Origin of the sequence: Porphyrobacter sp. AAP60 (genome assembly GCF_001296025.1) — a bacterium.
Lineage (GTDB): Bacteria > Pseudomonadota > Alphaproteobacteria > Sphingomonadales > Sphingomonadaceae > Erythrobacter.
Genome location: NZ_LJHV01000002.1, coordinates 731373 through 772287, shown reverse-complemented (window position 1 = coordinate 772287; position 40915 = coordinate 731373). Strand labels below are relative to the sequence as shown.

Sequence of the window (40915 nt, the reverse complement as noted above, 5' to 3'; positions counted from 1 at the left end):
ATCCAGCGGGTGACGCGTTGTGCAGCAGGCCATGTCGGCGAGCGGATTTTGTGACCGGAATGGGGTCGTTTGCTGATTGGCATCTTTTATCTTCAATCGCCCCGAAACAGACATCGCCCAATGTTGCGGATCACGCCGTCTGATCGGGTGTGACCGGCCGTTCCGACAATTCCCGCCGCAGCAGCTTCCCGATCGGGTCGCGGGGGAGCTGGTCGACGAACTCGATATAGCGCGGGCGTTTGTATCCGGCGATCTGGCCTTTGAACCGCGCCGTGATTTGCTCGCGGGTCAATTCCATTCCGGGTTTCAGCACCACAAACGCTTTCACTGCCTCGCCCCATTGCCTGTCGGGCACGCCGCAACAGCCTGCGTCGGCGACTTCGGGCATGGCAGCGAAGACCGCGTCAACCTCGGCCGGATAGACATTCTCGCCGCCGGTTTTGATCAGTTCCTTGGCGCGCCCTAACAGGTAGCCGAGCCCGCGCTCGTCCATCGTGCCCAGGTCGCCGGTGCGCAGCCATCCGTGGCCCAGTGCCGCTTCGCTCGCTTCGGGATTGCGCCAATAGCCGAGCATGACCGATGGTCCGCGCAAGGCGAGCTCGCCTTCCTCGCCGGGCGGGAGCCGGTTGCCCTCCGGGTCGAGCACGGTCATCTGCACATGCGGCAGCGTCCACCCGATCGAGCGGGGGTGCTCCAGCATGTCGGCATAGTCGATGAAGGTGGCAAAGCCGCAGATCTCGGTCTGGCCATAGCCGCCGACCACGCGGGCGTCCCAATCGCGCTCGATGAATTCATACATTTGCGGGCGGCCCATGCCTGCACCGCCGGTGTAATTGGTGAGCGGCATCACGCCATTGCGGACCGGTTCCATCGTCTGCCACGGAAAGCAGATCGTCGGGAAGGCGCTGGTGGTGGTGCAGCCTTCGCGGTGAAGCAGATCGAGGATCGCCGCATTATCATCATCGCGCCCCGCAAAGACGCTGGTGCCCCCGCAAGCAAGCATCGCCGCGACCTGCTGCATGCCGACGACGTGAAACATCGGGTTGACCGAAAGCAGGCGCTCGTTGTGCGTAAAGCCGCGATGCTGTGCAAAGCTGATCGCCGAGGTCGCGACCGCGCTGCCCGCTTGCAGGCACCCCTTGGGCTTCCCGGTCGTGCCGCTGGTGTACATCATGTAGAGCGGGCGGTCGGAGGCGAGAGTCGGCTGGGCAAGGGCGGGGCGTCCCGTGTTCGCCCAAGTCTCGAATGCGCCGTGCGGATCGTGGTGTTCGTCCACCTCAACGATTTCGCCCGCCGCCGCCTCTGCCAGCAGGTGGACGAAGCGCGGGTTGGCAAAGGTCATTGCCGGTTCGGCATCGGCGACAATCCACGCGATTTCAGCCGGGGCGAGCCGCCAGTTGAGCAGTACGGCGATGGCTCCGATCCGTGCCGACGCGAGAAGTGTGGTGAGAAACGGTGCGCCATCGGTCAGCAACAAGGCAATACGGTCGCCCGGCGCGATGCCCTTTGCCAGCAGCCAGCGTGACAGGCTGGTAACCCGCGCGTCCAGTTCAGCCCAGCTCAGCCGCTGATCACCGTCAACCGTTGCCAGTCGGTTGGAATAGCGCGCGGCGCAATTGGCCAGCAGCGTATCGAGCGAGAAATCGCGAGGGTGCATGGGGTAGCGCTAGCGCTCCTTATGCTACTCATCCATCCGCGTTTTTGGGAAGCACGCGGCCAAGATCCTCCCCGCAGCGAGTGCAGATGCGGTTGGGCCAGGGGATCACGAAGATGCCGCGGAAAAAGGCGTTCTTGCCGCAGCTTGGACAATTGAAACGTAGCATCGGCACATTGGCGATCAGAAGCAGCAGGATGGCCGCGGCAAAGGCAATGGTAGAATGGCCAACCATGCGGTCTACCGTGACAACAATCAGCACGCCGAGAGCAACGACTCCCAACATCCGCCATGCATGGCGCGCCGCGCGGGCGTATAGGCTCAAGGCAGGCGGGCGAGGATCGATCGGGCGAACTCCGTCAGAGTATCGTCACGTGCGCCCATCACCACGATCCGGTCTCCGGCGCGCGCGATGGCAGTGATCCGCCCTCCGCAATCATCGCGGGCCGGAATATGTTCGGCCTGGCCGCCCGCTTCGGTAATGAGGCGCACGATGCGATCACTCCCCTCGCTGCGGTCAACGGTGCCGCCGTAGTAGACGGGGTCGCTGAAGATCGTGACGTCGTCCGGCCCCAATTCGCGCGCGAATGTTGTGGCCAGTTCAGCGCCCATCTGGCGCAGCGGGCCATACCCGTGGGGCTGGAAGAAAGCGATCACCCGTCCCGGTGTGGCCTTGAGCGTCCGCAATGTTGCGGCGCATTTCTCGGGGTTATGGCCGAAGTCGTCGATCACCGTGATGCCTGCAGGGGATGTGCCGATCACATCGAACCGGCGGGCCAGCCCTTCGAAACTGCGCAGCGCGAAGGCAGCGTGGCCGATTGCGATGCCGCAAGCATTCGCCGCAGCGATCGCCGCGAGCGCATTGGAGAGGTTATGCAGTCCCGGCATCGGCAGGATCAACGGGAAGACCTCTCGTTTGCGATTATCGACCACAGCCGCCCGAATACCGAGCTCGCTTTGGTCGATCGAATCCGGATCAACCGTCAGATCGGCTTTGTCGGACTCGATTGCGAAGGTTACCGGCTTGGCGGCGCGGGCGGCAAGGTAACCAGCTTCCGGGCTATCCAAGTTTATCACCGCGGTGACGGATGCGGCCACATAGTTGCCGAATAAGACACGCAGCTCTTCGATGCTCTTGTGGTCGAGGCTGACATTGAGCAATACGCCGACCGTAGGGCGGTACAGCGAGATCGAGCCGTCGCTTTCGTCCACCTCGCTTACAAACAGGTCGGGCTCGCCGATCCGTGCACTGGCAAAAGGGTTGTCGTGCGAGACGAAGTTCTTCATCACGGCGCCGTTCATCACGGTCGGATCGTGGCCAGCCTCTTTCAATATCCACGCGATCATACCGGTAACGGTGGACTTGCCCGATGTGCCGCCCACCGCGACCGAAAAATCGGCAGCATTGAACAGGGTGGAGAGCAGTTCTGCTCTGCTGAGCCGGGGGCAACCAAGATCGCGGGCGCGGACGACTTCGGGAACGGTATCCTCGATTGCTGCCGAGGCGATCAGCACCTGATCGGGCGAGGTGATGCCGCTGCCGTCCTGAGGGAAAAGTGCAAAGCCGTTGGATTCAAGCCAAGCGAATTTTTCAGGCGTCCTGCCAGCATCGCGGCTGCGATCCGATCCGGCAACGGCATGGCCGGCGCGGTGCGCAATCTGGGCAAGCGGTAACATGCCCGACCCGCCAATGCCGCAAAAGAACAGCGGTCGCCCTTTGAGCGTTCCGACTTTGACCCCGTGATCCATGTCTCCACGGTTATTGACTTGCGCCAAGACTGACAAGCGCCATAGGCTGGATCGTATGACGAATATCGCGATCTGTGCACCGGCCACACCGATTACCCGCGAACAGCAGTCTGCGCTCGCAGCTCTGGTGGCGGAAGAATATCCAACGCACCGTGTGACCTTCCACGATCAGTGCTTCGAAAGGCAGGGCCATTTTGCAGGAGATGATCTGCGCCGGCTGACCGCGCTGCTCGAATGCGCGAACGACCCGGCTTTCGATGTCGTGTGGTTTGCCAAGGGCGGATACGGCTCGAACCGCATTGCCGAGGCGGCGGTGGCGCAGATGAACGCGGCGGCGCGCACGAAGACCTATGTCGGCTTTTCCGATTGCGGCTATCTGCTGGCTGCCCTTTACCGTGCAAGCATCGGGCAGAGCGTTCATGGTTCGATGCCGGTCAGCGCCCGTTCCGAGGGCGGACGCGAGGCGATCAGGCGCGTTCTGAACTGGCTTGGCGGGGACACAAGCGGGGTCGAGCCCAGCCTTGATGGCAGTACACCTGCGGCGGCTTTCAATCTCATTACATTGGCGATGCTGGCAGGCACTCCGCTGATGCCCGATCTGACCGGACATGTCGTGATGGTCGAAGAAGTTTCCGAACATCTTTATGCGATCGACCGGATGTTCTTTCACCTCGCCGGAACATTGCCGCGCCTTGCCGGACTGAGGCTGGGCGCGATCACCGATGTGCCGGAAAACTACGTCGAATTCGGCCAGAGCGAGGAAGAAATCGCCCGTTACTGGTGCGACCGCGCCGGCATTCCCTATCTGGGCCGTGCGCTGATCGGGCATAATTCTGCCAACAGGGTTGTGCCCTTCGGCCTTGCCAGCCCGCCCGCGCAGACGTAACGGCGCGCCCCAAAAAGCCATAAAGAGGTCGGATCATGCGCGCATTTCTTTTCCCGGGGCAGGGCAGCCAGAAGATCGGTATGGGAGCGGAACTGGCAGCCGCCAGCGCGGCGGCGCGCGAGGTCTTCGGCGAGGTTGATGAAGCCTTGAGGCAAAACCTTACAGCGCTGATGCGCGAAGGGCCGGATGACCGGTTGACGCTCACCGAAAACGCGCAGCCGGCGATTATGGCCAATGCCATCGCCACATTGCGCGTGCTGGAGCAGGATTTCGGTGTCAAGATCTCCGAGAAGGCTGACTGCGTGGCGGGCCATTCGCTTGGCGAATATACGGCGCTGGCGGCAATCGGCGCCTTCGGGCTTGCTGATACTGCACGCTTGTTGAAGTTGCGCGGTTGGTCGATGCAGGCCGCCGTGCCGGTGGGCGAGGGGACGATGGCGGTGCTGTTGGGGGCGGACATTTCTCAGGCTACCGCGCTGGCCGAAGCAGCTGCGCAGGGAGAGGTTTGCGAAGTCGCCAATGACAACGACCCCTCGCAGGTCGTCATTTCCGGTCACACCGCTGCGATCGAGCGCGCCGTGGCTCTGGTCAAGGAACACGGGATCAAGCGCGGCATGATCCTCAATGTCTCGGCCCCGTTCCACTCCTCGCTGATGGCCCCCGCAGCCGAGCGCATGGCCCACGCCCTTGCTGCAACACCGCCGAAGGCCTTCACCTTGCCGCTTTACGCTAATGTCACCGCTGCCGCCGTAACCGATCCCGACGAGGAACGTGCTTTGCTGGTCGAACAGGTGACAGGCCGGGTACGCTGGCGCGAAACCATCCTTGCCATGCGCAGCCATGGGGTCGAAAGCTTCGTCGAACTGGGCGGCAAGGTGCTCGGCCCGATGGTTGGCCGGATCGACAAGGATGCGCAGGTCAGAAGCCTGATCACAATGGCTGACCTTGAAGCTTTTGCGAAGGAGATCGCGTGATGTTTTCACTCAAGGGCATGAACGCGCTGGTAACCGGCGCATCGGGCGGCATAGGGTCGAGTATCGCACATGCGCTCGCTAGTCAGGGTGCGCGGTTGGCCTTGTCAGGCTCGAATGCAGCAAAGCTGCGCGCTTTTCGCGACGAGCTGAACGAAGCCTATCCCCATCACGACCATGATGGCCATGTCGAGATTACCTGCGATCTGGGCAATACCACGCAAGTCGAGGAACTGATCCCGGCGATGCTCGACACGCTCGGTACGATGGATATCCTCGTCAACAACGCCGGCATTACCCGCGATAATCTGGGTATGCGGATGAAAGACGATGAATGGGATCAGGTGATCCGCATCAACCTTGAAGCATCGTTCCGCCTGATGCGGGCTGCTGCCAAGCCGATGATGAAAGCGCGGTTCGGGCGGATCATCAACATTACCAGCGTGGTTGGGGCCACCGGCAATCCCGGCCAGATGAACTACTGCGCCGCCAAAGCGGGCCTTACCGGCATGACAAAGGCTTTCGCGCAGGAAGTCGCCAGCCGCGGGATCACCGCAAATTGCGTTGCCCCGGGTTTCATCCGCACCGCGATGACTTCCGCGCTCGATGAAAAGCAGCAGGCCGCCATCAACGGGCGTATCCCGCTGGGCAGAATGGGCGAGGGCGCGGAAATCGGAGCTGCGGTTGCCTTTCTCGCCAGTCGGGAGGCGGCCTATGTCACAGGCGAAACGCTGCACGTAAACGGCGGAATGGCGATGCTGGGCTAACCGACGGAGGCTTTTTGCGACCCCTTATCCCCAGCGCAGTCGCGCCTCGCAAAGCCGCCCGCTTGCCCGTATTGACAGCCACGCTAAGGTTTCGGCGACTTTCCGGTATTTGAGGGCGATTCCATTGCCCCGATGCCACACAATGGAACGATAGGGACACGCCATGAAGGCCATGATCGAACGCGCTACGCTGCTGCGGTGCCTCTCCCACGTGCAATCGGTTGTCGAGCGCCGCAACACTATCCCTATCCTGTCAAATGTCCTGATCGATGCGAGCGATGGCGGCAGTGTGCGGGTCATGGCGACCGATCTCGATCTGCAAGTCATTGAAACCATGTCTGCGGCCTCGGTTGATCAGCCCGGCGCGATTACCGTATCGGCGCATTTGCTGTTCGATATTGCGCGCAAACTGCCGGAAGGCAGCCAAGTCAGCCTGACCACGAACGATAATCGCCTGGAAGTGAAGGCGGGGCGTTCGAACTTCAAACTGCCGACTTTGCCGCGGGACGATTTCCCCGTGATCGTGGAAGGCGATTTGCCGACCAGTTTCGAATTGCCTGCACGGCTCCTCGCCGAACTTATCGACCGCACCCGCTTCGCGATTTCGACCGAGGAAACGCGTTACTATCTCAACGGGATTTTCCTGCACGTCACCGATGAGGACGAGCCGCTGCTGAAGGCCGCAGCCACTGATGGCCACCGCCTCGCCCGCTTCACCTTGGCGCGTCCCGAAGGTGCAGCCGGGATGCCCGATGTCATCGTTCCGCGCAAAGCCGTGGGCGAACTGCGCAAGCTGCTTGATGAGGCGCTCGACAGCAATGTTCTGATCGATCTGTCGGCCAGCAAGATCCGCTTCACGATGGGCGGCGAAGGCGGTGTGGTGCTGACCAGCAAGCTGATCGACGGCACATTCCCGGATTATAGCCGCGTGATCCCTACCGCCAATGACAAGCTGCTGAAGGTCGATCCCAAGCTGTTCTATTCCGGCGTTGACCGCGTGGCGACCATCGCCACCGAAAAGACCCGTGCGGTGAAGATCGGGCTTGATCATGACCGCGTGACACTTTCAGTCACATCGCCCGATAACGGTACTGCGGCCGAAGAGCTGGCCGCCGAATACCGGGCCGAGGGGCTGGAGATCGGCTTCAACGCCAACTATCTCAAGGACATACTCGGCCAGATCGATTCCGATACGGTTGAACTGCATCTGGCAGACGCCGGTGCACCGACTTTGATCCGGCAAAGCGAAGACAGCCCGGCACTGTATGTGCTGATGCCGATGCGGGTGTAATCTCCGCTTTCCACATAAGGAACCGGCCATGAATGCTACGCAGGTCCATGTCCGCAAGGGCACACTCACCGATGCGACGGTCGCACAAGTTCCGCTTGGCAACTTGGCTGATGGCTCGGCGCGGCTTGCGGTCGAGAGCTTTTCGGTGACTGCCAACAACATCACCTACGCCGTGGTGGGTGACGGGTTCAAATATTGGGATTTCTTTCCCGCACCAGAAGGCTTCGGCATTGTGCCGATGTGGGGCCACGCCCGTGTGATCGAGAGTCGCCACACCGATTTTGCCATGGGCGAGCGGGTTTACGGCTATCTGCCGATGGCGAGCCATCTCGATGTGCGACCCGGTAAGGTCAGCCCCGGTGGGTTCATCGACACCACCGATTATCGCCAGCCGATGAGCCCGGTCTATAACAGTTACACGCGCCTCGCGGCCGACCCTGAGCATGATGCCGGACACGAAGCCGAGCGCATGATCTTCGGCCCGCTATTCCGCACCGGGTTTCTGATCGAATACTTCCTGCGCGAGCAGGACTGGTTCGGCGCGGAGCAATTGGTCGTGACCAGCGCTTCATCCAAGACCGCGATGGGCCTTGCCAGCGTCGCGCGGCAGCATTCTCCGGGCATCCGGCGGATTGGCCTGACGTCGAGGGGCAATGTCGCCTTTGTCACAGCGAGCGGGCTGTATGACGATGTCATGGCCTATGATGATCTGGGGCGCTTGCCCGTCGTGCGCAGTGTCAGCGTTGACTTCGCCGGCAATGCCGATCTGCTGGGGCAGGTGCACCGCCATTTCGACGCCGCTCTGGCGCACTCGGCGCTGGTGGGCGTGACCCATATCGAAGCCCGTTCGACCTTTGGCGGTGGCGATGCCATGCCGGGGCCAAAGCCTGCCTTGTTCTTCGCGCCCGATCACGCCGTCGCCTTCTTCAAGGCGCACGGGGCGGAGGAGGGCGGCAAGCTGGCCGCCGAAGCGTGGCGCGAATTTCTCGCGGCTGCTGATGGCACGATCGCAATCGAACGCCACTCAGGCCTTGATGCCGCGCGCGCTGTTTTCCTCGAAATGCTTTCCGGCAAGGTCGACCCGGCCAAAGGGATCGTGATCGAACCTTAGGCCGGATCGCCGCAGCGGATCATTCCGCCGCTTCGGCCAACTCGGCGCGCTGCGGGCCGCGGATCAACCCGCCGGGGGCCTCTCCTGTCCACACTCCATCGCGAAAGGTCACCGCGCCGCTCTTGATGGTGCAGACATAACCATCTGCCTTTTGCAGCAGCCGCTTGCCGCCAGCAGGCAGATCAAACGCCAGCCACGGCTTGCCGAGCTTCAACCGGTCCATGTCGATCACATTCAGATCCGCGAGATAGCCCGGGGCGATCACCCCGCGATCCTCCAGCCCGTAAAGCATCGCCGTGTCGCGGCACTGACGTTTGATTGCCTGCTCCAGCGTGATCCTTGCCCCGCGTTTGCGGCTCTTCACCCAGTGTTCGAGCATGAAGGTGGGCGAGGCTGCATCGCAGATCGTCCCGCAATGCGCGCCGCCATCCGACAGCGAGTTCACGGTGTCATCGGCATGCTGGAGCGGGTGGAGGAAATCGAGATTGCCATCTGCATAGTTCAGAATCGGGAGATAAATGAAACCCTTGCCATCATCACGGCAAAGCAGGTCATAGGCATATTCCTGCGGATCAACCCCGGCGGTGCGGGCGCGGGCGTTGACGCTGGCATCCTGCCCGGGCTCGTAATCGAAATCCGGGTCCATTTCGAACTGCAGTGCCCAGCCTTGCGAGATGACCATTACCACGCCGAGGATATCCTGCGGGGCGGCGCTGTAATCATTGGGTTCGGCGAGCAGTTTCGCCTTGAAGCCCGCATCAAGCAACTTGGCCCGCTGCTGCTCCCACGGCAAATCCTTGATGGCTTGCCAGCTGGGGCGGAAGGCAAATGGGTTCACCGTGCCCTGCCACGCCATGATGATGCCGTTGCCGCGCAACGCGATCTGGGCGACAATGTTGGCGCCATTATCGTTTTCGGCCCGCATGAGAGCGATCTGTTCGTCGAGCGGGGTTTCCTTGGCGATTGATTGCAGCGCCGCAAAGGTAACGGGGATTTTGGCCTCGCGGCTCAGTTTCCCCATCCATTCAAACTCGTTCCAGTCGCGCTTGAGGTCGCTCGCCATTTCGAACACGGCATGGCCGCCTGCCGCCGTGGCGCGGCCCATGGCTTTGCCGATGGCGATCAGTTCTTCTGCCGTAGCCGTGGTGCCAGGGACGAGCTCTCCATCCACGGATTTGTGCAGCACCGTGCGCGATGTCGAAAAGCCCAGAGCGCCAGCGCGCACGCCTTCCTCGACGATGGCGGACATGGCGGCGATATCTTCATCGGTTGGCACCGCACCGGGCTGTTCACGATCACCCAAAACATAGGCGCGCACGGCGCCGTGGGGAACATGTGTGCCGATATCGACTGTACGGGGGAGTTTTTCCAACGCGTCGAGATATTGGGGGAAGGTCTCCCAATCCCATGTCATCCCTTCGGCCAATGCGGTGCCGGGAATATCTTCGACCCCTTCCATCAGGCTGATCAGCCATTCGTGACGGTCGGGCTTGGCAGGGGCGAAGCCGACACCGCAATTGCCCATCACCACGGTTGTGACCCCGTGCCAGCTTGATGGCGCCATTTCCTGATCCCACGTGGCCTGCCCGTCATAATGGGTGTGGATATCGACAAAGCCGGGGGCGACGATCTTGCCGCTGGCATCGATTTCCTCAGGCGCACTGCCTTCGATCCGGCCTACCGCGACGATCAACCCGTCCTTGATCGCCACATCGCCGACATAGCTTGCCGCGCCGGTGCCATCGACGATTGTCCCGCCCCGGATGATCAGGTCATATTGCGCCATACTGCCTCTCCCTTTTTCCCGCAGGATGTCGCAAATACCGGCTGCCTACAAGAGGTGGCTACACTCACGTTCCTCGCCGCCGCACAGAAATGGCCTTAGAAGGAGCGGCGAACCGAGGAGAATCAACAATGATCAAGGCAACATGGAACGGCGCTGTCATCGCCGAGAGCGACGACACCGTAGTGGTCGAAGGCAATCACTACTTCCCGCGCGCTTCGGTCAATGCCGATGTGCTGTGCGACAGTAAAACCACCACCGTCTGCTCGTGGAAGGGCACCGCGCATTATCACAGCATCATCGTGGACGGCGCGACCAACACCGATGCCGCGTGGTATTATCCCGAACCCAAGTCGGCCGCTGCCGAGATCAAGGACCGCATCGCTTTCTGGCGCGGGGTAGTGGTGGGCTGATGCCTTGCGGCGGCGAGCCTTATGCCGCCGCGCGCTTGGCTTCCTTGGCCGTATCCGGTGCATCCAGAAACTCACGGATCGCAGCCACGCTTTCATCCGCGTGGGTCAACAGGAACAGGTGTCCGCCGCCCGCAAAGGTTTGGAGCCGCGCATTGGGGATCATCGCCTTCAGGATCTTGCCGTTGATGACGGGAACGATCTGGTCGTCCTCGCCCATCATGATCAGCGTCTCCTTCTTCATGAAGGGCAGGGCAGGCAGACTGGTCCAGCCCATCATGCACATCAGCTGATACATGTAACCGCGCGGCGAAGGGGGTTTCAACCGGCCGATATGGCTGTCTTTCTGATGCTTGGCCCCGTCCTTGTCGACGCCGCCGTAGAGCGTTGCGAAATGTTCGTTCATGAATTCGGGGTCGATATAGCGGCGCGGATCGGCCATCTTGGTGAAGGCGGCGGGATTACCCGGCACCATCAACATGCCCGCCGTAGTGGCGATCAGGGTCAGCCGACGGGTGCGTTTGGGGTGCTGCAAGGCGAAGTGCTGTGCCATGGCGCCGCCCCATGAAACGCCCATGACATCCACTTCATCAAGGCCATATTTGTCGAGCAATTGTGCCGCTGTCCAGCTCATGGTGAAGGGGTTGTAAGGCATCAACGGATCGGGTGATTCGCCCGTGCCCGGCATGTCGAACATGATGAAGCCGCGTTCGGGCATTGATGCCGCCAGCGGGGCAACCGCTTCGATATTCGCGCCGATGCCGTTGAAGAACAGAACGGGCAGGTGATCGGATGGCATATCGAGCCGCCAGGCAGCAGTCCGTAGCGTCCGTCCGCCTACTTGTTCCATGGTGACGACTGCGCCGTCCATTGCATTGGCCACAAAAACCCGTCCTTTCTGTGCGCCTTTCGCGGCGCGGGTTGGGCGCGCACGTCGATCCCTAAACGCGCGCGCCCACAAACTTTTAACGCGTCATCGCGGCCCCCCAGCCACGCTTACGCTGCACCGCAATATCAGACTTCCTCTGCCACGTAGAGTCCCGGTGCAGGGTCTGTCGGTTGATAGGTATCATTGCCGAGCTCGGCCGGAGCGGCTTTCTTCTTGCCTGAGCGCGCTTGCACCCACTCCATCCATAGCGGCCACCAGCTGCCTTTCACCTCTTCGGTGCCCTGCAACCATTCGTCGGCGGTGGCGGGGAGTTTGCCCTTCTTCGCCTGCACGAAATACTTGGCCTTGGGGTTGGTGGGCGGGTTGAGGATCGCCTGCATGTGGCCCGATTGGCTGAGCACGTAGGTCACATCCTTCGACCCGAACAGCTGGGTCGAACGGTAGGTCGCCTTCCACGGGGTGATGTGATCGGTCACCCCGCCAAGGATGAACAGATCGGATGTGACCTTCGAAAGATCGATCTTGTGATCGACCATCTCGACCTCACCCTGCTTGGTGAAGGCAAGGGTTTCGTAGACTGTCAGGAAATCGCCCATCAGGCTGGCCGAAAGGTTGGTGGCATCGGCATTCCAGAACAACACGTCAAAGGCGGGCGGATCGGCGCCGAGCAGGTAGTTGTTGATGACATAGTTCCAGATCAGGTCGTTTGGCCGCAGCCACGCAAAACCGCGCGCCAGATCATCGGCCTTGATTACGCCTGCTTTGCTCGCCCGCTGGCGGGCTAGCTTCATGCCGTTTTCGCTAACGAGAGATCCGGCTTCGATATCGGTTGCCATCGGATGCAGCACGCAAACCATCAGTGTCAGCGTGCCAAGCAGGCTGGACTTGTCGGCAGCAAGCTTGCTCGCCAGCATCGCGGCTGTCTGTCCGCCTGAACATCCTGCGGAAACGTTGACCTTCTTCGCGCCGGTAATGGCGGCCACCGCCTCCATCGCTTCACGGCAAGAATTGACGTAATCGGCCATGCCCCAGCGGCCCTGTTCCTTGGTCGGATTGCGCCAGGATATCACGAACGTCTGGATGCCGTTGTCGACCTGCCATTTCACGACCGATTTATCGGGGCTGAGGTCATTGATATACATCTTGTTGATCTGCGGCGGGATGGTGAGCTGGGGAATTTCATACACTTCGTCCGTCGTCGGGGCGTAGTGGATCAACTCCATCATCTCGGTGCGCAGCACCACCGATCCTTTTGAGGTGGCGACATTCTTGCCCAGTTCAAACGGACGTTTGTCGACCTGGCTGACCATACCCTTGTTGTGGACGAGATCATTATAGGCGTTCTGCAGGCCCTTGATCAGGCTGAGCCCGCCGGAATCGATCACGCGCTTCTGCGCGGTCGGGTTGCCGATCAGGCTGTTGGTGGGGGCCAGACCATCGAGAATGATATTGGCGATGAAGTTGGCGCGATTGCGCTCCAGTTCGTCAAGCTCCAGCTCTTCCAGCCAGCCGCGCATGCCCTTCTGCACTGCGAGGTAATATTGCGCGCCGGCACGGAAAAACGGGTTGTATTGCCACGCCGGGTCCATGAACCGCTTGTCCTTGGGATCAGGCGCAAGTTCGCTTTTGCCGGTGAGAATTTTAACCATATCCTGCGCCATCGCGGTGGAATGCCGGATCAGGCGGGAGGGGTCCGAAGCGGTTTCGCGCAGCAGCAGAGCGACGGCGCTGACGAAATCCTCGCGCGCTACGCCGATCAATGGCCCCAGTGCGTTGGTAGACTGAGCTGCTTCGTTTTCCAGCTTCACTTCGCTGCGTGCCATGGAATCCCCTTTATTTTCGGCGCTTTATGCCGGATCAATTTATCTCCGGTACCGCCTGTCTGATGAGAATGCAGCGAGCCAGCCCAAGTTGCAAGCGTTCGGGCCTTTCATCGCGGCCAAGCATCAACTGGAATCGGCGCGTTTTGCCGGTCGGAGTTAACACTTTTCTCAGCGGTTCCGCGTCATGGGCGTTAGCATGTCCGGTGAACCCGCCAGAAAATTTGAGACGGCGCATCCGCAATCGCTCGGCGCACAGCACGAGTTGCGCGCTATTGATGCAGGAGCTTTGCCGGATGTCGATGTGCGCGGCCAAACCGAGCGCCGGCGGTCTGTGCGCAATCGCCCGGAGGGAATTGCCGGACTAAAGCAATCCGTGGAAGAGCCAGGCAACGAGCAAAGCTACTTCCTTCCGCGGCATTCGGGCAAAATGGCCGTGTGTCTGCTTGGCGCTTACGCGCTTGCAGCGGGGGTGACCCAGAGCCTGCCGTCCGTCACCACTGCGATCGCCGCAATCTTGTCGGTAATACTTTTCGCCTGCGGCTCTCTGTTTGCCAGGGCCGAACGTACGGCTGATACCTCGGGATGGCTGCGCTTGCTGATGGTGCTCATCGCAATCGTAGTGCCGATGGCATGTGCCGGTTATGCTATGGCTCATTGGGTGAGCGAAGGCCTGCCCTGGCAGTGGGCAATTGCGACGCTGGTGTGCTTCAACGCCGCTGCGGCAGCGCTTTTCGAAGTTCGCATCATCTCATTGTTCTGCGCCAAGATTGCCAGTTGGGGCGGGTTTGCACTGCTCATGCCGAGCACCCTTACGGTTGCAGCCTTGTCGGGTGCGGCGATCACTTTGGCATTGATTGCGCGGCTTGAATGGAGGGCGGCAGAGCGCCGCCGTTTTGCCCGCGAAGCCCGCGAGCGTGTTGCGGCGCGCGCTGAAGACATCCTTCGCAGTTTCGAGGAGACCGGACAGGGTTGGTTCTGGGAGACCGACCGGCGCGGACTGATCACTTACATCTCGCCGAAGGCGGCATTGGCGTTGGGCAAAACGATCGAGGATGTCTGCGGCAATCCACTCAGCGGAATCGTCGATCCCAATGCTGAGTCTGCAGAAGCCGAACGAACACTTGCCTTCCACCATTCCGCACGTTCAGCTTTTCATGATGTCGAGGTGCTCGCAGCCACCGAAGGAGATGAACGGTGGTGGGCGCTGACTGGCCGCCCCGTTTATGACGGCTTCAAGAACTTCTGCGGCTTTCGTGGGCACGGAATCGATCTTACCGAAAAGCGCCGCAGCGAACAGCAAGTTTCGCGCCTTGCGCATTACGATTCGCTCACCGGTCTCGCCAATCGCGTGCAGATGGGACAGGCGCTCGAACAAATCCTCGCTGCTCCCAGCGGGCGCGAGCGCGCATGCGCTGTGCTGATGCTTGATCTCGACCGGTTCAAGAATGTCAACGATACGCTTGGCCATCCGGCAGGGGATGCGCTGCTCAAGCAAGTGGCGCAGCGGCTTGAGCGCGCGATCGATGGGGCAGGGCGCTGCGGCCGCTTGGGTGGGGATGAATTTCAGGTGCTCGTGCCGGGCCATCAGGACCGCGCCGCGCTGGGGCACCTGGCCCGTGAAATCATCGTTTCGCTATCACAGCCCTATTCGATCGAGGGCCAAAGCGTGATTATCGGCGCGTCAGTCGGGATTGCCCTCGCGCCAGAACATGGCAGCACGAGCGATGAGCTTATCCGCAACGTAGACCTTGCGCTTTATGCCGCAAAGGATGCCGGGCGAGGGGTGTTCCGCTTTTACGCGGAAGACCTCCACGCGGCCGCCGAAGAACGCGCCGAGCTGGAACAGGATCTGCGTGAAGCCATCGCAAAAGGCGAATTGCAGCTTTATTATCAGCCGGTTGTCTTTGCCGCGACAGAAAAGATTGTCGGCTTCGAGGCGTTGATGCGTTGGGAGCATCCCAAGCGCGGATGGCTGAGCCCTGCGAAGTTTGTGCCGATTGCCGAGGATGCGGGCCTGATCGACAGAATGGGGCAGTGGGCGCTTCGCACAGCCTGCGCCGATCTGGCGACCTGGCCTGCATCAATCCGTTGTGCGGTAAACGTTTCGGCGCTGCAATTCGCAAATCCCGAATTGCCCAACATCGTCGCCAATGCATTGGTCCATAGCGGTGTAGCGCCGTCGCGGCTTGAACTGGAAATCACCGAGAGCGTATTTCTTAACGACAATGCCGGCACAGATGCGATGTTCAAGGCGCTGAAGCGTGTCGGGGTGCGCCTGGCGCTGGATGATTTCGGCACCGGCTATTCATCGCTCGGCTATCTCAAGAAAGCGCCGTTCGACAAGATCAAGATCGACCGCAGCTTTGTGCAAGGCGCGACCGAAACAGGCAGCCGCAACGGCGCCATCATTGCTTCGATCACCAGCCTTGCTGAAGCATTGCACATGGATACCACTGCTGAAGGTGTGGAAACACTCGACGAACTGGAACTGGTGCGTCTGCTGGGATGCAGCCATGTTCAAGGTCATGTCTATTTCAAACCGATGAGTGCAGCAGACGCCACCACACTGGTAGCTGGCAATCTTGTCGCCCAGGCAGATGGCCCGCAATCTGCTCGCGCACCCCGCCAGAACCTGCTGCGCCGCGTAATGGTGGTCCATAATGGCGACCGCATCAACGCAACCTTGCGCAACATCTCCGAAAGCGGGGCGATGATCGAGGGTTTGTGGAACATGCCTCCCGGCAGCCCCGTTCGGATCGAATTCGATGCCGACCGGTCCGTTACTGCGCAGGTGCGTTGGTCACGCGAGAATCGCGTCGGTCTGGAGTTTTACGCCCCGCTCAAACGCCGGGCTGATGGCGCTTATGGCGTTCTCAAAGGCGATTTTCTTCCGGGATCAGTATGGCAAGGCTGGTGAGGCGACCGCTCGGGCACGGCCAATCGGCTGATTTCAACGATCGTTGCCTCTCGCCTTTAGGACAAAAATAACCATCGGGCTTTACCTCTGGTCCACACAGGTGCGTTGCCAAGCAGGGCAACAGTACCAGAGGAAATCTGGAGGTTCTGACCGAGATGTCCCTCAAGGGTCTCTTGTCATCACGTGGCAGCGCAGCATCGCGAATGCAGAGCAGATCACCTGCTTCGGCACTCTCCGATGGCGAGCGGTTGGCGATGCTCGACGAACTCGAAGAATCGGGACTGGGCTGGTTTTGGGCGAGTGACGACTGCGGCAATCTCACTTACCTGTCGGGTGCAATTGCCTCTCGACTTGATATTCCTCTCAGCGAGTTGCTGGGCCACCCTCTGACTGCGATCTTTACCGCTGCTGACCGTGATGGTCGGGGCAAATCGTTGCCTTTGATGCTTGGCGCGCACAAACCATTTGCCGGACTGTCAGTGCGTGCTGCGCGGAACCCTGATGGTGTCGTACTACGGCTTGCCGGACAACCAGCGTTCTCCACTAACGGCCGCTTTACCGGTTTTCGTGGCACTGGCGCAGATATCACCGATGAATACCGCCGCGAGGAGGAAACCGAGCGGCTGGCACGTTTTGATTCGCTTACCGGGCTCAGCAACCGTCATCGTATGGCGCATCAGCTTGATTCGATGCTCACCGCTTTCAAGGCTGCTCGGCGCAATTGTGCGGTGATGATGCTGGACCTCGATCGGTTCAAACACGTCAACGATACATTGGGTCATGCTGCGGGTGACGAGTTGCTCAAGCAGGTTGCTGCACGGCTGAACCGGGCGCTTGATCGCGATTGCGAGATCGGTCGTCTTGGCGGCGATGAGTTTCAAGTTGTATTACCCGACATCGATGATCGCGGTGTTCTTGGCGAATTGGCGATGAAAATCGTCACCATGCTGAGGCAGCCCTACAGCCTTGAAGAAGGACGATGCGTCATCGGTGCATCGGTCGGGATCGCGATTGCGCCGCATGATGGCGTGACCCGCGAGGAAATCGTGCGCTCTGCCGACCTTGCACTTTACGCCGCCAAGAATGGTGGCCGCGGACAATATCGCTTCTTTTCGGGCGAGCTCGAAAACGAGACGATATTCCGTCGGCGGCTTGAACAGGATCTGGGCGCTGCTCTGCGCGAGGAACAGCTGTTCTTGCGGTTTGAACCTATTGTCGACGCAGCCTCTCAATCAGTCTGCGCGCTGGAAGCCCACGTTTGTTGGCATCATCCGGATCGCGGGATCATTGATGAGGAAGAGTTTGCCAAGATAGTCGAAGGATCGGCCATGAGCGTCGATGTCGGACGATGGGCGATCGCCGAAGCTTGCCGGCGCGCTGCCGAATGGCCCGATAGCGTGCGCGTGGCGGCCAACGTCCCGGTGGCGCTTTTCCTCACCGATGATTTCGCGGAGCTTGTTGAACGGTCAGTCGATGGTGCAGGCCTTGCGCCAGGACGACTTGAACTCGAAATTAGCGAAGCGGTTTTCTTTGGTGACACAAACCTGGTCGATCGCACGCTTGCATCGCTGTTCAAGTTCGGCGTCCGGCTCACTCTCGATGAGTTTGGCAGCGGCTACTCCTCGCTTGCCTATTTGCGCCGTGCACCGTTTGACGCAATCAAGATTGATGAAAAGTTGATCGCGGAAGCAGAGCGGCATGATAGCCGCGAAATGGGTCTGTTACGGGCAATTGTTGCCTTGGCTGGCGCACTGCAGATGGACACTATCGCCAATGGCCTGGAAAGCGCTTCGCTGCTGACGGCTCTCACCGAATGCGGAGTGCGCTATCTTGAGGGGCCGATCTTTAGCGAGCCTGTCGACCATCACACCATTGCCAAGGAAATGGCGGGTGGCACTTGGAAGATCGAACCGGGCTGCGACCGCACCCGCCGCGCCCGTCGCCGCACCGTGTTCCGCAAGATACAGGTGATCCATGATGACTATGCCTACGAGGTAACGATGCGGAACCTGTCACGCACGGGCGCTCTGATCGAGGGGTTGGCGGAGGTGCCCAAGGGCACGCAGTTCGTGGTCGACCTTGGGGGCGGGCAGCTCGCGGTGGCGACAGTGATCCGGTCGAATGGCGATGTGCAGGGTCTCGAATTCGAACAATCGCTTATCGAGGACGGGTCCGGCGGCCTATGCACCCGTAACCGGGTGTCACCCTATGCGCTGGCAGCAGCTGGCACCCCTGTCGCGCCACTCGCTCCAGGCAGCTTCCACGGCATTGATCAAGGCGGGACAGTGCCCAAGTTCGGCTATACGGCGCACGCGCGTTCTGATGCGGGGTGATTTGGCCGGGAGTGTTGCGTTTTTCTCGAATGACTTTGCCGTGGTGCAACGCTAAGTCGCTGCCATAATGACTGACCTTTCCAAAATCCGCAATTTTAGCATCATCGCCCATATTGACCATGGCAAGTCCACGCTGGCGGATCGGCTGATCCAGTTCACCGGGGGCCTCACCGCGCGCGAGATGTCCGAGCAAGTCCTTGATAACATGGACATCGAGAAAGAGCGCGGCATCACCATCAAGGCGCAGACCGTGCGCCTCAACTACACCGCCAAGGATGGCGAGACCTATCAGCTCAACCTGATGGACACCCCCGGCCATGTCGACTTCGCCTACGAAGTCAGCCGCAGCCTCGCCGCCTGCGAAGGCGCGCTGCTGGTGGTCGACGCCGCGCAGGGGGTCGAGGCGCAGACCCTCGCCAATGTCTACCAGTCGATCGAGCACGACCACGAAATCGTCCCCGTCATCAACAAGATCGATCTCCCCGCGGCCGAACCCGAAAAGGTGCGCAAGGAGATCGAGGACATCATCGGGATCGACGCGTCCGACGCCGTCCTCTCCTCCGCCAAATCGGGCATCGGGATCGAGGAAGTGCTCGAAGCGGTCGTCACCCGCATCCCGCCGCCCAAGGGCAAGATCGACGCGCCGCTGACCGCCAGCCTCGTGGATTCGTGGTACGATCCCTACCTCGGCGTCGTCATCCTCGTGCGCGTGATCGACGGCAAGCTGACCAAAGGCCTCAACATCCGCTTCATGCAGGGCGGAACCCAGCACCTTGTCGACCGCGTCGGCTGCTTCACCCCCAAGCGCACCGACTTGCAGGAGCTTGGCCCCGGCGAAATCGGCTTCATCACCGCGCAGATCAAGGAGGTCGAACAGGCCCGCGTCGGTGACACCATTACCACGGTCAAAAACGGTTCCGACACACCGCTGCCCGGCTACAAGGAAGTGCAGCCGGTGGTGTTCTGCGGGCTGTTCCCGGTGGACGCCGCGGATTTCGAGAAGCTGCGCGAGAGCATCGCCAAACTGCGGCTCAACGATGCCAGCTTCAGCTTCGAAATGGAAAGCTCCGCCGCGCTGGGATTCGGCTTCCGCTGCGGGTTCCTTGGCCTGCTGCACCTTGAAATCATTCAGGAACGCCTGACCCGCGAGTACGACCTCGACCTCATCACCACCGCGCCATCGGTGGTCTATCGCATCCACCTTGGTCACACCAAGAACGAGGACGCCAAGACCATCGACATTCACAACCCCGCCGACTGGCCGGATGTGAACCGCATCGATGTGATCGAGGAACCGTGGATCAAGGCGGTGATCTACACGCCCGACGAATATCTCGGCCCGATCCTGAAACTGTGTCAGGACCGCCGCGGCATCCAGACCGAACTGACATATGTCGGCGGCCGTGCGCAGGTGACCTATGAATTGCCGCTCAACGAAGTGGTGTTCGATTTCTACGACCGGCTGAAGTCGATCAGCCGCGGCTATGCCAGCTTCGATTACGAACAGATCGGCACGCGCGAGGGCGACCTTGTGAAGATGAACATCCTCGTCAATGCCGAGCCGGTCGACGCGCTAAGCCTGATCGTCCACCGCCACGTGGCGGAAGAACGCGGACGCGGCATGTGCGAGCGCCTGAAAGACCTGATCCCGCGCCACCTGTTCAAGATCCCGATCCAGGCCGCGATCGGCGGCAAGGTGATCGCCCGCGAAACCATCGCCGCCATGCGCAAGGACGTGACCGCCAAGTGTTACGGCGGCGACATCTCGCGCAAGAAGAAGCTGCTGGACAAGCAGAAGAAGGGGAAGGCGCGCATGCGGGAGTATGGGAATGTCTCGATCCCTCAGGAGGCCTTCATTGCGGCCTTGAGGATGGGGGAGGAGTGATGATTGGCACCGCAACTTTTGATGCTGGACTGCGATCAGTTTTCGAAGCGGATCGAGGCGCTTACTCACTTGTGACAGCTACAGAAGCCGGAGACGGCCAGGTTACGGTTTCCAGTGACGAAAAAGAGCTTGTTGTGAACTTTTTCGGTGAGGCCGAATTAAAAAAATATCAGGGGAACGACAGCGTAATTGAAGCTGCTGGCTTAGATGCTCGCCGAGAATTTCGCCTCTGGCCGAAAGGTGAGGTTGTCAGGCCAAAGTTAAAATTTCCGAAGCCTGGCAATAGCGAGTTGCGTCTATATTTCAACGACGATGAATTCAAGGTTCGTGCGGGTCAATACTGGGGAGTTTTCGAAAGGGCGGGCGAGATATGGATATTTAAATCACCCAAGCCTTTTGTTGATTCAATCAAAAATGGAGAGTTTTCACCGACAGGACGCGGTCAAGCTCTTGAAGATGAAAGCGATGATTATCAGGCGGTTGTGAATTCCACACTTCCGTCACAATCTGAATACGTGACAAAGGCTTGGGATCGTAATCCAAAGGTCGCTGCAGACGCACTAAGGGAAGCCAGCTACAAGTGCGAACTCTATCCGCAGTTGCCTACCTTTCTATCAAGAACCACTGGAAAGCCGTTTGCTGAGGCTCACCATATCATACCCATGAAGCTACAGGCCAATTTCGGCGTGTCGCTCGATATCAAGGAGAATATCTGCTCCTTGTCACCGTTCGCGCACAGGAAGCTTCACCTTGCGGGCTTCGATGAGATCGCAAACGATGTTTTGACGCTGATCGAAAAGCGGCCCGGCTTGCTGGAGTATGCAGGGACTTCTGCCGATGAGGTCTTAGGTTTTTACCGAGTCTAGTCCGCGGATCGATATAATGGGGCCGAGGTCCTGATTGATCGAGTCTGAGAGCAGATTAGCGAGCGTCTCGGGTTCAAGTCGTTGTCGGCCCTTGATTGCACATTCCCAAACTTCGACGATCCGCCAGCCTAGCGATGAAAGTTTTAATCTCACCAAGTCGTCACGTTCTTCATTTGCTCTTATTTTCTTGGTCCAAAATTCTGTTCTGCTTTTTGGCGGCCGGAAGAGCGGGCAATTCGCGTGCCCGTGCCAGAAACAACCGTGAACCAAAACCACGGTTCTCCACTTCGGCAGAACAATGTCAGGCTTTCCTGGCAAGTCTTTACAGTGCAGCCGGAAGCGGTAGCCGAGGCTGTGCAGCAATCGTCTGACCACGAGTTCCGGCTTTGTATCCTTGGCGCGAATGCCCGCCATCATCTCGGAGCGTTTGCGTGTATTAACAATATCAGCCAACGGCAGCCTTCTTGATCATGGCTTCCAATTCGTCCGAGTATGCCATCATGGATCGCGCAATCGAACGAATGACGGGAACCGAAACCGAATTGCCGAACTGCCTATAAAGCTGCGTGTCGGAGCAGGCGCTAAGATCGAACCACTCGGGAAAGCCTTGGATCCGTGCACATTCGCGAGGTGTGAGCCTTCTAGGATTTAGCCCGATGTGCGACTGGTCGATTAGAATCTCGCGACCGTCTTTGTAGTATCGCGATGTGATCGTGTTGCAGTAGCCATCATCACTGCCAAAAACCTTGTGCCCGAACCCGTTGCCTTTGGCTTCATGTCTTGCCATTCGCCGGATCAGACCTTCCCATAGGCGGTCGGAAATAGTGTAGCGCGCAAGATTGTTCGAACCTTCCGGTTCCAGCGCTTCCCCCAACCGCGTGGAACGCTCGATCCCTTCCAGATTTTTGAAGACTTCTGCCGGGTCGGCGTCGCCGTAGTAGTCACGATTGAAGCCTACAATGTAAACCCGTTCGCGCCGTTGGGGAACGCCAAAGCTCGTGGCGGAAAGAACCCGCCATTCAACGGCGTAGTTCAGTTTCTTTGAAAGCGATTTTCTTGCGTCGAGCGACATCGGCACGTCATCAGGAATTGGCGGACAGTTTCCATTCAGGATCGAGAGGATCGTCTGAAGTGTCCTGCCTTTATCGTGTCCGCGAAGCTGCTTCACGTTTTCGAGCAGAAACATTCTCGGCCGCCATTCTGCGAGAATCCGCTGGATCTCGAAGAACATTGTGCCCCGCGTATCGAAAAAGCCGCGTTTAAGACCTGCATTCGAAAACGCCTGACACGGGAAGCCGCCGAGCAGTAAATCGTGCTCGCCGATATCCTTAGCCGAGATTTGGGTTATGTCCCCGGAAGGCTTGTGCCCGAAATTCAGATCGTAGGTTTTCTTGGCAAATTCGTCCCATTCGGAAGAGAACACGCATTCTCCGCCAAGTTCATCGAACGGTATTCTCATCCCTCCGATACCGGCAAAAAGATCGATAAACCGAAAGCTTGGCGGGCTAACCGGCTCCGGTCGTTTTATCGAGAGCGCATCTTTCAGATTCATGGTTAACCTCATCAGGCGTCTGATGGACACCATATGTTCCGGTCTGGCAGTGTGCAACGATTATGGGGCCAAGACCACCCGGAATGGATGCTTTTCCACGTCCGCCGCCCATCAAGGATCAAACCCCTCATCCTTGATCGTCCAAACCGTCTTCGGCGGCTCAGGCTCCGGCGACCTGTAGGGCCCCGGTGGCACAGGGTCGGGCCAGTCGATGATGCGCCGGGCGACCAGCGCGCGTTCGGCTTCGTCGGCGGCGAGGGCGTCGAGGTCGCGGGTGCGCAGGGCGGTGAAATGCTCCCACGCGGCGCGGGTTTCGTCTGACAGCTTGGCCCACATCGCGGCGGCGTCCCTCGTGTGGCGCTGGCGGATCGCTTCGATCTTGCGGTCGATGCTGGCGCGCACCTCGGCGGGGGTGACATTGGCTTGCTCGGCCTCCCATTCCTTGCGCCATTGTTTCTTCAGCCGATCGACCTCCATCTGGCCGACCGCGTTGAGGCCGCCCATGCCGGAGGTGCGCTTGCCTTCGGAAAATCGCTCGGGCGCGCGGTTGCGCAGGATGAACATCAGCAGCCGGTCATTGTAACGGCGGCGGGTGCCGACCAGCTTGCCGTAGGAGTAGAGCGGTTCCTCCACGCCATTGAGCGCGCGGTCCATCACCACATCCTCGACCCGCTGCACCCCGCAATCGAGCGCGGCCTCCCATGCGGCGGCGAAGCTATCGGCACCGGGCTGGCGGCGAAGGTGGTAGGCGCCGGGCTGGCTCATGTTGACCGCCTTGCACGCGGCCTCGACCGATCCGGTATCGGCGAGCGCTTCGATGAAGGCGGCTTGGCGTTCGGGCGTCCAGCCATCGTGGCGGACATACTGGCGCGGGACCGGGGTGAAGGCGGGCAACTGGCCGCGGGCAGGGGCGGGCAGGCGGGTGGTGCGGGGATCGGATCGGCGGGTCATGGGCGGGTCTTCGCTGGCGGAGGGGGCGCAGACCGGAGCAGAAACGGGCGGGGTAGGAAACGGGAGAGGGCGGCGCGCGCGATGATCGGGCGCGCGGGTTCATGCGGAAGCGGTGGCGTTGGGCGAAGAGCCTCAGGGTGCCGAAATCACCGACTTCAGTTTTTCGAACCTGTAGAATTGTTTGCCCGCCCGAAGGAAGACATCGACCTTGAGGGTGCTCTCGACAGGTTCGAACTCGATGACCATCGGGCGGGCGTCGGTGCCGTTTGAAAGCCTGGCAAAGGCTTCGCGCACTTCAGCTTCATCGAATTCGACGAGGGCGACGAACTTGCGGCCGGTCGGGCCAGTCCAGGTGAAGTCGGCCTTGACCGGCAGTGCAAGCCCCGGGGCCTCTACCGAAGACGGCTTGTCGCGCTCACCGGACAGATCGAACCAGTCGGTCTCGCCATTGAGGAAGGTCATCCACAGGAGGTCGCCCGTGAACTCCCCGGTGACCAGCGGGCGGTAATCGCTGCGCTGCGCATAGGCCTGCCATTGGCCCTCCGGCGGAGGGGTGCGGTTGGCCCCCGCGGCTTTTTCAGGCAGTAGGAGGTCGAGATAGCGGTTGGCGAAGGTCGCGTGCGTATCGGCGGGGTCGTTGGACATGTCCGCGATCGGGATTTCGATCATCGGCAGCCTGTGCATCGACACCAGATGGGTCACACGTCCGCCAGTGACCCAGACCGCCAGATTGCCGCCCGGCGCCATGCCGAACAAGACCGCTTCGATCCGGTGCGCCTCACCCCCGTCCTCGTTCCGCAGTCCGGCGCGCATCCGGTCTTCGATGTTTTGCGTGTCCAGATCGATTTCGCCGCCAAATCCTGTGCGTGCCAGCAGATCATACCATCTGATGTCGAGCTTTTCCGGCGGAGCCTTGAGCGGGTCACCGATAAGCTGGATCGAGCCCAGCTCCCCCCAACCGGTGCTGACAACCCTGTCACTGGGAAGCCCCTCCGTGTTGCCGTCACGCAAAAGGAGAAACGACGTCAGCAGATAGGCGGGATAATCCTTCGGCGCGCTTTCGCTGGCGTACCATTCGAATTTGCTGATCACAGTGTTCTCCGATGTGCTTGGCTGGCAACTTCCGATCGCGCCGGCAAGGGCGACAAAAGCCAGGGCATTCATCAAAGCTCTAGCCATTCTGGATCACCCGTTCCCGGCGACCATTCACATAGTTGGGTCTCATGGGGCTGAGGAGATCGTCAACCCAAGTCGGATCGCCCAAATCCTTGAAATAGGATGTGAAATGCAGATGCCGAGAACGAAGACCCGGCAAATCGGCGAGATAACGACTGCTGGTTTGGTGAAACCAGTCAAACGGACTTGATGCGTGGCGACGGGCATTTTCGTAAAGGCGCAGTCCGCTTTGCACCCCGAGCAGTTCGTTACCCGTCACGCGATTCAGGTTCGAAAAGTTCAAATCTTGTTCGCTTGCGCGGCGGCCCATGATGTTGAGCGGGATAAAGCAATACTGGTTCAAAGCAGTCGACTGCCGCCCGATGATGCTGAATTCCCGGTTGATCACACCGGTGACATCGGTTGTGGTCAGGCGGTTGCCCCCGCCTGTGAACCAGCCTTGACCGCGCAGCCATGCCAACTCGTTTGCCTGGCGCCGCTCCAGACCCGCAGTCGACGCAAACCGGTTCACGGAATCTTTCCAGACGACAAAATGCGCAACGGCGCCGTCGTTGTAGCCCCCACCAATATCTGAATGCCCACCGGGCAGGAACAGTTCGAAACTGTTCCCGCCTCTGTTCGATGACGTGTTTGTCAGCCGGAAGTTGTAGCGGTGTTCGTCTGCTGCGGCGAGATGCACGACCTGGTCGGCGGCTGAAATACTGTCGAGCCGGAGCTCCCTGGTATCGTTGTCATGATCCCACCCATAGGAAGCAACCGTATCATAGAGGCCAACAAAGCGGATCTTAAGGTCGGATACCTTGCGGCCCGCATCGGTCAGCTTCTTTCGCGCGCCAGGCAGGTTAACGATTGTGCGGCCCATGGGTTTGGATCGGCCGTTCAGGATCCGGTGCACCGCATTGCGCGCCGCCGCAGCGCCGCGGCTGAAGCCGAAAGTATCGAAGTGGATGAATTCGAACGGGATCGATGCCGGGCGCTTCATCAGGCGTTCGAGCGCTTTTGAGAAACCGCTTTCAACCTTTTCGAGAACGCCGGTGCCGCCAGTGCCAAATGCTCCGCCGGTCTTGACCGAATCATCGCCCCCGGTGGTCGTCCCGATTCCTTCGATGTAGATCGGGATGACCACATCATAGGCCTTGCCGCGGTAACCGCCCGCGGGCACGAGCTTCTCCGACATCCGCGCGACATTGGAGACATCGTTGGCATAGCTTGCCTGTCCGGCGCGCGCGGACCCGCCACGTTGGCGGGCAGCCGTGTTGAACTTGTTATTGAATGTGCCGTCATAGAACAGCACGATCCGGACGCGTTGAACCGGCTCGGTTCTGCTTTGGCTGGCTGATGCGGTCGGGGCATTGGTCCATGCCTGGCAAGACGGGCAGGATGCAGCCGGTGCGGCGAAACTCATTGATCCTCCTCGCTGTCGAAACCCAGCCTTATCAGCACGGTCGGCGATCCACGCGTCTTGTCGTCCAAAAACCTTTGCAGCCGCAGTGTTTCTGCCGCGCCCTTGCGGGATAGAGCAAAGATTTGAAACTCGGTCAGTGAAGAGAGCAATTCCGGATCAGCAATTCGTCTTTCCAGAATTTTCCAGAAACATTCCTCGTCATCGAATTCGTATCGGGCCGAAAATTGCTCAATCTCCCGGCACAAATCCTCGACGCCCGCGATCCCGATCTGCTGCGTCCATTCCGGATAACGCCGCGCAACTTCTGGCACGGTTATCCGCAGCCAGCTTTCGATCGCGCTGGATTGTGTCGCCTGGTAATGTCGATCGGATACGACGAGCAAGTCACATTCCCCCCACTGGGCCTGCGGTGCAAGAATACTTCAACTCGCCATGCAGGCAACCGCTTTCATTGCTCGTGTTTGATGGCTTGTCGCCGGGGTGCAAAAGCGCCTGCGCCTCCCACACCTTCACTTCCCATTCACCGGACCGCTCGCTATACACCCGCCCATGCCGACCAAACTCACCACGCGCCTTGCTCGCGCCGCGATCGCCGCCGCCACTCTTGCCACCTTGTCCGCCTGTGGTGGCAGCACGGCAGGCAAGGACGTTGCCTATGTCGCGCGCGATGTCGAATCGCTCTATGCCGAAGCGCAGCGGCGGCTTGACCGGGGCAATACGCTTCAGGCAGCCGCGCTGTTTGACGAGGTGGAGCGCCAGCACCCCTATTCGCCCTGGGCCCGGCGCGCACAGTTGATGAGCGCTTTCAGCTATTACATCGCCCGCGATTACAACAAGGCGGTGGGCAATGCGCAGCGCTTCCTGTCGATCCACCCGGGCAACAAGGATGCGCCTTACGCCTATTACCTGATCGCGCTCTCCTATTACGAGCAGATCAGCGATGTGAACCGCGACCAGAAGATCACCGAACAGGCGCAGACCGCGCTGCGTGAGGTCAACCGGCGTTTCCCCCAGACCGAATATGCCGCCGATGCGCGGCTGAAGCTGGATCTGGTGGCCGATCACCTTGCGGGCAAGGAAATGGAGATCGGGCGGCATTATCAGCGCATGGGCCTGTGGCTTGCCGCTGACCTGCGGTTCCGTAATGTCGTGGAAAAGTTCGATACCACCAGCCACACGCCCGAAGCCCTGTACCGCCTGACCGAAAGCAGCCTTGCGCTGGGTCTGCCGCAGGAAGCGGTGAAATATGCCGCAGTGCTGGGCGCGAATTACCCCGGCACCGACTGGTACGAGCGCGCCTTCAAACTGGTGGACAAGCACGCAGAAGGCGTGACGGTGTCTTGATGTGTGTGCGCCCCTCCGGGCGCACATCCTCGCCATGCGTGCAGAAAAGCTGCACCTGCTGCGGGAGGGCGGTCGCCCTTGCGGCTGGTTGGCCGCCGATTTTGGAGTTTTCGGATATCGGGTTTGGGGATTTGCCGATCATCCGCAGGTGACGCGGGCGTGGGTGTGCGCTATCTGTTCTTCCGCCCATGCTGACCCGCCTTTCCATCCGCAACATCGTCCTTATCGAAGCGCTCGATCTCGATTTCGCGCGCGGGCTCGGTGTGCTGACGGGGGAGACGGGGGCGGGAAAATCGATCCTGCTTGATGCGCTGGGGCTGATTCTGGGTGATCGCGCCGAAAGCGGGCTGGTGCGCAGCGGCGAGGATAAGGCGAGCGTTACTGCCAGCTTTGAATTCGCGGCGCTGCCCGCCGCCATCGCGGCCGCGCTGGATGATGCCGACATTGCTATCGAACCGGGCGAGCCTTTGTTGATCCGTCGGCAGGTCAAGGCCGATGGCGGGTCGAAGGCCTTCATCAACGATCAACCCGCCAGCGTCGCCCTGCTGCGCGAATTGGCACCTGCGCTGGTGGAATTGCACGGCCAGCACGATGATCGCGGGCTGGTGAACCCGCGCGGGCATCGGCTGCTGCTGGATCGGTATTCCGGCACCGACAGTGCGGGGCTGGAGCGCGCCTATAGCGCGTGGGCGAGGGCCGAGGCGCAATTGTCCGAGGCACGCGGCGCGGTGGAACAGGCCAAGGCCGATCAGGATCTGCTGATCGCGCATCTGGCCGAACTCGCCGCGCTTGAACCTGTCGCGGGCGAGGAAGCGCGGCTCGCCGGGGCGCGGGCGGACATGCAGAAGAGCGAGCGGCTGGCAGGCGATCTCGAAACGCTGCGGCATGTGTGGGACGGATCGGATTCGCCGCTCGCTTCGCTGCGGGTCGCGGCGCGTAAGCTTGACCGGATCGCGCCCGAACACCCGCTGCTGGCCGAAGCGCTTGCCGCGCTGGATCGCGCCGTGATCGAGGCGGGCGAGGCCGAAGACAAGCTCCGCGAAGCAGCCGGGGCGCTGCTGCACGATCCCCATGCGCTGGAGAATGCCGAAACCCGTCTGTTCGAACTGCGGGCTGCGGCGCGCAAGCACCGCTGCGAGGTTGATGACCTGCCCGAACTGATGCGCACCATGCGCAGCCGGTTGGACGCGATCGAGGGCGGGGAGGCGCAGCTTGATGCTTTGGAGGCTGCCGCGAAGGAAGCGCGCAGCGCCTATGTTACTGCGGCCGAGGCAGCGCATGCGGCGCGTGTCGCGGGCGCGCAGCGGCTGGATACAGCAGTGGCGGCAGAGCTTGCGCCGCTGAAGCTTGATGCCGCGAAGTTCCGCACTGCGGTGACGCGCCTGCCCGAAGACCGCTGGGGCGCGAGCGGCATGGATGCGGCGGAGTTCCTGATCTCGACCAACCCCGGCGCGGACTTTGCGCCGCTGAACAAGATCGCATCGGGCGGCGAACTGTCGCGCTTCATCCTCGCGCTCAAGGTCGCGCTGGCGGAACAGGGCGGGGCGGCGACGATCATCTTCGACGAGATTGATCGCGGCGTGGGCGGGGCGGTCGCCTCGGCCATTGGTGAACGGCTGGCGCGGCTTGCGGCACGCGAAGGGCAATTGCTGGCGGTCACGCACTCGCCGCAGGTCGCCGCCCGCGGGGGGCAGCACTACTTTATAGCCAAGGCATCCAGCGGCACGGTGACGCGGACCAGCGTGGTGCTGCTCGATCAGGCCGGACGGCAAGAGGAAATCGCGCGAATGCTGTCGGGCGCGGAAGTTACGCCAGAGGCGCGGGCGCAGGCGGATCGCTTGCTGGAGGGCGTGTGATGCGCGCCCTCGCTTTGCTGGTTTGCGCGACCGCCGCCTGCGCTCCTATCACGCCTGCGGCTGTCGAGCCCCTGCCGCTCGCCCAGCCCAACAACGCCACCTACGGAACCGAGGCCAATCTGGCGGCCTCCGCGCCTGATGCGATTCTGCGCTACGCCGATCATCGACGCGGGTTTGCCGAACTTCGCGTGCCGCGAGGGGACGGCCCGTTCCCTCTAGCGGTGATCTATCATGGCGGGTGCTGGAAGACCGGCATTGCATCGCAAGCCTATATGGCCCCGCTCGCGACGCGCTGGCAGCAACTCGGCATTGCCACGCTGAATGTCGATTACCGCGAGGTGGGCGATGGCGGCGGCTGGCCGGGGTCATTCGAGGATTGGGCGGCTTCGGCAAAAATGATCGACAAGGTGGTGGCGCGCTACCCCATCGACCGCGCCCGCGTGACGCTGGTGGGCCATTCGGCGGGAGCGCTCCCTGCGCAGTGGCTCACCAACCGTCAGGGCGCGGATGGCCCTGTCGGCGCGCGCTCCCCGACCCTAGCCCGCGCCGCGATTGTGCTCGACGGCCCCGGCGATGTCGGCGCAGAACAGCCCGCGTTCGATAGCCTGTGCCAGTTTTCGGCGGTCGCCCCGTTCATGGGCGGGGAGCAGCAACGCTATCCTGAACGCTACAAGGCGATCTCGCCCTTTACCGCTGCGCCTAATCTGAACGATCTGCTGTTCGTGCAGGCCAAACTCCCTGCGCCTTCTGCCGCCACGCTGGCAGCGCTGGCAGGGGGCGGCGCGCGGGTGACGGTGCGCGAAAATCCCGGCGCGAGCCATTTTTCGATCATCACTCCCGGCGCGCCCGAATATGCCGCGAACGAGGCGGCGATGCTGGCTGTGCTGAAGGGCGAGTAACAAGGCGATGACTGACACTGCAAGCCTCTCCGAAGCCGAGGCCGCCAATGAATTGATGCGCCTCGCCCGCGCCATTGCGCGGCATGACAGGCTGTATCACGCCGAGGATTCGCCCGAGGTTTCCGACGCCGAATATGATGCGCTGGTGCGCCGCAATGCGGAACTGGAAGCGGCCTTTCCGGATCTGATCCGTGACGATAGCCCCTCGCGCAAAGTCGGCCATGCGATCGCCGCCTCGCCGCTCGGCAAGGTGGCGCACGAGGTTCGGATGATGAGCCTCGATAATGCGTTTTCCTCCGAAGAGGTCGCAGAATGGCTGGCTCGGATGCGGCGGTTCCTCAACCTGCCCGAAGCCGCACCGCTGGCCTGCACGGCAGAGGACAAGATCGACGGGCTGTCCTGCTCACTGCGCTACGAGAACGGTAAGCTGGTACGCGCCGCCACGCGCGGCGATGGACAGGTGGGTGAGGATGTGACGGCCAACGTCGCGCATATCCCCGATATTCCCCAAACCCTCCGTTCGTCTCGAGCGAAGTCGAGAGACTTGGCTGGAGAAGGCGTCTCGACTGCGCTCGACGCGAACGGGGAAGGGGACGGGACATGGGAGGTCCCCGCCGTGTTTGAAGTGCGCGGCGAGGTCTATATGGAAAAACAGGCTTTTACCGCACTCAATGCTGCGCAGCATGAAGCGGGCGGGAAGCTGTTTGCCAACCCGCGCAATGCCGCTGCCGGAAGCCTGCGGCAGAAGGATGCGAACGTTACGGCCAGACGTCCGCTGCGGTTCTGGGCGCATGGCTGGGGCGCTGCGTCGGAAGTGCCGGGCGCGACCCAGAGCGAGGTGGTCGAAACGCTTAGAGCATGGGGCTTTCCCGTCTCCCCGCTGTTCACCCGGATCGAGGGCGACGCTGCCGAATTGATCGCGCACTTCAACACCATCGGCGCCGCACGGCCAACGCTGCCCTATGACATTGACGGCGTGGTCTACAAACTCGACCGGCTCGATTGGCAGGAACGGCTGGGTTTTGTCGCCAAGGCCCCGCGCTGGGCGCTGGCGCACAAGTTCCCGGCGGAACGTGCCGAAACCACGGTTCAGGGGATCGACATTCAGGTGGGCCGAACGGGCAAGCTGACCCCGGTGGGCCGTCTCGCACCGGTGCTGGTAGGCGGGGTGACTGTCACCAATGTCACACTGCACAACCGCGACGAGATCGCACGGCTCGGCCTGCGCATCGGGGACCGCGTGGTGATCCAGCGCGCCGGCGATGTGATTCCGCAGGTGGTCGAAAACCTGACCCGCAATGAAACCCGCGCCGCCTTTCCCTTCCCCGATCACTGCCCCGAATGCGGCAGCGAAGCGGTGGCCGAAGAAGGCGAGGTCGATGTGCGCTGCACCGGCGGGCTGATCTGCCCCGCGCAGCGCACCCAGCGCTTGGAACACTTCGTCAGCCGCAAGGCATTGGATATCGAGGGGCTGGGGGAAAAGACCATCGCGCAGTTCTTCGCGCTGGGCTGGCTCGAAAGCCCGGCGGATATCTACCGCTTGCGCAAACGGCACAGCGAGATACTCGGCCTTGAAGGGTGGCAGGAGAAGTCGGTCGATAACCTGCTGGCCGCGATCGAAGCCAAGCGTACGCCCGATGCGGCGCGGTTGCTGTTCGGCCTCGGCATCCGGCATGTGGGCGAGGTGACGGCGCGGGATTTGATGAAGGCGCTTGGCGATCTGCCTGCCCTGCGTGCGGCAGCCGAGACGTTTCACAATTATCGGCATGGCCACCCACAAGTTGCTGACGAGAAGGCATCACCATTCAAGGCGCGCATGGATGAGGCAGCCAAGGACACGTTCGGCGTATCCGACCAGTTCGGGGCGACCGTCGCCCATTCCCTCGCCGATTTCTTCCATGAACCGCACAATGTGGCGGTGTGGGAGGATATCCTCTCCGAGGTCACCCCGCCGCGTTACGAGGTGAAAACAATTGCCAGCCGGGTGGCAGGCAAGACGGTGGTGTTCACCGGGAAGCTGGAAACCATGAGCCGCGATGAAGCCAAGGCGCAGGCCGAACGGCTGGGCGCGAAGGCTGCGGGTTCTGTTTCGGCCAAAACGGATCTGCTGGTCGCAGGGCCGGGGGCGGGATCGAAGCTGAAGAAGGCCGCAGAACTCGGGATCGAAACGATGGACGAGGCGGGCTGGGCGGCCATTGTCGCCGAGGCTTTGGGTTCGGGCTGATGGATTTGCTGCGCGAGCTCCATCCGCAGGCGATGCGGATCGCGGCCCTGCTGCGGGCGCGGAGCGAGAAAGTGGCGGTGGCAGACGGCGCCACGGGAGGCCTGATTGCGGCTTCGCTGCTCACGGTGCCGGGTGCGCTCGATTTTTTCGTGGGCGGCGGGGTGGTCTATTCCTTCCGCGCGCGCGACGTGCTGTTCGCCCTGCCGCGTGAGACCTACAAGGGAATGCGAGGGGCGAGCGCGGATTATGCGCTGCTGCAGGCCCGCGCCATCCGCGACAATTTCGGCGCCGACTGGGGGCTGGCGGAAAGTGGCTCTGTTGGCGGATCAGCACACCCCAGCGGCGCGCCAGCCGGGCGCAGCGTGGCCGCACTGGCAGGGCCGGGGAGCGAGCATACCCGCGTCCTCGACACTGCCAGCGACGACCGGATCGCCAACATGGGCGCCTTCACCCGCAACGCGCTTGCGCTGCTGGAAGACGCTCTGTTGCAGCCTTAATCGTTGGGCATCAGGTAGATTTCGCGCACCGCCGATGTTTCGGGCTGTTCCAGTGCGAAGATCACGGCTGCTGCGACATCATCGGGCTGAAGCTTGGTCGGCTTTTCCTCGTCGAAGAATCCGGTGTTGACCATGCCCGGCGCGATCACCGTTGCGCGGCCGCCCCATTCCCGCATTTCTTCGGCGATGTTGTCAGACAGCCCGTGGATGAACCACTTGGTTGCCGAATAGACTGATCCCTTCATGTGATCACGTCCGGCTTTGGAGCCGGTGACGACGAAATGGCCCTTGGTCTTGCGCAGGTGCGGCATCGCCGCATGGGCGGTGTAAAGCACGGCGAGGATGTTAAGGTGGATCATGTCGTGCCATTCCTTGGGATCGCCTTTTTCGATCCCGGGGTTGGACACGCCCTTTCCGGCATTGGCAAAGACGGCATCGATCCCGCCGAAACGCTCCGCCACCTTGGCAATGGCAGTGGCGAGATCGTCCCGGTCGGTCACATCGCAAGGAAGCGCGAGCGCGGCGTCACCGATCTGACCGGCGAGATCATCAAGCTTGTCGGCCGAGCGCGCGAGCAACGCGACGTTCCAGCCCTTTTCGGCGGCGAGGCGGGCGGTGGCGGCGCCGATTCCGGACGATGCGCCGGTGATGAGAAGTGTGCGGGCCATGATGGGTCTCCTGGGCTTGTGTTTCAGTTACCCAGTCCAAGCGAATGAGCCGCCCGATGTTCCTTTTTGCAGCCAATCAGTTCCCGCGCAGCCGGCGCCTCCGCAGCCACAGGATCGCCCAGTCGCCGCGTTGCAACCGCTTTGCCATGCGGAAACCGGCCAGCATCATGGCGCGCTTTACCGCCGCTTCCTGATCGCCTGCCAGCAATCCGGCCAGCAGCAGGCTTCCGCCGGGCGTTACCGCACGGGCGAAATCTGGTGCGAGTTCCACCAGTGGCCCGGCAAGGATGTTGGCGATCAGCACGTCATACGGCCCGCGCACCGTGATCAGCGGATCGTCCATCCCGTCGGCCACCACCATCACCGCCTCGCCCGCACGCGGGCCGAGCGGTATGGCGTTGAGGGCGGCGTTTTCTTCGACCACCGGCACGCACACCGGATCGATATCTGTCAGCGTCACCTTGGCGCGCGGCCACAGGGCCAGCGCGGCGAAGCCCAGCAGGCCGGTGCCGGTGCCGATATCGGCGATGTTGCGCGCCGTCATGCCGCTCGCCTTCATGTCGGTCAGCATTTCCAGACAACCGGCAGTGGTGCGGTGCTGGCCGGTGCCGAAGGCCTGACTGGCGGGAATGATGAAGTCTATCGCATCCGCGTCTGCGGGATAATCGGGCGTGTGGATGTGGAAGCGCCCGGCGCGGATCGGTGCGACATTGTGCTGGCTCAGCGTCACCCAGTCCTGCGGCGGCAGTTCCTCGATGGTGATTTTAGGCGCGGTTCCTTCGAACAGGCCCTTCAGCGCGGCCTTCTCGGCTTGGCCGGGCTTTTTCGGGAACCAGCCTTCCAGCACCCAGTCATCCGGGCGGTTTTCTGCGATTTCGCGTCCGGCGATCACCAGATCGGCGTCCCAATCGTCGATGTCGTCATGCGCCAGTAGGGCGGCTTGCACGACCGGTTTGGGGGCGTGGAGGCTGAGCTTCCAGGTTGTCATTGCGCGGTGGCTTCCTTGGCGAGGCGGTTGTCCAGCCGCATGGTCGCCATCGCGGCATAGGCCTGACACGCGCCGGGATCGATCCACGGGGCATCGCCAGCCAGCCGCGCGCGCATCGCACTTGCCGAAGGGTGGGGGGTCAGCAGCAGGTCGCAGGCAATCGGATCGAGCCGGGCGATCCCGCGGCGGAACATCGCGACATATTCCGGATGGTCGGTGAAGCGATAAACATCGGCGCTGACCGGCGAGAGGCTGTCGGCATAGACGATGGTGATACATGCACCCTCGTCGCAGCTCTGCCACTGCCAGCTCATCGCGCCCAGCGTATGACCGGGGGTGGCGATGGCGGTGATAGCGGTGCCGCCTGCGGTGATGACCTCGCCATCGGCAGCGGCGCGGACAGTGCCGGTGACGGGCTCCATCGGATCGTGCATTCCTGCCTGCGGATCGCGCGGATCATCCTTGCCGGTGCGCATCACCGGAACAGCATCCGCGCCGACCCACAGCGGCGCGCCGCTCGCCTGCTGCAACCGGGCCATGCCGCCGACGTGATCGAAATGCTCGTGACTGCCGAACAGCGCCTTTACGTCCGCCATGGCAAAGCCGAGCGCGGCGATATTGGCAGCAATAACGTCTGATCCGGGTGCAGTGCCGCTGTCGATCAGTACCGCGCCTTCATCGCCCACGATCAGGATAGCGGCGATCCCGCAGGTGCCGACATGGTAGGTGTTGCCGTAGATGCGGTAGGGCGGGGCGGGCTTGTCCCAATCGTCCCAGTCCGTGCAGGCAGCGACCCATGCGGCGCGGTTGGCTTCGGGCACCAGCGGGGCGGGGGCTTCGGCATGGGCGCAGGCAGCAAGGCCCAAGGCTGCGAGCAAGGCGGCGGGAAGTTTAGCGGACAAAGCTTGCTCCGTTGGCGTCGATCACCGCGCCGGTCATGCTTGGCGGGGCGTCCAGCGCGCAGAAGGCGATGATGGCGGCGATTTCGTCGGGCGCGGCAACGCGGCCGAGCGGGATGTCGGCCAGCAAGCCCGGCCCGCCGCGGCTGGCGAGGTAATCGCCCGCCATGCTGGTATCGGTAAAGCCGGGGGTGACGGCAAAGCTCAGGATGCCATCCTTGGCATAGGCGCGGGCGATGGTCTTGTGCATGGCGATCATCCCGCTTTTGGCGGCGGCATAGTGCCAGTGCGCCGGGCTGTCACCGCGATAGGCGGCGCGGCTGGCGACGTGGATCAGCCTGCCGCCTACCCCGCGCGCGTGCCAGTGGTTGACGGCAAAACGCGAAAGCTGCGCTGCCGAAGTGAGGTTGACGCGCAAGGTATCCTCCCACGCATCCAGCCATTCGATGTCCGAACGATCAAGCCGGTTGGCCTCGAACCTTCCGGCGTTGTTGACCACGGCGTCAATCTGCCCGCCCGAAAGTTCCAGCGCGGCTTCCCACAGGCCTTGCGCAGCCTGGGGATCGCCGAAATCGGCGGCGATGATCGGCGGCGCGCCGTCTGCTGCGGTGTGGCTGCGCGAGGCATGGCCGATCACCGGCACCCCGCGCTCGGCCAGTTTTGCCAGTGCTGCCTTGCCAATTCCGCGACTTGATCCGGTTACAAGTATGTGTCCCATGCAAGCGCCTATCACGAAATTTGCAAGCTGTGTCCACCGCTCGCCGCTTGCCTCACGCGTGTGGGACGCTAAGTGGGAAGCCAAATCTAGGGACCAGACGGGATCATCATGAACCAAAGACCGCTTTCTCCCCATTTGCAGGTGTGGCGCTGGGGGCCGCACATGCTGGTATCGATCCTCCACCGCGCCACCGGTGACGGCATGGCCGTGGTTGGACTTGGCGTGCTGGTATGGTGGCTGGGTGCGTTGGCCAGCGGGCCTGCCGCCTATGCCAGCTTCCAGTCGATCATGGGATCGCCGCTGGGCATGCTGGTGCTGGTGGGCCTCAGCTGGGCGTTTTTCACTCACATGATGAGCGGGATGCGCCACTTCGTGCTGGATATCGGCGCAGGTTACGAACTCAAGACCAATCGCTTGTGGTCGATCGCTTCGCCGATCATCGCTGTTGTACTCACCGCGGGCTTCTGGGCCCTCTTGCTGCTTCGCTGAGGAGACGGGACTATGGGTAACGGAACCTCAATCGGACGCGTGCGCGGGCTGGGCTCGGCACATGCAGGCGCGCATCACTGGCTGGTGCAGCGCTTCACCGCGATCGGCAATGTGGTGCTGATGAGCTGGCTGCTGGTCAGCTTCGTCGTGCTGGGCGATTTCGGCTATGAGAATGTGGTGAAGTGGCTGTCGCAGCCGATTTCGGCGACTGCGATGATCCTGCTGGTGATCAGCCTGTTCTGGCACGCACGCCTTGGGCTGCAGGTGGTGATCGAGGACTATGTCCACGAAGCCGGCAGCAAATTCGCCGCGATCTCGGCGCTCAATCTTGCAACTATCGGCGGCGGCGCATTCGCGATTTTCAGCGTTGCCGCACTCGCATTCGGAGGACAGGCCTGATGGCTACCGCAGCAGCACCCGGCACCGCCAATGACGTCGGCGGGGCTCACTTGAAGGGCGCTTACAAGATTATCGACCACACCTATGATGTGGTGGTGGTGGGCGCGGGCGGTTCGGGCTTGCGCGCCACGATGGGCGCGGCGGAAAGCGGCCTGCGCACCGCCAATATCTCCAAGGTGTTCCCCACCCGCAGCCATACCGTGGCAGCGCAGGGCGGGATCGCGGCGAGCCTCGGCAACAACAGCCCTGATCACTGGACCTGGCACATGTACGACACCGTCAAGGGGTCTGACTGGCTGGGCGATCAGGACGCGATCGAATATCTCGCCCGCGAAGCTCCGGCTGCTGTTTACGAACTTGAGCACGCAGGCGTGCCCTTCAGCCGCAACGCCGATGGCACGATCTACCAGCGCCCGTTCGGCGGCCACATGCAGAACATGGGTGCCGGCCCGCCAGTGCAGCGCACCTGCGCCGCGGCCGACCGCACCGGTCACGCGATGCTTCACGCGCTGTATCAGCAGAGCCTGAAGTATGACGCGGACTTCTTCATCGAATATTTCGCGCTCGATCTGATCATGTCCGAACGCGACGGCGAGAAGGTGTGCGTCGGCGTGATGGCGATGTGCCTGGATGACGGCACGATCCACCGTTTCCGCGCGCAGTCGGTCGTGCTGGCAACCGGCGGTTATGGCCGCTGCTATTACACTGCCACTTCGGCCCATACCTGCACCGGCGACGGTGGCGGCATGGTGCTGCGCGCCGGCCTGCCGATGCAGGACATGGAGTTCGTCCAGTTTCACCCCACCGGCATTTACGGTGCGGGCGTGCTGATTACCGAAGGCGCGCGCGGGGAGGGCGGCTACCTCACCAACTCCGAAGGCGAGCGCTTCATGGAGCGGTATGCGCCGTCCGCCAAGGATCTGGCGAGCCGCGATGTGGTGAGCCGTTCGATGGCGCTGGAAATGCGCGAAGGGCGCGGCGTGGGGCCAGAGGGGGATCATATCTACCTCCACCTCGATCACATCGACCCGAACGTGCTGGCCCAGCGTCTGCCGGGCATCACGGAAAGCGGCAAGATCTTCGCCGGTGTCGATCTGACCCGCCAGCCGCTGCCGGTGACCCCGACGGTGCATTACAACATGGGCGGTATCCCCTGTAACTATCACGGGCAGGTCGTGACCCTGGGGCCGGATGGCAACCCCGATCATGTGATCCCCGGCCTTTATGCCGTGGGCGAGGCGGCCTGCGTTTCGGTGCACGGGGCCAACCGTCTCGGTTCGAACTCGCTGATCGATCTCGTGGTGTTCGGCCGTGCGACCGGACATCACCTGCGTGATAGCCTGAAGGCCAATGCCAAGCAGCCCGAACTTCCCGCCGACAGCGCCGATTTTGCGCTGACCCGGCTCGATCACTTCCGCTATGCTCAGGGCGGATCACCCACCGCGCAGATCCGTGCGGAAATGCAGAAGGCGATGCAGAAGCACTGCGCCGTGTTCCGCGATCAGAAGCTGATGGACGAAGGCGTGGCGAAGCTCGCCGAACAGAACAAGCGGATGGAGGACATCCACGTCACCGACCAGTCGCTGATCTGGAACAGCGATCTGATCGAGACGCTGGAGCTCGACAATCTGATGGCACAGGCCAATGTCACCATCGCCAGCGCCGCCAACCGCAAGGAAAGCCGCGGCGCCCACGCGCACGAGGATTTCCCCGATCGCAACGATGCCGAATGGATGAAGCACACCATCGCGTGGTTCGACGGCTGGGGCGGTCGCGGCAGCAACAGCCGGATCGACTACCGTCCGGTGCATGAGTATACGCTTACGGATGATATTGCTTATATCGAGCCGAAAGCGCGGGTGTATTGATCCGGCGGCTTTAGATAGAACTTCGAAGGCCCGGTCCCCCAAAGGGGTCGGGCCTTTTTTTCTTTGGTGCCGTAGCCCGTCAGCCTGCTGAAATCGCTCGTGCTATTTTGGTTCAAGAATGATATTCGGTAACCTCTTGTCAACGGGGGGAAGCCAATGATCGGAAGTATCGAAACCAGCGCGGGTTACATTACGCAGGCTAAATATGTGCGCATGCAATCGGCGAACGAACTGGAACGTCGACTCGGATTTCGTGCCGGTCGCCTGAAAGATGGTTTCAAGCTCATCTTTTTGATCGACATTCTGATGCCCGATGATTTCGAATTCAGGGGTTACACTCAGATGAGTGGCGGGATCGAAAGAGGCCACAAGGCCGCCTTTGCCAAAGGGCCCAATGCCGAACAGCGGCTGGCAAGCGATGGTGTCGATCTGCGCCGGCTCAAAGAGAAGATTTGCCGGGAAACCTTTACCTATCAAGGCGCGGATCGCCTCTGCAAGGTTGTGCCGCATGCTGCCCCGTTCGGTGATGCAGACTATCCCGCAGGAACCGGCATTCCGCAGTGGGAAATCGTTAGGAACCGTCCCAAACGGTTCAAGGTTGCCGAACTTGTCGCGCCGGGGCAGGCCTACAGCGGTATGTACGTCTGATCGCCAAGATGCAGAGGGAGTGGGCGGGAAAAAGATGACTTGACGCTGGAGGCGTTGCCGCGCCACCTTCCTCCCCGATGAATAGGGGCCGGATCATCGCTGGGCTGTTGGCGGCATTGTTCGCTGTGCCCGCGTTGTCGCAGTCCTCTGCCCCCGATCCCAACCAGCCCCCGCCGCATGTCGCACCGTTCCCCGATCTCGGTGGCGGGCAGAGCCGGGCCGAGCGGCGCAAGTCCTACGAACTCAGCCCCGAATTGCAGCGGGGCGTATCGGCGGGGCAAATCCGCGAACAGCAGCGCAGGCTTGATACCGCACTTGCCGCGCTTGCACCCCAGCGGCCTGGCACGGCCGATGCCTACGTCATAACTATAGCTCTCGATAGCGATCCGGTGTTTGCGCGTGAGGCGCGCGAGGCGGGGCGGGTGCTGGGCGCGCGTTATGGGGCGCAAGAACGCACGCTGGTGCTGGCCGGGCCGGATGGCACCCGCGATGATGCGCCGCATGGGTCGATCACCGCGCTGCTACTCGCGCTGAGCCATGTCGGCGGCCTGATGGACGCAGGCGAGGATGCGCTGGTGCTCTACACCACCAGCCACGGCATGGATCTGGGCCTCGCCTATCATTACGGCGACAGTGGCTATGGCATCCTTTCGCCCGCGAAGCTGAAGGCAGCGCTTGAGGAAGCGGGGATCAAGCGGCGGGTGCTGATCCTCTCGGCCTGCTATTCGGGCGTGTTCGTGCCCGCACTCGCCAGCCCTGACAGCGCGATCCTGACCGCTGCGGCCAGCACGCGCACATCTTTCGGCTGCGTGGCGGAGAATGACTGGACGTTCTTTGGCGACGCGCTGATCAACCGCGCGCTGCGTCAGCCCGTTCCGCTGGACGAGGCAGCGCGCATGGCCGGGCGATCGGTTGCCGAGTGGGAGACGCAGGCGCGCTTCCTTGCCTCGCTGCCGCAGGTCAGTATCGGGCCCGAAGTCGGCACCTGGCTCCCCGCGC

The 40915-nt window shown here is 61.7% G+C and carries 37 protein-coding genes (1 of these 37 running past the window's edge); 20 read left to right on the top strand and 17 right to left on the bottom strand.

The window, feature by feature from the left end; translation table 11 throughout:
• Positions 1-130 precede the first annotated feature (130 nt).
• From IP79_RS04210 to IP79_RS04200, 3 genes are read right to left on the bottom strand one after another with little or no spacing between them, the layout of a single operon-like run.
• Positions 131-1657, bottom strand: coding sequence for a class I adenylate-forming enzyme family protein (locus tag IP79_RS04210; RefSeq protein ID WP_054117945.1), 1527 nt, complete (start codon positions 1655-1657; stop codon positions 131-133).
• Positions 1658-1685: 28 nt separating this feature from the next.
• Positions 1686-1940, bottom strand: coding sequence for a hypothetical protein (locus tag IP79_RS04205; RefSeq protein ID WP_082336994.1), 255 nt, complete (start codon positions 1938-1940; stop codon positions 1686-1688).
• A gap of 35 nt (positions 1941-1975) precedes the next feature.
• Positions 1976-3403, bottom strand: a complete 1428-nt coding sequence (locus IP79_RS04200) for a Mur ligase family protein (RefSeq protein WP_054117943.1) — start codon at positions 3401-3403, stop codon at positions 1976-1978.
• Positions 3404-3458: 55 nt separating this feature from the next.
• Here IP79_RS04200 and IP79_RS04195 point away from each other — a divergent pair, with 55 nt between their 5' ends.
• The 5 genes from IP79_RS04195 to IP79_RS04175 all read left to right on the top strand — a co-directional run bounded on the left by IP79_RS04195 (position 3459) and on the right by IP79_RS04175 (position 8429).
• Positions 3459-4289 (top strand): LD-carboxypeptidase, encoded by an 831-nt coding sequence (locus tag IP79_RS04195; RefSeq protein ID WP_054117942.1) that lies wholly within the window; start codon positions 3459-3461, stop codon positions 4287-4289.
• Between the two features lie 35 nt (positions 4290-4324).
• Entirely contained in the window at positions 4325-5263 is a 939-nt protein-coding gene (gene fabD, locus IP79_RS04190; RefSeq protein ID WP_054117941.1) for an ACP S-malonyltransferase, read from the top strand.
• Positions 5263-6027: a 3-oxoacyl-[acyl-carrier-protein] reductase gene (gene fabG / locus IP79_RS04185; RefSeq protein WP_054117940.1), complete on the top strand. Its 765-nt coding sequence runs from the start codon at positions 5263-5265 to the stop codon at positions 6025-6027. The genes fabD and fabG overlap by 1 nt, the downstream gene beginning before the upstream one ends.
• Before the next feature lie 163 nt (positions 6028-6190).
• Entirely contained in the window at positions 6191-7318 is a 1128-nt protein-coding gene (gene dnaN, locus IP79_RS04180) for a DNA polymerase III subunit beta (protein WP_054117939.1), read from the top strand.
• Between the two features lie 28 nt (positions 7319-7346).
• The gene (locus IP79_RS04175; RefSeq protein ID WP_054117938.1) at positions 7347-8429 is read left to right on the top strand and encodes a DUF2855 family protein; all 1083 of its coding nucleotides are present in this window, start codon (positions 7347-7349) and stop codon (positions 8427-8429) included.
• 19 nt (positions 8430-8448) lie between these two features.
• Here the strand turns inward: IP79_RS04175 and IP79_RS04170 are convergent, their stop codons facing one another.
• Positions 8449-10215, bottom strand: coding sequence for an N-acyl-D-amino-acid deacylase family protein (locus IP79_RS04170; RefSeq protein WP_054117937.1), 1767 nt, complete (start codon positions 10213-10215; stop codon positions 8449-8451).
• A gap of 128 nt (positions 10216-10343) precedes the next feature.
• On the opposite strand from IP79_RS04170, the gene IP79_RS04165 reads away from it, so the two are divergent.
• Positions 10344-10625, top strand: coding sequence for a DUF427 domain-containing protein (locus IP79_RS04165; RefSeq protein WP_054117936.1), 282 nt, complete (start codon positions 10344-10346; stop codon positions 10623-10625).
• Positions 10626-10644: 19 nt separating this feature from the next.
• Here the strand turns inward: IP79_RS04165 and IP79_RS04160 are convergent, their stop codons facing one another.
• The 3 genes from IP79_RS04160 to IP79_RS15635 form a co-directional block, all read right to left on the bottom strand.
• Entirely contained in the window at positions 10645-11505 is an 861-nt protein-coding gene (locus tag IP79_RS04160; protein WP_233994077.1) for an alpha/beta fold hydrolase, read from the bottom strand.
• Positions 11506-11636: 131 nt separating this feature from the next.
• Entirely contained in the window at positions 11637-13334 is a 1698-nt protein-coding gene (locus IP79_RS04155; protein ID WP_054117934.1) for a PHA/PHB synthase family protein, read from the bottom strand.
• Positions 13335-13368: 34 nt separating this feature from the next.
• Positions 13369-13647: a hypothetical protein gene (locus IP79_RS15635; protein ID WP_197273728.1), complete on the bottom strand. Its 279-nt coding sequence runs from the start codon at positions 13645-13647 to the stop codon at positions 13369-13371.
• 60 nt (positions 13648-13707) lie between these two features.
• Here IP79_RS15635 and IP79_RS04150 point away from each other — a divergent pair, with 60 nt between their 5' ends.
• From IP79_RS04150 to IP79_RS15400, 4 genes are all read left to right on the top strand, one after another.
• Positions 13708-16251 (top strand): EAL domain-containing protein, encoded by a 2544-nt coding sequence (locus IP79_RS04150; protein WP_197273727.1) that lies wholly within the window; start codon positions 13708-13710, stop codon positions 16249-16251.
• Positions 16252-16454: 203 nt separating this feature from the next.
• The gene (locus IP79_RS04145) at positions 16455-18584 is read left to right on the top strand and encodes a putative bifunctional diguanylate cyclase/phosphodiesterase (protein WP_233994076.1); all 2130 of its coding nucleotides are present in this window, start codon (positions 16455-16457) and stop codon (positions 18582-18584) included.
• Between the two features lie 67 nt (positions 18585-18651).
• A complete protein-coding gene (gene lepA / locus IP79_RS04140) occupies positions 18652-20469 on the top strand; it encodes a translation elongation factor 4 (protein WP_054117931.1) in 1818 nt (605 codons plus the stop codon).
• Positions 20469-21335: a hypothetical protein gene (locus IP79_RS15400; protein WP_156318065.1), complete on the top strand. Its 867-nt coding sequence runs from the start codon at positions 20469-20471 to the stop codon at positions 21333-21335. Before lepA ends, IP79_RS15400 begins: the two co-directional genes overlap by 1 nt.
• Here the strand turns inward: IP79_RS15400 and IP79_RS15170 are convergent.
• From IP79_RS15170 to IP79_RS04110, 6 genes are all read right to left on the bottom strand, one after another.
• Positions 21315-21788, bottom strand: coding sequence for a very short patch repair endonuclease (locus IP79_RS15170; RefSeq protein WP_082336990.1), 474 nt, complete (start codon positions 21786-21788; stop codon positions 21315-21317). The genes IP79_RS15400 and IP79_RS15170 overlap by 21 nt on opposite strands.
• Entirely contained in the window at positions 21781-22887 is a 1107-nt protein-coding gene (dcm, locus tag IP79_RS04130) for a DNA (cytosine-5-)-methyltransferase (protein WP_054117929.1), read from the bottom strand. Before dcm ends, IP79_RS15170 begins: the two co-directional genes overlap by 8 nt.
• A 111-nt stretch (positions 22888-22998) precedes the next feature.
• Positions 22999-23838 carry a hypothetical protein gene (locus tag IP79_RS04125; protein WP_054117928.1) on the bottom strand — a complete coding sequence of 280 codons (840 nt, stop codon included), beginning with the start codon at positions 23836-23838 and terminating at the stop codon, positions 22999-23001.
• A gap of 132 nt (positions 23839-23970) precedes the next feature.
• Positions 23971-24930 (bottom strand): DUF2931 family protein, encoded by a 960-nt coding sequence (locus tag IP79_RS04120; protein WP_233994075.1) that lies wholly within the window; start codon positions 24928-24930, stop codon positions 23971-23973.
• Positions 24931-25009: 79 nt separating this feature from the next.
• Positions 25010-26419, bottom strand: coding sequence for a T6SS phospholipase effector Tle1-like catalytic domain-containing protein (locus IP79_RS04115; RefSeq protein WP_054117926.1), 1410 nt, complete (start codon positions 26417-26419; stop codon positions 25010-25012).
• Positions 26416-26802 carry a hypothetical protein gene (locus IP79_RS04110; RefSeq protein ID WP_054117925.1) on the bottom strand — a complete coding sequence of 129 codons (387 nt, stop codon included), beginning with the start codon at positions 26800-26802 and terminating at the stop codon, positions 26416-26418. Before IP79_RS04110 ends, IP79_RS04115 begins: the two co-directional genes overlap by 4 nt.
• 166 nt (positions 26803-26968) lie before the next feature.
• On the opposite strand from IP79_RS04110, the gene IP79_RS04105 reads away from it, so the two are divergent.
• From IP79_RS04105 to IP79_RS04085, 5 genes are all read left to right on the top strand, one after another.
• Positions 26969-27763, top strand: coding sequence for an outer membrane protein assembly factor BamD (locus IP79_RS04105; RefSeq protein WP_054117924.1), 795 nt, complete (start codon positions 26969-26971; stop codon positions 27761-27763).
• Between the two features lie 188 nt (positions 27764-27951).
• Positions 27952-29619 carry a DNA repair protein RecN gene (recN, locus tag IP79_RS04100; protein ID WP_054117923.1) on the top strand — a complete coding sequence of 556 codons (1668 nt, stop codon included), beginning with the start codon at positions 27952-27954 and terminating at the stop codon, positions 29617-29619.
• Complete coding sequence (locus tag IP79_RS04095; protein ID WP_054117922.1) at positions 29619-30518, top strand: alpha/beta hydrolase family protein; 900 nt, start codon at positions 29619-29621, stop codon at positions 30516-30518. Before recN ends, IP79_RS04095 begins: the two co-directional genes overlap by 1 nt.
• 7 nt (positions 30519-30525) lie before the next feature.
• Positions 30526-32742, top strand: coding sequence for an NAD-dependent DNA ligase LigA (gene ligA / locus IP79_RS04090; protein WP_054117921.1), 2217 nt, complete (start codon positions 30526-30528; stop codon positions 32740-32742).
• Positions 32742-33239, top strand: a complete 498-nt coding sequence (locus IP79_RS04085; RefSeq protein ID WP_054117920.1) for a CinA family protein — start codon at positions 32742-32744, stop codon at positions 33237-33239. The genes ligA and IP79_RS04085 overlap by 1 nt, the downstream gene beginning before the upstream one ends.
• Here IP79_RS04085 and IP79_RS04080 read toward each other — a convergent pair.
• The 4 genes from IP79_RS04080 to IP79_RS04065 all read right to left on the bottom strand — a co-directional run bounded on the left by IP79_RS04080 (position 33236) and on the right by IP79_RS04065 (position 36512).
• Positions 33236-33907: an SDR family oxidoreductase gene (locus IP79_RS04080; protein WP_054117919.1), complete on the bottom strand. Its 672-nt coding sequence runs from the start codon at positions 33905-33907 to the stop codon at positions 33236-33238. The genes IP79_RS04085 and IP79_RS04080 overlap by 4 nt on opposite strands.
• A gap of 76 nt (positions 33908-33983) precedes the next feature.
• Complete coding sequence (locus IP79_RS04075; RefSeq protein WP_054117918.1) at positions 33984-34895, bottom strand: 50S ribosomal protein L11 methyltransferase; 912 nt, start codon at positions 34893-34895, stop codon at positions 33984-33986.
• Entirely contained in the window at positions 34892-35797 is a 906-nt protein-coding gene (bla, locus tag IP79_RS04070; protein WP_082336988.1) for a subclass B3 metallo-beta-lactamase, read from the bottom strand. The genes IP79_RS04075 and bla overlap by 4 nt, the downstream gene beginning before the upstream one ends.
• Positions 35787-36512 (bottom strand): SDR family NAD(P)-dependent oxidoreductase, encoded by a 726-nt coding sequence (locus tag IP79_RS04065; RefSeq protein ID WP_054117916.1) that lies wholly within the window; start codon positions 36510-36512, stop codon positions 35787-35789. The genes bla and IP79_RS04065 overlap by 11 nt, the downstream gene beginning before the upstream one ends.
• Positions 36513-36620: 108 nt before the next feature.
• Between IP79_RS04065 and sdhC the strand changes: the two genes are divergently transcribed.
• The 5 genes from sdhC to IP79_RS04040 all read left to right on the top strand — a co-directional run.
• Complete coding sequence (gene sdhC / locus IP79_RS04060) at positions 36621-37001, top strand: succinate dehydrogenase, cytochrome b556 subunit (RefSeq protein ID WP_054117915.1); 381 nt, start codon at positions 36621-36623, stop codon at positions 36999-37001.
• A 12-nt stretch (positions 37002-37013) separates the two neighbouring features.
• Positions 37014-37400 (top strand): succinate dehydrogenase, hydrophobic membrane anchor protein, encoded by a 387-nt coding sequence (gene sdhD / locus IP79_RS04055; RefSeq protein WP_054117914.1) that lies wholly within the window; start codon positions 37014-37016, stop codon positions 37398-37400.
• Positions 37400-39268 carry a succinate dehydrogenase flavoprotein subunit gene (sdhA, locus tag IP79_RS04050; RefSeq protein ID WP_054117913.1) on the top strand — a complete coding sequence of 623 codons (1869 nt, stop codon included), beginning with the start codon at positions 37400-37402 and terminating at the stop codon, positions 39266-39268. The genes sdhD and sdhA overlap by 1 nt, the downstream gene beginning before the upstream one ends.
• A gap of 156 nt (positions 39269-39424) precedes the next feature.
• On the top strand, positions 39425-39916 hold the full coding sequence (locus IP79_RS04045) for a hypothetical protein (protein ID WP_054117912.1): 492 nt from the start codon (positions 39425-39427) through the stop codon (positions 39914-39916).
• A 77-nt stretch (positions 39917-39993) separates the two neighbouring features.
• Positions 39994-40915 carry the 5' portion of a C13 family peptidase gene (locus IP79_RS04040; protein ID WP_082336987.1) on the top strand. It continues 131 nt past the right edge of the window, so 922 of the gene's 1053 nt are visible here — the first part of the coding sequence; its start codon is at positions 39994-39996; its stop codon lies beyond the right edge, outside the window.

What these genes read in the sequence shown, in the direction of transcription:
- IP79_RS04210 (WP_054117945.1), bottom strand. Translation starts at nt 1,657, where the DNA reads ATGCACCCTCGCGATTTCTCGCTCGATACGCTGCTGGCCAATTGCGCC.
- IP79_RS04205 (WP_082336994.1), bottom strand. Translation starts at nt 1,940, where the DNA reads ATGTTGGGAGTCGTTGCTCTCGGCGTGCTGATTGTTGTCACGGTAGAC.
- IP79_RS04200 (WP_054117943.1), bottom strand. Translation starts at nt 3,403, where the DNA reads ATGGATCACGGGGTCAAAGTCGGAACGCTCAAAGGGCGACCGCTGTTC.
- IP79_RS04195 (WP_054117942.1), top strand. Translation starts at nt 3,459, where the DNA reads ATGACGAATATCGCGATCTGTGCACCGGCCACACCGATTACCCGCGAA.
- fabD (WP_054117941.1), top strand. Translation starts at nt 4,325, where the DNA reads ATGCGCGCATTTCTTTTCCCGGGGCAGGGCAGCCAGAAGATCGGTATG.
- fabG (WP_054117940.1), top strand. Translation starts at nt 5,263, where the DNA reads ATGTTTTCACTCAAGGGCATGAACGCGCTGGTAACCGGCGCATCGGGC.
- dnaN (WP_054117939.1), top strand. Translation starts at nt 6,191, where the DNA reads ATGAAGGCCATGATCGAACGCGCTACGCTGCTGCGGTGCCTCTCCCAC.
- IP79_RS04175 (WP_054117938.1), top strand. Translation starts at nt 7,347, where the DNA reads ATGAATGCTACGCAGGTCCATGTCCGCAAGGGCACACTCACCGATGCG.
- IP79_RS04170 (WP_054117937.1), bottom strand. Translation starts at nt 10,215, where the DNA reads ATGGCGCAATATGACCTGATCATCCGGGGCGGGACAATCGTCGATGGC.
- IP79_RS04165 (WP_054117936.1), top strand. Translation starts at nt 10,344, where the DNA reads ATGATCAAGGCAACATGGAACGGCGCTGTCATCGCCGAGAGCGACGAC.
- IP79_RS04155 (WP_054117934.1), bottom strand. Translation starts at nt 13,334, where the DNA reads ATGGCACGCAGCGAAGTGAAGCTGGAAAACGAAGCAGCTCAGTCTACC.
- IP79_RS04145 (WP_233994076.1), top strand. Translation starts at nt 16,455, where the DNA reads ATGCAGAGCAGATCACCTGCTTCGGCACTCTCCGATGGCGAGCGGTTG.
- lepA (WP_054117931.1), top strand. Translation starts at nt 18,652, where the DNA reads ATGACTGACCTTTCCAAAATCCGCAATTTTAGCATCATCGCCCATATT.
- IP79_RS15400 (WP_156318065.1), top strand. Translation starts at nt 20,469, where the DNA reads ATGATTGGCACCGCAACTTTTGATGCTGGACTGCGATCAGTTTTCGAA.
- dcm (WP_054117929.1), bottom strand. Translation starts at nt 22,887, where the DNA reads ATGAATCTGAAAGATGCGCTCTCGATAAAACGACCGGAGCCGGTTAGC.
- IP79_RS04125 (WP_054117928.1), bottom strand. Translation starts at nt 23,838, where the DNA reads ATGACCCGCCGATCCGATCCCCGCACCACCCGCCTGCCCGCCCCTGCC.
- IP79_RS04115 (WP_054117926.1), bottom strand. Translation starts at nt 26,419, where the DNA reads ATGAGTTTCGCCGCACCGGCTGCATCCTGCCCGTCTTGCCAGGCATGG.
- IP79_RS04105 (WP_054117924.1), top strand. Translation starts at nt 26,969, where the DNA reads ATGCCGACCAAACTCACCACGCGCCTTGCTCGCGCCGCGATCGCCGCC.
- recN (WP_054117923.1), top strand. Translation starts at nt 27,952, where the DNA reads ATGCTGACCCGCCTTTCCATCCGCAACATCGTCCTTATCGAAGCGCTC.
- IP79_RS04095 (WP_054117922.1), top strand. Translation starts at nt 29,619, where the DNA reads ATGCGCGCCCTCGCTTTGCTGGTTTGCGCGACCGCCGCCTGCGCTCCT.
- ligA (WP_054117921.1), top strand. Translation starts at nt 30,526, where the DNA reads ATGACTGACACTGCAAGCCTCTCCGAAGCCGAGGCCGCCAATGAATTG.
- IP79_RS04085 (WP_054117920.1), top strand. Translation starts at nt 32,742, where the DNA reads ATGGATTTGCTGCGCGAGCTCCATCCGCAGGCGATGCGGATCGCGGCC.
- IP79_RS04080 (WP_054117919.1), bottom strand. Translation starts at nt 33,907, where the DNA reads ATGGCCCGCACACTTCTCATCACCGGCGCATCGTCCGGAATCGGCGCC.
- IP79_RS04075 (WP_054117918.1), bottom strand. Translation starts at nt 34,895, where the DNA reads ATGACAACCTGGAAGCTCAGCCTCCACGCCCCCAAACCGGTCGTGCAA.
- IP79_RS04065 (WP_054117916.1), bottom strand. Translation starts at nt 36,512, where the DNA reads ATGGGACACATACTTGTAACCGGATCAAGTCGCGGAATTGGCAAGGCA.
- sdhC (WP_054117915.1), top strand. Translation starts at nt 36,621, where the DNA reads ATGAACCAAAGACCGCTTTCTCCCCATTTGCAGGTGTGGCGCTGGGGG.
- sdhD (WP_054117914.1), top strand. Translation starts at nt 37,014, where the DNA reads ATGGGTAACGGAACCTCAATCGGACGCGTGCGCGGGCTGGGCTCGGCA.
- sdhA (WP_054117913.1), top strand. Translation starts at nt 37,400, where the DNA reads ATGGCTACCGCAGCAGCACCCGGCACCGCCAATGACGTCGGCGGGGCT.
- IP79_RS04045 (WP_054117912.1), top strand. Translation starts at nt 39,425, where the DNA reads ATGATCGGAAGTATCGAAACCAGCGCGGGTTACATTACGCAGGCTAAA.